The sequence below is a fragment of the Plantactinospora sp. B5E13 genome (assembly GCF_039871775.1).
Lineage (GTDB): Bacteria > Actinomycetota > Actinomycetes > Mycobacteriales > Micromonosporaceae > Plantactinospora.
The window spans coordinates 1-55,417 of record NZ_JBDPLT010000035.1 but is presented as its reverse complement, the minus strand read 5'-3'; the positions used below and the strand labels follow the sequence as shown (position 1 = coordinate 55,417).

General features: G+C 72.4%; 56 protein-coding genes and 3 pseudogenes. 35 read left to right on the top strand and 24 right to left on the bottom strand.

Annotated features, from left to right (window positions below):
* The first annotated feature begins 239 nt into the window (after positions 1-239).
* The 6 genes from dop to ABGB05_RS26005 all read left to right on the top strand — a co-directional run bounded on the left by dop (position 240) and on the right by ABGB05_RS26005 (position 4,851).
* Positions 240-1,757, top strand: coding sequence for a depupylase/deamidase Dop (gene dop, locus ABGB05_RS26030; protein WP_347656286.1), 1,518 nt, complete (start codon positions 240-242; stop codon positions 1,755-1,757).
* A gap of 116 nt (positions 1,758-1,873) precedes the next feature.
* Entirely contained in the window at positions 1,874-2,089 is a 216-nt protein-coding gene (locus ABGB05_RS26025) for a ubiquitin-like protein Pup (protein WP_347656284.1), read from the top strand.
* A gap of 341 nt (positions 2,090-2,430) precedes the next feature.
* Positions 2,431-3,231 carry a proteasome subunit beta gene (gene prcB, locus ABGB05_RS26020; RefSeq protein WP_347656282.1) on the top strand — a complete coding sequence of 267 codons (801 nt, stop codon included), beginning with the start codon at positions 2,431-2,433 and terminating at the stop codon, positions 3,229-3,231.
* A gap of 58 nt (positions 3,232-3,289) precedes the next feature.
* Positions 3,290-4,120, top strand: coding sequence for a proteasome subunit alpha (gene prcA / locus ABGB05_RS26015; RefSeq protein WP_347656280.1), 831 nt, complete (start codon positions 3,290-3,292; stop codon positions 4,118-4,120).
* 78 nt (positions 4,121-4,198) lie between these two features.
* Entirely contained in the window at positions 4,199-4,462 is a 264-nt protein-coding gene (locus ABGB05_RS26010; RefSeq protein ID WP_347656278.1) for a hypothetical protein, read from the top strand.
* Entirely contained in the window at positions 4,459-4,851 is a 393-nt protein-coding gene (locus tag ABGB05_RS26005; RefSeq protein WP_347656277.1) for a hypothetical protein, read from the top strand. Before ABGB05_RS26010 ends, ABGB05_RS26005 begins: the two co-directional genes overlap by 4 nt.
* A 39-nt stretch (positions 4,852-4,890) precedes the next feature.
* Here the strand turns inward: ABGB05_RS26005 and rfbD are convergent, their stop codons facing one another.
* Together rfbD and rfbB are read right to left on the bottom strand one after the other, a co-directional pair.
* Positions 4,891-5,844 carry a dTDP-4-dehydrorhamnose reductase gene (gene rfbD / locus ABGB05_RS26000; protein ID WP_347656275.1) on the bottom strand — a complete coding sequence of 318 codons (954 nt, stop codon included), beginning with the start codon at positions 5,842-5,844 and terminating at the stop codon, positions 4,891-4,893.
* Positions 5,841-6,854, bottom strand: a complete 1,014-nt coding sequence (gene rfbB, locus ABGB05_RS25995; RefSeq protein WP_347656273.1) for a dTDP-glucose 4,6-dehydratase — start codon at positions 6,852-6,854, stop codon at positions 5,841-5,843. The genes rfbD and rfbB overlap by 4 nt, the downstream gene beginning before the upstream one ends.
* 131 nt (positions 6,855-6,985) lie before the next feature.
* Between rfbB and rfbA the strand changes: the two genes are divergently transcribed.
* The 3 genes from rfbA to ABGB05_RS25980 all read left to right on the top strand — a co-directional run bounded on the left by rfbA (position 6,986) and on the right by ABGB05_RS25980 (position 9,577).
* Positions 6,986-7,858 carry a glucose-1-phosphate thymidylyltransferase RfbA gene (rfbA, locus tag ABGB05_RS25990; RefSeq protein ID WP_347656271.1) on the top strand — a complete coding sequence of 291 codons (873 nt, stop codon included), beginning with the start codon at positions 6,986-6,988 and terminating at the stop codon, positions 7,856-7,858.
* 74 nt (positions 7,859-7,932) lie between these two features.
* Complete coding sequence (gene pafA / locus ABGB05_RS25985; protein WP_347656270.1) at positions 7,933-9,291, top strand: Pup--protein ligase; 1,359 nt, start codon at positions 7,933-7,935, stop codon at positions 9,289-9,291.
* An 82-nt stretch (positions 9,292-9,373) separates the two neighbouring features.
* The gene (locus ABGB05_RS25980; RefSeq protein WP_347656268.1) at positions 9,374-9,577 is read left to right on the top strand and encodes a hypothetical protein; all 204 of its coding nucleotides are present in this window, start codon (positions 9,374-9,376) and stop codon (positions 9,575-9,577) included.
* A 73-nt stretch (positions 9,578-9,650) separates the two neighbouring features.
* Here ABGB05_RS25980 and ABGB05_RS25975 read toward each other — a convergent pair whose 3' ends face one another.
* Together ABGB05_RS25975 and ABGB05_RS25970 are read right to left on the bottom strand one after the other, a co-directional pair.
* On the bottom strand, positions 9,651-10,742 hold the full coding sequence (locus tag ABGB05_RS25975) for a DUF3866 family protein (protein WP_347656266.1): 1,092 nt from the start codon (positions 10,740-10,742) through the stop codon (positions 9,651-9,653).
* Positions 10,743-10,835: 93 nt separating this feature from the next.
* On the bottom strand, positions 10,836-11,768 hold the full coding sequence (locus ABGB05_RS25970; RefSeq protein ID WP_347656264.1) for a cation diffusion facilitator family transporter: 933 nt from the start codon (positions 11,766-11,768) through the stop codon (positions 10,836-10,838).
* Positions 11,769-11,873: 105 nt separating this feature from the next.
* Here ABGB05_RS25970 and ABGB05_RS25965 point away from each other — a divergent pair, with 105 nt between their 5' ends.
* From ABGB05_RS25965 to ABGB05_RS25940, 6 genes are all read left to right on the top strand, one after another.
* Positions 11,874-12,875: a WYL domain-containing protein gene (locus ABGB05_RS25965; protein ID WP_347656262.1), complete on the top strand. Its 1,002-nt coding sequence runs from the start codon at positions 11,874-11,876 to the stop codon at positions 12,873-12,875.
* Between the two features lie 52 nt (positions 12,876-12,927).
* Positions 12,928-14,007 carry a YafY family protein gene (locus ABGB05_RS25960; RefSeq protein WP_347656260.1) on the top strand — a complete coding sequence of 360 codons (1,080 nt, stop codon included), beginning with the start codon at positions 12,928-12,930 and terminating at the stop codon, positions 14,005-14,007.
* Positions 14,008-14,016: 9 nt separating this feature from the next.
* The gene (locus ABGB05_RS25955; RefSeq protein WP_347656259.1) at positions 14,017-14,271 is read left to right on the top strand and encodes a hypothetical protein; all 255 of its coding nucleotides are present in this window, start codon (positions 14,017-14,019) and stop codon (positions 14,269-14,271) included.
* Between the two features lie 160 nt (positions 14,272-14,431).
* Positions 14,432-14,734, top strand: coding sequence for a Sec-independent protein translocase subunit TatA (gene tatA, locus ABGB05_RS25950; protein ID WP_347656257.1), 303 nt, complete (start codon positions 14,432-14,434; stop codon positions 14,732-14,734).
* Positions 14,735-14,749: 15 nt separating this feature from the next.
* Positions 14,750-15,700 (top strand): twin-arginine translocase subunit TatC, encoded by a 951-nt coding sequence (tatC, locus tag ABGB05_RS25945; protein ID WP_347656256.1) that lies wholly within the window; start codon positions 14,750-14,752, stop codon positions 15,698-15,700.
* A gap of 95 nt (positions 15,701-15,795) precedes the next feature.
* Positions 15,796-16,740 carry a diacylglycerol kinase family protein gene (locus tag ABGB05_RS25940; protein ID WP_347656255.1) on the top strand — a complete coding sequence of 315 codons (945 nt, stop codon included), beginning with the start codon at positions 15,796-15,798 and terminating at the stop codon, positions 16,738-16,740.
* A gap of 20 nt (positions 16,741-16,760) precedes the next feature.
* On the opposite strand, the gene ABGB05_RS25935 is transcribed toward ABGB05_RS25940, so the two are convergent.
* Positions 16,761-17,444 carry an HAD-IA family hydrolase gene (locus ABGB05_RS25935; RefSeq protein ID WP_347656327.1) on the bottom strand — a complete coding sequence of 228 codons (684 nt, stop codon included), beginning with the start codon at positions 17,442-17,444 and terminating at the stop codon, positions 16,761-16,763.
* 179 nt (positions 17,445-17,623) lie between these two features.
* Here ABGB05_RS25935 and ABGB05_RS25930 point away from each other — a divergent pair, with 179 nt between their 5' ends.
* Positions 17,624-20,560, top strand: a complete 2,937-nt coding sequence (locus ABGB05_RS25930) for a DEAD/DEAH box helicase (RefSeq protein ID WP_347656254.1) — start codon at positions 17,624-17,626, stop codon at positions 20,558-20,560.
* A gap of 68 nt (positions 20,561-20,628) precedes the next feature.
* Here ABGB05_RS25930 and ABGB05_RS25925 read toward each other — a convergent pair whose 3' ends face one another.
* Entirely contained in the window at positions 20,629-21,576 is a 948-nt protein-coding gene (locus ABGB05_RS25925; protein WP_347656252.1) for an alpha/beta hydrolase, read from the bottom strand.
* A gap of 267 nt (positions 21,577-21,843) precedes the next feature.
* On the opposite strand from ABGB05_RS25925, the gene ABGB05_RS25920 reads away from it, so the two are divergent.
* A complete protein-coding gene (locus ABGB05_RS25920) occupies positions 21,844-22,680 on the top strand; it encodes an MHYT domain-containing protein (protein WP_347656251.1) in 837 nt (278 codons plus the stop codon).
* A gap of 126 nt (positions 22,681-22,806) precedes the next feature.
* On the opposite strand, the gene ABGB05_RS25915 is transcribed toward ABGB05_RS25920, so the two are convergent.
* On the bottom strand, positions 22,807-23,727 hold the full coding sequence (locus ABGB05_RS25915) for a 5'-3' exonuclease (protein ID WP_347656250.1): 921 nt from the start codon (positions 23,725-23,727) through the stop codon (positions 22,807-22,809).
* Positions 23,728-23,893: 166 nt separating this feature from the next.
* Here ABGB05_RS25915 and ABGB05_RS25910 point away from each other — a divergent pair, with 166 nt between their 5' ends.
* The 3 genes from ABGB05_RS25910 to ABGB05_RS25900 all read left to right on the top strand — a co-directional run bounded on the left by ABGB05_RS25910 (position 23,894) and on the right by ABGB05_RS25900 (position 26,764).
* On the top strand, positions 23,894-25,006 hold the full coding sequence (locus ABGB05_RS25910; RefSeq protein WP_347656249.1) for a Xaa-Pro peptidase family protein: 1,113 nt from the start codon (positions 23,894-23,896) through the stop codon (positions 25,004-25,006).
* A complete protein-coding gene (locus ABGB05_RS25905) occupies positions 25,003-26,166 on the top strand; it encodes an acyl-CoA dehydrogenase family protein (protein WP_347656248.1) in 1,164 nt (387 codons plus the stop codon). Before ABGB05_RS25910 ends, ABGB05_RS25905 begins: the two co-directional genes overlap by 4 nt.
* Before the next feature lie 91 nt (positions 26,167-26,257).
* Entirely contained in the window at positions 26,258-26,764 is a 507-nt protein-coding gene (locus ABGB05_RS25900) for an Lrp/AsnC family transcriptional regulator (protein ID WP_347656246.1), read from the top strand.
* Here the strand turns inward: ABGB05_RS25900 and ABGB05_RS25895 are convergent.
* A complete protein-coding gene (locus ABGB05_RS25895; RefSeq protein WP_347656245.1) occupies positions 26,694-27,305 on the bottom strand; it encodes a histidine phosphatase family protein in 612 nt (203 codons plus the stop codon). The genes ABGB05_RS25900 and ABGB05_RS25895 overlap by 71 nt on opposite strands.
* Before the next feature lie 237 nt (positions 27,306-27,542).
* Here ABGB05_RS25895 and ABGB05_RS25890 point away from each other — a divergent pair, with 237 nt between their 5' ends.
* Positions 27,543-27,737: a CsbD family protein gene (locus ABGB05_RS25890; protein ID WP_347656243.1), complete on the top strand. Its 195-nt coding sequence runs from the start codon at positions 27,543-27,545 to the stop codon at positions 27,735-27,737.
* Positions 27,738-27,744: 7 nt separating this feature from the next.
* Here ABGB05_RS25890 and ABGB05_RS25885 read toward each other — a convergent pair whose 3' ends face one another.
* Complete coding sequence (locus tag ABGB05_RS25885) at positions 27,745-29,181, bottom strand: lysine 2,3-aminomutase (protein ID WP_347656241.1); 1,437 nt, start codon at positions 29,179-29,181, stop codon at positions 27,745-27,747.
* 171 nt (positions 29,182-29,352) lie between these two features.
* On the opposite strand from ABGB05_RS25885, the gene ABGB05_RS25880 reads away from it, so the two are divergent.
* From ABGB05_RS25880 to ABGB05_RS25855, 6 genes are read left to right on the top strand one after another with little or no spacing between them, the layout of a single operon-like run.
* Positions 29,353-30,399, top strand: a complete 1,047-nt coding sequence (locus ABGB05_RS25880; RefSeq protein WP_347656239.1) for a zinc-binding alcohol dehydrogenase — start codon at positions 29,353-29,355, stop codon at positions 30,397-30,399.
* A gap of 4 nt (positions 30,400-30,403) precedes the next feature.
* Positions 30,404-32,044 (top strand): amidohydrolase family protein, encoded by a 1,641-nt coding sequence (locus ABGB05_RS25875; protein WP_347656237.1) that lies wholly within the window; start codon positions 30,404-30,406, stop codon positions 32,042-32,044.
* Between the two features lie 24 nt (positions 32,045-32,068).
* On the top strand, positions 32,069-33,712 hold the full coding sequence (locus tag ABGB05_RS25870) for a lysine 5,6-aminomutase subunit alpha (RefSeq protein WP_347656326.1): 1,644 nt from the start codon (positions 32,069-32,071) through the stop codon (positions 33,710-33,712).
* Positions 33,709-34,503, top strand: a complete 795-nt coding sequence (locus ABGB05_RS25865) for an OAM dimerization domain-containing protein (RefSeq protein WP_347656235.1) — start codon at positions 33,709-33,711, stop codon at positions 34,501-34,503. Before ABGB05_RS25870 ends, ABGB05_RS25865 begins: the two co-directional genes overlap by 4 nt.
* Positions 34,500-34,958, top strand: coding sequence for a hotdog fold domain-containing protein (locus ABGB05_RS25860; RefSeq protein WP_347656234.1), 459 nt, complete (start codon positions 34,500-34,502; stop codon positions 34,956-34,958). The genes ABGB05_RS25865 and ABGB05_RS25860 overlap by 4 nt, the downstream gene beginning before the upstream one ends.
* Positions 34,959-34,966: 8 nt before the next feature.
* The gene (locus tag ABGB05_RS25855; RefSeq protein WP_347656325.1) at positions 34,967-36,304 is read left to right on the top strand and encodes a glutamate mutase L; all 1,338 of its coding nucleotides are present in this window, start codon (positions 34,967-34,969) and stop codon (positions 36,302-36,304) included.
* 27 nt (positions 36,305-36,331) lie between these two features.
* On the opposite strand, the gene ABGB05_RS25850 is transcribed toward ABGB05_RS25855, so the two are convergent.
* Positions 36,332-37,126 carry an SDR family oxidoreductase gene (locus ABGB05_RS25850; protein ID WP_347656232.1) on the bottom strand — a complete coding sequence of 265 codons (795 nt, stop codon included), beginning with the start codon at positions 37,124-37,126 and terminating at the stop codon, positions 36,332-36,334.
* An 85-nt stretch (positions 37,127-37,211) separates the two neighbouring features.
* On the opposite strand from ABGB05_RS25850, the gene ABGB05_RS25845 reads away from it, so the two are divergent.
* The 4 genes from ABGB05_RS25845 (at position 37,212) to ABGB05_RS25830 (ending at position 41,891) form a co-directional block, all read left to right on the top strand.
* Positions 37,212-38,063 (top strand): helix-turn-helix transcriptional regulator, encoded by an 852-nt coding sequence (locus tag ABGB05_RS25845; RefSeq protein WP_347656231.1) that lies wholly within the window; start codon positions 37,212-37,214, stop codon positions 38,061-38,063.
* A gap of 883 nt (positions 38,064-38,946) precedes the next feature.
* Positions 38,947-40,524, top strand: coding sequence for an apolipoprotein N-acyltransferase (gene lnt, locus ABGB05_RS25840; RefSeq protein WP_347656323.1), 1,578 nt, complete (start codon positions 38,947-38,949; stop codon positions 40,522-40,524).
* Positions 40,521-41,303 carry a polyprenol monophosphomannose synthase gene (locus ABGB05_RS25835; protein WP_347656229.1) on the top strand — a complete coding sequence of 261 codons (783 nt, stop codon included), beginning with the start codon at positions 40,521-40,523 and terminating at the stop codon, positions 41,301-41,303. Before lnt ends, ABGB05_RS25835 begins: the two co-directional genes overlap by 4 nt.
* Before the next feature lie 63 nt (positions 41,304-41,366).
* Positions 41,367-41,891 (top strand): FxsA family protein, encoded by a 525-nt coding sequence (locus ABGB05_RS25830; protein ID WP_347656228.1) that lies wholly within the window; start codon positions 41,367-41,369, stop codon positions 41,889-41,891.
* 89 nt (positions 41,892-41,980) lie between these two features.
* On the opposite strand, the gene ABGB05_RS25825 is transcribed toward ABGB05_RS25830, so the two are convergent.
* The 3 genes from ABGB05_RS25825 to ABGB05_RS25815 form a co-directional block, all read right to left on the bottom strand.
* Positions 41,981-42,322 (bottom strand): RNA polymerase-binding protein RbpA, encoded by a 342-nt coding sequence (locus ABGB05_RS25825; protein WP_347656226.1) that lies wholly within the window; start codon positions 42,320-42,322, stop codon positions 41,981-41,983.
* 212 nt (positions 42,323-42,534) lie between these two features.
* Positions 42,535-43,689, bottom strand: coding sequence for a hypothetical protein (locus ABGB05_RS25820; RefSeq protein ID WP_347656225.1), 1,155 nt, complete (start codon positions 43,687-43,689; stop codon positions 42,535-42,537).
* Positions 43,690-43,774: 85 nt separating this feature from the next.
* Positions 43,775-44,875, bottom strand: a complete 1,101-nt coding sequence (locus ABGB05_RS25815) for an aldo/keto reductase (protein ID WP_347656223.1) — start codon at positions 44,873-44,875, stop codon at positions 43,775-43,777.
* A gap of 156 nt (positions 44,876-45,031) precedes the next feature.
* On the opposite strand from ABGB05_RS25815, the gene ABGB05_RS25810 reads away from it, so the two are divergent.
* Positions 45,032-45,340 carry a hypothetical protein gene (locus ABGB05_RS25810; protein ID WP_347656221.1) on the top strand — a complete coding sequence of 103 codons (309 nt, stop codon included), beginning with the start codon at positions 45,032-45,034 and terminating at the stop codon, positions 45,338-45,340.
* A gap of 450 nt (positions 45,341-45,790) precedes the next feature.
* On the opposite strand, the pseudogene ABGB05_RS25805 reads toward ABGB05_RS25810, so the two are convergent.
* Positions 45,791-45,886: pseudogene (locus ABGB05_RS25805) on the bottom strand (helix-turn-helix domain-containing protein); the annotation flags it as partial.
* Between the two features lie 158 nt (positions 45,887-46,044).
* Between ABGB05_RS25805 and ABGB05_RS25800 the strand changes: the two are divergent.
* Positions 46,045-46,806, top strand: a complete 762-nt coding sequence (locus ABGB05_RS25800; protein ID WP_347656220.1) for an SDR family NAD(P)-dependent oxidoreductase — start codon at positions 46,045-46,047, stop codon at positions 46,804-46,806.
* Between the two features lie 97 nt (positions 46,807-46,903).
* On the opposite strand, the gene ABGB05_RS25795 is transcribed toward ABGB05_RS25800, so the two are convergent.
* Positions 46,904-47,581 carry a hypothetical protein gene (locus ABGB05_RS25795; protein WP_347656218.1) on the bottom strand — a complete coding sequence of 226 codons (678 nt, stop codon included), beginning with the start codon at positions 47,579-47,581 and terminating at the stop codon, positions 46,904-46,906.
* Between the two features lie 113 nt (positions 47,582-47,694).
* Here ABGB05_RS25795 and ABGB05_RS25790 point away from each other — a divergent pair, with 113 nt between their 5' ends.
* The gene (locus ABGB05_RS25790) at positions 47,695-48,240 is read left to right on the top strand and encodes a winged helix-turn-helix domain-containing protein (protein ID WP_347656216.1); all 546 of its coding nucleotides are present in this window, start codon (positions 47,695-47,697) and stop codon (positions 48,238-48,240) included.
* A gap of 168 nt (positions 48,241-48,408) precedes the next feature.
* Here ABGB05_RS25790 and ABGB05_RS25785 read toward each other — a convergent pair whose 3' ends face one another.
* The 3 genes from ABGB05_RS25785 to ABGB05_RS25775 form a co-directional block, all read right to left on the bottom strand.
* The gene (locus tag ABGB05_RS25785; RefSeq protein WP_347656215.1) at positions 48,409-49,554 is read right to left on the bottom strand and encodes a DUF6596 domain-containing protein; all 1,146 of its coding nucleotides are present in this window, start codon (positions 49,552-49,554) and stop codon (positions 48,409-48,411) included.
* Positions 49,551-49,955, bottom strand: a complete 405-nt coding sequence (locus ABGB05_RS25780; protein ID WP_347656213.1) for a YciI family protein — start codon at positions 49,953-49,955, stop codon at positions 49,551-49,553. Before ABGB05_RS25780 ends, ABGB05_RS25785 begins: the two co-directional genes overlap by 4 nt.
* Positions 49,956-50,128: 173 nt before the next feature.
* A complete protein-coding gene (locus tag ABGB05_RS25775) occupies positions 50,129-51,091 on the bottom strand; it encodes a LysR family transcriptional regulator (protein WP_347656212.1) in 963 nt (320 codons plus the stop codon).
* 129 nt (positions 51,092-51,220) lie between these two features.
* Between ABGB05_RS25775 and ABGB05_RS25770 the strand changes: the two genes are divergently transcribed.
* Positions 51,221-52,519, top strand: coding sequence for an MFS transporter (locus ABGB05_RS25770; protein WP_347656211.1), 1,299 nt, complete (start codon positions 51,221-51,223; stop codon positions 52,517-52,519).
* A 146-nt stretch (positions 52,520-52,665) separates the two neighbouring features.
* Here the strand turns inward: ABGB05_RS25770 and ABGB05_RS25765 are convergent, their stop codons facing one another.
* From ABGB05_RS25765 to ABGB05_RS25740, 6 genes and pseudogenes are all read right to left on the bottom strand, one after another.
* Positions 52,666-53,151 carry a DUF1062 domain-containing protein gene (locus ABGB05_RS25765; RefSeq protein WP_347656209.1) on the bottom strand — a complete coding sequence of 162 codons (486 nt, stop codon included), beginning with the start codon at positions 53,149-53,151 and terminating at the stop codon, positions 52,666-52,668.
* 624 nt (positions 53,152-53,775) lie between these two features.
* Positions 53,776-54,324, bottom strand: coding sequence for a sigma factor-like helix-turn-helix DNA-binding protein (locus ABGB05_RS25760; protein ID WP_347656321.1), 549 nt, complete (start codon positions 54,322-54,324; stop codon positions 53,776-53,778).
* A gap of 193 nt (positions 54,325-54,517) precedes the next feature.
* Positions 54,518-54,619 (bottom strand): annotated as a pseudogene (locus ABGB05_RS25755) (sigma factor); the annotation flags it as partial.
* A gap of 62 nt (positions 54,620-54,681) precedes the next feature.
* Positions 54,682-54,975, bottom strand: coding sequence for a hypothetical protein (locus ABGB05_RS25750; protein WP_347656330.1), 294 nt, complete (start codon positions 54,973-54,975; stop codon positions 54,682-54,684).
* Positions 54,875-55,165, bottom strand: a complete 291-nt coding sequence (locus ABGB05_RS25745; RefSeq protein WP_347656208.1) for a hypothetical protein — start codon at positions 55,163-55,165, stop codon at positions 54,875-54,877. The genes ABGB05_RS25750 and ABGB05_RS25745 overlap by 101 nt, the downstream gene beginning before the upstream one ends.
* 155 nt (positions 55,166-55,320) lie before the next feature.
* A pseudogene (locus ABGB05_RS25740) lies at positions 55,321-55,417 on the bottom strand (IS982 family transposase); the annotation flags it as partial.

The following is a 55,417-nucleotide window of genomic DNA, read 5'->3' as shown; positions in this document are numbered from 1 at the left end:
GGCGCCGCGGCTGGGGCGCCCACGATGCTGTCCGGCTCCTTCTTCCCAGTGGTGACCCGGGCGGGGGCGTACCGTGGTCGTGTCGACACGCCGGGCGAGAATTCCGGCGGCGGGGCGGACTACGCTCGACGCCATGGGCGAGCGAAGCGAGGCGGCGGCATGAGCGAGCGTGGCGAGCGAATCATCGGGCTCAGTGTGGTGGAGCCTCATGGCGTCGGTGAGCGAAGCGAGGCGGCGGCATGAGCGTTCGGCGGATCATGGGCACCGAGGTCGAGTACGGCATCTCCGTACCCGGCCAGGCCGGCGCCAACCCGATGGTGACGTCGTCCCAGGTGGTCAACGCGTACGGCGCCCGGCCCGAGCTGGCCCGGGGCGGTCGGGCGCGGTGGGACTACGAGGAGGAGTCGCCGCTGCGCGACGCCCGTGGTTTCACCTACTCCGGTGCGGCGTACGACCCGGCCGAGGCGTTGGCCGACGAGGACCTGGGCCTGGCCAACGTCATCCTCACCAACGGCGCGCGGCTCTACGTCGACCACGCCCACCCGGAGTACTCGACTCCCGAGGTGACCAACCCGATGGACCTGGTCCGCTGGGACAAGGCGGGGGAGCGGGTGATGGCGGAGGCGTCCCGGCGGGCGGCGACCATCCCCGGTACCCATCCGATCCACCTCTACAAGAACAACACCGACAACAAGGGCGCCAGCTACGGCGCGCACGAGAACTACCTGATGCGCCGGCAGACGCCGTTCGCCGACATCGTGACCTACCTGACCCCGTTCTTCGTGACCCGGCAGATCGTCTGCGGGGCCGGGCGGGTCGGCATCGGTCAGGATGGCTCGCAGACCGGTTTCCAGATCTCCCAGCGGGCCGACTTCTTCGAGGTCGAGGTCGGTCTGGAGACGACGCTGAAGCGGCCGATCATCAACACCCGGGACGAGCCGCACGCGGACGCCGACAAGTACCGCCGACTGCACGTGATCATCGGTGACGCGAACCTGTCGGAGATCTCCACCTACCTGAAGGTCGGCACCACCGCCCTGGTCCTCACCATGATCGAGGAGAAGGCGCTCAGCCCGGACCTGTCCATCGCGGACCCGGTGGGCGAGCTGAAGGCGGTCAGCCACGACCCGTCGCTGACCCACCGGATCCGGCTGCGGGACGGGCGCCGGCTGACCGCCCTGGACCTGCAGTGGGCGTACCTCGAACGGGCCCGCTCCTTTGTGGAGCAGCGGTACGGCGACGACGTCGACCCGGACACCACGGACGTGCTCGACCGCTGGGAGAGCGTGCTGGACCGACTCGGCCGCGACGTGATGCTCTGCGCCGGCGAACTCGACTGGGTGGCCAAGCTGCGGCTGCTGGAGGGCTACCGGGAGCGGGAGAAGCTCGGCTGGGCGTCGCACAAGCTGCAGCTGGTCGACCTGCAGTACTCCGACGTACGGCCGGAGAAGGGCCTCTACCACCGGCTGGTGAGCCGGGGCGCGATGGCCACCCTGCTGCCCGAGGAGCTGACCCGGTCGGCGATGACGGAGCCGCCGGAGGACACCCGCGCCTACTTCCGGGGCCGGTGCCTCGCCCAGTACGCCTCGGAGGTGGTCGCGGCGAGCTGGGACTCGGTCATCTTCGACGTCGGCCGGGAGTCGCTGGTCCGGGTGCCGATGATGGAGCCCGAGCGGGGCACCCGCAAGCACGTGGGCGCGTTGTTCGACCGCTGCGCGAGCGCGAAGGACCTGCTGGAGACCATCACCGGCGGCTAGCCTGTGCACCGTCCGGCCGGAAGATCGAATTCTGGCCGTACGGTGGGCCGCGACGGCCGGGTTTCGTCGTCGATCCGAGGTAAGTTTCTCGCAGGCGATCGTGGAGGAGGCACCAGATGGCTACCCGTGACACCGGCGGTCAGTCGCAGTCGGGCAAGTCCCGTCGGGACGAGGAGGTCGACGAGGTTTCGGCCGAGGTGAACCCGGAGGTCGCCGAGCGGCACGCCGAGATCACCGAGGACGTCGACGACCTGTTGGACGAAATCGACTCGGTGCTGGAGGAGAACGCGGAGGAGTTCGTCCGGGGCTACGTCCAGAAGGGTGGACAGTAGCCCGGTGCGGTACCGGTCCGGGCGTGGTGCTTCCCGTCCGGTCGGCGGTGACGCCGTCGGCGGGTCCGGCGCGGGCCGGCGCCGCGCCGGATTCGCGACGTCCCGTCCGGCCCCGGGGACGTGGCCGACCGCCCGCCGTGCCGGACATCCAGCTGCTCCATGGTCCCCGCAACACGGGGACCGAGATCATCGCACCGGAGAGGCCCGGGCGATAGTCTGCTTCAACCGCAAGGCCTCGCCTCGGCCGGTTCCGCGTTCGACGTGGCGGAGCTGGGCGAGGCGATGACATACCTGAGAGGAAGCACGTGGCGGCTTTTGATCCCACCGGGCGTCTACCAGACGTGTTCCTCAACGTGGGCACGTCCTCGTTCACCCAGTTCCTCGGCATGGCGGCGCCCGACCTGCTGCCTGGTCGCCGGCCGCTGCCACCCGGGTCGGCCGCCGACATGGTCCCGCACGCCACCACCATCGTCGCGCTGACCACCGCCGAGGGTGTGGTGATGGCGGGTGACCGGCGGGGCACGATGGGCAACCTGATCTCCAGCCGGGACATCCGGAAGGTGCATCCGGCCGACGCGTACTCGCTGATCGGCTTCGCCGGCACCGCCGGCATCGCCCTGGAGATGGTGCGACTCTTCCAGGTGGAGTTGGAGCACTACGAGAAGATCGAGGGGGCGATGCTCTCCCTCGACGGTAAGGCGAACCGTCTCGCGGCGATGATCCGTGGCAACCTCGGTGCGGCGATGCAGGGGCTCGCGGTGATCCCGCTCTTCGCCGGCTACGACCTCGCCACCTCCGATCCCGCGAAGGCGGGTCGGATCTTCAGCTTCGACGTCGCCGGCGGGCCGTACGAGGAGACCGGCTACGACGGGATCGGTTCCGGGTCGCTGTTCGCGAAGGCGGCGCTGAAGAAGCGTTACCGGCCCGGTCTGAGCACCGAGGAGGCGATCCGGGTGGCCGTCGAGTCCCTCTACGACGCCGCCGACGACGACAGCGCCACCGGCGGTCCGGATCTCACCCGCCGGATCTACCCGGTGGTGATGACGGCCACCGCGGAGGGCACCAACCGGCTCTCCGACGCCGAGGCGGCGTCGGTCGCCGAAGCGGTGGTCGCCGCCCGGATGGAGAACCCGGGCGGCTGACGCCGCCGTTGTTGCCCCAAACCCGTCGTCAGCGTTACCGGTAAGGAGAACCGCCGCCGTGGCCATGCAGTTCTACGCCTCCCCCGAACAGATCATGCGCGACCGCTCCGAGCTGGCCCGTAAGGGCATCGCCCGGGGCCGGAGCGCGGTGACGCTGAGCTACGAGGGCGGGGTGCTCTTCGTGGCGGAGAACATCTCCACCGCCCTGCACAAGGTGAGCGAGATCTACGATCGGATCGCCTTCGCGGCGGTCGGTCGCTACAACGAGTTCGAGAACCTGCGCCGGGCGGGGGTGCGGATGGCCGACGCCACCGGCCTCAGCTTCGACCGCCGCGACGTCACCGGCCGGGCGCTGGCGAACGCGTACGCCCAGACGTTGGGGGCGATCTTCACCGAGCAGTCGAAGCCGTTCGAGGTGGAGATCTGCGTTGCGGAGGTCGGTGCCACGCCGGACGACGACGAACTGTACCGGATCACCTACGACGGCTCGGTGAACGACGAACCCGGCCGGATGGCGATGGGCGGGCAGGCGGAGGCGGTCACCGGCGCGCTACGTGAGGACCACCGGCCGGAGATGTCGCTCGACGACGCGGTCCGGTTGGCGGTCCGGGCGCTGGGCAGTGTCGGCGGCGAGGGCGGCGCGCCCCGGACCATCGCCGCGTCCCAGCTCGAGGTGGCGGTCCTGGACCGACGGCGGGTGGGACGTACCTTCCGCCGGATCACCGGGGCGGCGCTGGCCTCCCTGCTCAACGGGACGCCTGCCAAGGCCGACGGCGCCGGTGCCGGGGCGGAGGAGCCGAAGGCGCCGGCCCCCGGGCCGGCGAAGCCGACCGAGTCGGCGGCCTCCGCCGACCTGGAGAACAAGGCGTCCGCCGACCCGGACGAGTGAGTGTCACGGCGCCCGGGCCACGGCACCGGGCGCCGGTTCCCTGTCCGGGCCCGGGTGTGATCCGGTAGCCTCACCGGTATGACTCGGCGTGTGACGGTCAGCCTTCCCGACGACGTGGCCTCCCGGCTCGAGGCGGAACCGAACGCGTCCGCCTACGTCGCCCAGGCCGTCCGGGACCGGATGGCCCGGGAGCGGACCGCCCAGCTCCTCGCCGAGCACGGGTTCCCGATCACCGACGAAGGCCGGGAGCGGGCCCGACGGCGTCTCACCGAGGCCCGGGAACGGATGACACACGCCCGGTGGGACCGGCTCCGTGCGGTCGGCCGGAAGCCGGCGGCGTGACCGACAACGTCGACAACATTCGACTGGTTCTGGACACCTCGGCGATCCTCGCCTACGCGACCACCTCGATCGCCGTCGGGGAGACGATCGCCGAGGTGGTCGACGAGGGCGGCCGGTTCGCCGTCCCGGTCGCCTGCCTGGCCGAGGCGTCGCGGCTGGTACCGGAGGGACAGGCGGCGGGCGTGTTGCTGCTGGTCGAGCATCCGTGCGCGTACCTCACCCCGGTCGGGACCGAGGACTGGCGGGTGCTCGCCGAATGGACCCGGATCCTGGGCCGGCTGGACGCCGCCTCGGCGCTGATCGAGGCGATCGGCTGGACGGCGTACGTGCTGACCGGGGAGCCGAAGCTGTACGGCGACCCGGACGAGATGCCGATCATCCCGATCTGACCCCCCACCCGGCCGTTGCCCGCTGATCCGGGCGCCGTCCTAGCCCGCGACCAGCGGTGGCACCCCGGGCGGGACGCCGGCGGCACCCGACGCCGGAATCCGGGCGGCGGGGGCGGCGTCGCGCAGCGGGCCGCCCGGCCGCAGCGCCGCGGCCAGCTGGTCCCGCCAGTGCGGCAGTGGCGGCAGGCCAGCCCGGGCCCAGCCGGCGTGCCCCAGCACGCTGTACCCGGGCCGGCGGGCCGGCCGGGGGAACCGGTCACTGGTGGTGGGCCGGACCCGTTCCGGATCCAGACCGGCCCACCGGAAGACCTCCCGGGCCAGGCCGTACCAGGTGGTCTGGCCGGTGGCGGTGCCGTGGTACGCGCCGGCCGGCGCGTCGCCCCGGCCGGCCGCCTCGGCCAACTCGACCAGGCGTTCGGCGAGGGCGTACGACCAGGTCGGCTGCCCGTGCTGGTCGTCGACCACGTCGAGGTGCGGACGTTCGGCGGCCAGCCGGAGCATGGTGCGGACGAAGTTCGGGCCGTGGGCCCCGTACAGCCAGGCGGTGCGGACCACGTAACCGGTTCGGGGAAGCAGCCGGAAGACGGCACGTTCGCCGGCCAGCTTGCTGCGGCCGTACGCGTTGACCGGTGCGGTCGGCGCGTCCTCGGGATAGGGCCGGGTGGCGTCGCCGGCGAAGACGTAGTCGGTCGAGACGTGTATAAGCCGGGCCCCGGTTTCGGCGCAGGCCCGGGCCAGGTGCGCCACCCCGTCTCCGTTCACCGCGGTGGCGTCCGCCTCCCGGCTCTCCGCTCCGTCGACGTCGGTCCAGGCGGCCGCGTTCAGCACCACGTCGTGTCCGTCGACCGCGGACCGGACCGCCACCGGGTCGGTGACATCCAGGTCGGCCCGGGTGGCGGCGGTGACCTCCGCGCCGTCCCGTCCGGCGAGCACGGCGGCCACGTCCCGGCCGAGCAGACCACCGGCGCCGGTCACCAGCCACCGGGCGGTCATCCGACGGTCGGGGCGGGGCGGGTCGCCGCCGGGTCGAGTCGTGCCTTCAGCGGCTCCCACCAGGCACGGTTCTCCCGGTACCAGGCGATCGTGTCGACCAGTCCACGGTCGAGGTCGACCTGCGGGGCGTACCCGAGCTCTTCACGGATCTTGGTGATGTCGAGCGAGTAGCGCCGGTCGTGCCCCATCCGGTCGGCGACCGGGACGACCCGGTCCCAGCCGGCGCCGCAGGCGGCGAGCACCCGGCCGGTCAGCTCGCGGTTGGTCAGTTCGGTGCCGCCACCGATGTGGTAGACCTCGCCCGGCCGGCCCTTGTCCTGGACCAGCGCGATGCCGACACAGTGGTCGTGGACGTGCAGCCAGTCCCGGACGTTGCCACCGTCGCCGTAGAGCGGCACGGTGCCCCCGTCGAGCAGGTTGGTGACGAAGAGCGGGAGGACCTTCTCGGGGAACTGGTACGGCCCGTAGTTGTTGGAGCAGCGGGTCAGCACCACGTCCATGCCGTACGTCCGGTGGTAGGCGAGGGCGAGCAGGTCGGAGCCGGCCTTGGTCGCCGCGTACGGGGAGTTCGGCGCCAGCGGCTGGGTCTCGGCCCAGGACCCGGAGTCGATCGAGCCGTATACCTCGTCGGTGGAGACGTGCACGAAGCGCCCGGTGCCGTGCCGCAGTGCGGCGTCCAGCAGGGTCTGGGTGCCGAGCACGTTTGTGGAGACGAACGGGGCGGCGCTGACGATCGACCGGTCGACGTGGGACTCGGCGGCGAAGTGCACGACCACGTCGTGCCCGGCGACCACCTCGTCGACCACCACCGGGTCGCAGATGTCGCCGACGACCACCGACAGCCGGGGGTCGTGGCGAACCGGATCGAGGTTCGCCAGGTTGCCGGAGTAGGTCAGCTTGTCCAGCACGGTGACCACACCGGGGTCGAGCCGTGGACCGGTGCCGGTCAGCAGCATACGTACATATTCAGACCCGATGAATCCGGCGCCGCCGGTGACGAGGATCCTCATGGGACCGGAAGTCTACGCCGGATCCGGAAATGCCGGCGCATTTGGCCGGCGAGCCGTTTCGTCGGCAACCGGCCAGTCGGTGATCCGACGAAAAAGCCGCCGGTTCTACGGTGGGTCGGTAACCTGCGCCAATGCGCGGAATCTTGTTGGCGGGCGGCACCGGCTCGCGGCTCTGGCCGATCACACAGGCCGTTTCGAAGCAACTGATGCCGGTGTTCGACAAACCAATGATCTATTACCCGTTGTCCACCCTGGTAATGGCCGGAATACGGGAAATCCTCATTATCACCACCCGGGACGACCAGCCGCAGTTCCGACGCCTGCTCGGCGACGGCGGGCAGTGGGGCCTGCGCCTGGAGTACGTGGTGCAGCCGACGCCGGACGGTATCGCCCAGGCGTTCCTGCTCGGCGAGGACTTCCTGGCCGGTGAACCGGTGGCCCTGATCCTCGGCGACAACATCTTCTACGGTGGCGGACTGGGCCGCAGCCTCGCCCTGCGTGAGCCACCGGACGGCGGCCGGATCTTCGCCTATCCGGTCGCGGACTGCGCGGGTTACGGAATCGTCGAGTTCGACACCGACGGCACCGCGTTGTCGATCGAGGAGAAGCCGGAGAAGCCGAAGTCCCGGTACGCCGTACCGGGCCTGTACTTCTACGCCGGCGACGTGGTGGAGATCGCCCGAGGGCTCACCCCGAGTGAACGCGGCGAACTGGAGATCACCGCGGTGAACCAGACGTATCTGCGGCAGGGACGACTCCAGGTCACCGCCCTGGACCGGGGTACGGCGTGGCTGGACACCGGGACCTTCACCTCGTTGATGCAGGCCGGCGAGTTCGTCCGGGTGATCGAGGAACGGCAGGGCCTGAAGGTCGGCTGCATCGAGGAGGTCGTCTGGCGCAGCGGCCTGATCAGCGACGACCAGCTCCGGGACCTGGCCGAACCGCTCACCAGGAGCGGGTACGGCGAGTACCTCTTCAGCATCCTGGAGGACCCCGGCCGGTGACCGTTGCGGCCGACCCGGACAACGCCACCCGCCGACAGTGACCAATCGGCCCCTCGGGCGACTAATCTCCAACCATGGAACGGCGAATCTTCGGTCTCGAAACCGAGTACGGCGTCACCTGCACCTATCGCGGCCAGCGCCGCCTGTCACCGGACGAGGTCGCCCGGTACCTCTTCCGCCGGGTGGTGTCCTGGGGGCGGTCGAGCAACGTCTTCCTGCGCAACGGAGCCCGGCTCTACCTCGACGTCGGGTCCCATCCCGAGTACGCCACGCCCGAGTGTGACTCGGTCGCCGACCTGGTCGCCCACGACCGGGCCGGGGAACGGATCCTGGAGGGCCTGCTCGTCGACGCGGAGAAGCGGCTGCACGACGAGGGGATCGCGGGCGAGATCTACCTGTTCAAGAACAACACCGACTCCGCCGGCAACTCGTACGGCTGCCACGAGAACTATCTGGTCTCCCGACACGGCGAGTTCGGCCGGCTCGCCGACGTCCTGATTCCGTTCCTGGTGACCCGGCAGCTGATCTGCGGCGCGGGCAAGGTCCTGCAGACCCCCCGGGGCGCCGTCTACTGCCTGTCCCAGCGGGCCGAGCACATCTGGGAGGGCGTCTCCTCGGCGACCACCCGCAGCCGGCCGATCATCAACACCCGGGACGAGCCGCACGCCGACGCCGAGCGCTACCGGCGGCTGCACGTCATCGTCGGGGACTCGAACATGAACGAGGTGACCACCCTGCTCAAGGTCGGCAGCGCGGACATCGTGCTGCGGATGATCGAGGCCGGGGTGGTGATGCGGGACCTCTCGCTGGAGAACCCGATCCGGGCGATCCGGGAGGTCTCGCACGACATCACCGGGCGGCGCAAGGTCCGGCTCGCCTCCAACAAGGAGATCAGCGCGCTGGAGATCCAGCAGGAGTACCTGGCCAAGGCGACCGAGTTCGTCGAGCGCCGGGGCGGCGACCAGACCGCGAAGCGGGTGGTCGAGCTCTGGGGCCGGGTGCTGCGGGCGGTCGAGACCGGCAACCTCGACCCGGTGGCCCGGGAGATCGACTGGGTGACGAAGCTCCAGCTCATCGAGCGTTACCAGCGCAAGAACGACCTGCCGTTGTCGCATCCGCGGATCGCCCAGATGGATCTGGCGTACCACGACCTGCGTCGCGGCCGGGGCCTCTACGGGCTGCTGGAACGCCGTAAGCAGGTGGACCGGATCGCCACCGACCCGGAGATCTTCGAGGCGAAGGAGACGCCGCCGCAGACCACCCGGGCCCGGCTGCGGGGTGAGTTCATCCGGCACGCCCAGGAGAAGCGCCGGGACTTCACCGTCGACTGGGTCCACCTCAAGCTCAATGACCAGGCGCAGCGCACGGTGCTCTGCAAGGACCCGTTCCGGGCGTACGACGAACGCGTCGAGCGGCTGATCGCGAGCATGTGACGCACCGGCCCGCCGGCCCGGGCGCACCTGATCCGAGGTGCGGCCCACGGCCGGCGGGCCGGTTCGTTAGGCTGAGCCCGCCATGACAGATCAACATCCCGGTCACGAGGGCGAGGAACGTCGCCCGGAGCAGGTGCGGCTCAACCGTCTGGAGCGCCGCCGCGCGAAGATCCGTGAGGAGATCGAGCGGAACCGCCGCGGCGAGTACCGGGTACCGACCTGGGTGCTGACGGTGGTGCTCGTCGCGGTGGTCGCCGGCTGGCTCGCGCTGGTCTTCCTCAGCTGATCCCGACCACGCGTACTTCCTGACCGCGTCGACCGCCCGTCGGCCCGTCCGCCCGGGGTGCCGCAGCCGCCGCTCAGGGTTGGCGCAGCAGCGCGGCGGCGTGCCGGCCGGCGGCGGCCGCGGCGAGGAAGTACGCGTGGTCGGCGTCGAGTCCGCGCCCCATCGTGGAGAGCGGTACCGGTGCCGCCCGGAGGGCGGCGTCCAGCCCGGCCACGTCCACCCGGACCAGACGGTGCCGCCCGGCGAGCGGGGCGAGGGCCCGGTCCACCTCGTCAGCCAGCGCCGGCGCCAGCCCGGTGGGCACCACCAGGTCGGCGGCGGCCAGCGCGACCCGGCCGTACGCGGTCAGGCTGTGGTGGGAGACGCCCCGGTGCCGGTGCCGCGGGTCGGCGTCGGAGATCCGCAGTGATCCCACCGGCCGGCCACCCAGCGCGGCGACCGCGTTGACCGCCTCACCGACCGCCACCCCGGAATAGCCCCACCGGGTGCCGGTGCCCAGGTTGCCCGGCCCCTGCGCCACGATCACCAGCTCCGCGCCGAGCGCGTGCCGGGCGGCGAGCAGCCCGCTGTGCACGTTCGTGGCCTCCAGGTCGCCGCCGAACGCCTGTCCGACGGTGACCGTGCCGACCAGGTGATCGCGCAACCCGTCCAGCGTCCGGGAGAACCAGGCCGGCAGGGCGCCCCCGTCGGTCATCAGGTAGCCGATCCTGGCGTCCGGCGCGTCGGCCCGGACCCCGGCCACGATCGCGGGCAGCGCGGAGTGCAGGTCGGCGGTGACCACCGGCAGCCCGGCCAGATCGTCGGCGTCGGCGAGCTTCTCCCGGTACGGCGACGCCTCCTCGTCCGCGCCGAGCACGATCGGCTGCAACGGGGTGTAACGGGCCTTGACCAGGTGGCCGTCGTCGCGGGTGTGTGCCGAGGCGGGCGGGTCCGGCGGCAGCCGGTCCGGTAGCGCGACGACCAGGGCGTACCCGCCGGTGCCGAGCCCCATCACCAGTGCGTTCACGTTGAGCAGCACCCGGTCGCCGGGCTGCGGGGTGCCAACCAGCGACGGATAGGCGAGCGCCCGGACGTCGACCCCGTCGCTCTGCCTGACCTCGAGTTCCACCGCGCCGTGCCAGTGCCGTCGGAGCGCCGTGACCGTGCCGGACCGCCATCGCACCATGGCCGGCAGGGTAACCGGGGCGTCCGCCCGGCCCGGCCCCGGGTGCGACGTTCGCAGACGGTCGGGCGGACCGGTCCCGACCGGGCGGGTCGGCTACGGTGACCGGCCGTGGGTCGGGTCGAGGAAGACGTACGAGACGGCGGGGTAGCGGGCCACCAGCCGCTGTTCGGCCCGGTCCGCCTCGGCCTCGATCTCCGCCCCGGTCGCCTCGTCCCGGAAGTCGACCTTGGCCGCCACCAGGATCTCGTCCGGCCCGAGGTACATGGTGAACAGCGTGTGGACCCGTTCCACCGTCGGCAGCCCGGCCAGCTCCTGGTGGATCTCCCGGTGCACCCGTGGCGGCACGGCCTGGCCGACCAGCAGCGAGATGTTGCTCCGGGCCAGGACGGCGGCCACCACCAGGAGCAGCAGACCGATCGCGATCGACGCCAGCCCGTCCCAGAGTTCGTTGCCGGTGATCTCGGAGAGCCAGACCCCGAGCGCGGCCAGGGAGATGCCGATCAGCGCGGCGCTGTCCTCGAGGAACACCGCCTTCACCATGGTGTCCGGGGTGTGGCGCAGGTACCGGGCGGAGCTGATCCCGCGTTCCCGGGACCGTCGTCGGACCTGCCGGACGGCCCGGGTGAGCGAGACCGACTCGATGACGAACGAGGTCGCCAGGACGACGTACGAGACCACGTACTCACCGCTGTGCTCGCCGTGCCGAATCGTGTTGACCCCGTGGGTGATCGAGAACCCGGCGCCGACCACGAAGGTGAAGATCGCGGCGATGAACGCCCAGACGTAGCTCTCCTTGCCGTACCCGAACGGGTGCTGGACGTCGGCGGGGCGGGCGCCGCGGCGCAGCGCGGTGAAGAGCAGGACCTCGGTGGCGGTGTCGGCGATCGAGTGGGCGCCCTCGGAGAGCATCGCCGCCGAGCCGGAGATGAGACCCGCCAGCACCTTGGCCGCGGCGATCAGGAGGTTGGCCAGCCCGGCCACGACCACCGTGACCACACTCTCCGTGTTCGCCTGCCGTTCGGCCATACCGTCAGCCTAGGAGCCGGCGCGGGTCCGGGCAGGCGGAGCCTGCTCCCGGTACGCCCCGTGTGGGTGTCCGCGCCGGCAGCCGTGACTGCTAGCGTCTGTAGCGTGTCGCGGACCCGTACCGAGCGCCTGGTCAACCTGGTGATCTGCCTGCTGTCCACGCGGCGGTTCCTGACCGCCGCGCAGATCGCCGCGACCGTACCGGGCTACGAGCATGATCCTGACGACCCGCGCGACCACGAGGCCTTCCAGCGGAAGTTCGAGCGGGACAAGGCCGAGCTGCGGGAGCTGGGCGTCCCTCTGGAGACCGGCACCGCCAGCGCGTTCGACACCGAGCCGGGCTACCGGATCGCCCACCGCGAGTACGCGTTGCCGGAGATCCCGCTGGAGCCCGACGAGGCGGCCGCGGTGGGCATCGCCGCCCGACTCTGGCGGCACGCCGGGCTCGCCGCCGCCGCCTCCTCCGGTCTGGCCAAACTGCGGGCCGGGGGCATCGACGTCGACCCGCAGGCCACCCTCGACATGGAACCGGTGGTCACCGTCGACCCGGCGTTCGCGCCGCTCACCTCGGCGGCCCGGGACCGGCGTACGGTCACCTTCGACTATCGGGTGCCGGAGAGCGACGATCCGACGAGCCGACGGCTGCAGCCGTGGGGGGTGGTCTGCTGGCGCGGCCGCTGGTACGTGGTCGGTCACGACCTCGACCGGCAGGCGCCCCGGTGCTTCCGACTGTCCCGGATCGTCGGTGGCGCGGTCCGGCCGGTGGGCGCACCGGGCACCTTCGAGCCGCCCGGCGACGTCGACCTCATCAGCTACGTGGCGCGCTGGTCCGGTCCGGTCGAGCGGCCCGGGCGGGCCACCGTGCTGGTCCGCCCCGGTCGGGCCGCCGGGCTGCGCCGGTGGGCCCGGGAGGCGACCAGCGGACCCGACGGCGACCTGCTGGTCCTGGCGTACGCCGATGCCGAGTCGCTCGCCGGCCGGCTCGTCGGCTACGGTCCCGATGTCCGGGTGCTCGACCCACCGGAGGTCCGGGAGGCCGTGATCCAGCGGCTGAAGGAGATCGCCACCCGGCACGACGAGGTGGTCGTCGCCCGTACCCCGGTGTGACGCCGGTGGTGCGGGCCGCGTGCCCGGCCGACTGACCGAAGGAGGAGACACCGTGACCCGTCCGGCGCAACGGTCCGGTGCGTCCCGGGCCTCGGCCGACCGGCTGGCCCGGCTGTTGAACCTGGTGCCGTACCTGCTCGCCCGGCCCGGTATCGCGGTGGCCGAGGCGGCGGCCGACCTCGGGGTGACCGAGCGGCAGCTCCGCGAGGACCTGGAACTGCTCTGGGTCTGCGGGCTACCCGGATACGGCCCGGGTGACCTGATCGACATGGCCTTCGACGGCGACACGGTCACCATCACCTACGACGCCGGCATCGACCGTCCGCTGCGGCTGACCCCGGACGAGGCACTGGCCCTGGTGGTCGCGTTGCGGATGCTCGCCGAGACCCCCGGGATCGCCAACCGGGACGCGATCGAGCGGGCCCTCGCCAAGATCGAGAGTGCGGCCGGCGACCACGCCGACGCCCCGGTCGCGGTCCGGCTGCCGGGTGACAGCGACCGGGTGGAGGCGTTGCGGGGTGCGGTGGGTCGGCGGCGGGCGCTGCGGATCACCTACTACACGGCGGCCCGGGACGAGACGACCGAGCGGACCGTGGACCCGATCCGGGTGTCGGTGGTCGGCGGCCACGCCTACCTCGAGGCGTGGTGCCGCCGGGCGGAGTCGGTGCGGATGTTCCGCGCCGACCGGATCGACGCCCTCGTCGAACTGGACGAGCCGGCCGCGCCGCCGGCGCAGGCCCAGCTGCACGACCTCAGTGCCGGCATCTTCCGTCCCTCGGCGGACCTGCCGCTGGTCACCCTGCGGGTCGGTCGGCCCGCGCGGTGGATCACCGAGTACTACCCGTGCGAGCGGGTCGAGCCGGACCCGGGTGCCGGCGCCGGCTCGGGCCGGGAGTGGCTGGTCTCGCTCCGGGTCACCGACCTGGACTGGGCCCGACGGTTCGTGCTCGGCCTCGGCCCGGAGGTCACCGTGGTCTCCCCGCCCGAACTCGCCGAACAGGTACGCGACCAGGCGGCGGCGGCACTGAATGCCTACGCCGATCCCGCCGATCCCGCCGACCCCGCCTACGCCGATCCCGCGCCGGCCGACCCCGGGTACGCCGGACCGGCGGGCGGTACCGCGAGCCGCTAGGCTGACCGGGTGGTGAAGTGGATCGTGCTGGCGGCGGTGCTGTTCGGCCTGCTGGTGCTCGCGCTGGCCGCCCGCCGGGTGCTGATCCGGCTGCCCGGGCTGCGTCGGGCCGCCCTGGCCCTGCAGCGTCGGCAGGAGCAGGCCGAGCACCTGCAGCAGGTGGCGCTGACCCTGCAGCGGCGGGCGGAGGAGCTGCAGCAGCAGGTGGAGATCGTGCAGCGGCGGGTCGAGGTGATCCAGTCCCGGCGCGGCAAGCGGGCGTGAACGCCGAGGTCGGCCGGTTGACGGACGACTGCCGTTGGTCAAGACTTCACCGGCCGGGCCGGAAACATACCAACCTGGCGGGTGGCGACGGCCCCCGACACACGTACGATGGGCCAGGACAACACCCCTCTGCTGGACAAAAACCGAACTGGAGTTCCCCATGGTCGGAGCCCTGAAGCCGTGGCACATCTTCGTCCTCGTGGCAGTGCTCGTACTGCTCTTCGGCGCGAAGCGGCTCCCGGACGCGGCCCGTTCGCTCGGCCGCTCGCTGCGCATCATCAAGGCCGAGACCAAGAGCCTCGCCGACGACGACAAGGACCTGGCGGAGAAGGCCGACGCCCAGGCGGCCCGGCACCCGCTCCCCGGTGACTCGACGGTGCAGCCGACCAGCGTCCACCAGCCCGGGTACCAGCCCCCGGCGGCGCCGGTGAACGACCCGGTGCAGCGCGTCCGCGACAACTGACCCGGGTCCGCACCCGTGGCATTCGCGCTGCGCCGTCGGCGCGGCCCCAGCAACTTCGAGCGGGCCGCCGACGGCTCGATGACCCTGGTCGAACACCTCCGGGAGTTGCGTAACCGGCTGTTCCGGGCGTCCCTGGCGATCCTGGTCGGCTTCGGCGCCGGGATCTTCCTGGCCCGACCGGTCCGTCGGCTGCTGCAGGAGCCGTACTGCGAACTGCCCGGCTCGACGGTGAACGGCAAGTGCCAGTTCACCCAGCTCGGGCCGGCCGACCTCTTCCTGCTCGACCTGAAGATCGGGCTCTGGGTCGGGCTGATCCTGGCCGCGCCGATCTGGCTCTACCAGCTCTGGGCGTTCATCGCCCCGGGCCTGCACCGGCACGAGCGGCGGTACGCGTACGTCTTCACCGCCCTGGCCGCGCCGCTGTTCGCGGCCGGCGCCGTGCTGGCGTACTTCGTGGTCGCGAAGGGTCTCGAGTTCCTGGTCGGCCTCTCCGGTGAGGACGTCACCAACACCCTGGAGATCACCCGGTACATCTCGTTCGTCACCAACATGATCCTGATGTTCGGGGTGGCGTTCGAGTTCCCGCTGGTCGTGCTGATGCTCAACTTCGTCGGCATCGCCAGCGGCCGGCGGTTGCTGAGCTGGTGGCGGGTCGCGGTCTTCGTCTTCTTCCTCTTCTCGGCGATCGTCACCCCCACCCCGGATCCGTTCGGCATGACCGCACTGGCGCTCTGCCTCTCCGCGCTCTACTTCGGGGCGGTCGGGGTGGCGTTCCTCAACGACCGACGCCGGGGCCGGGGCCGGGAGATCTACACCGGGCTCGACGACGACGAGGTGTCGCCGCTCGACCTCACCCCGGAGCCGGTCACCGCCGGCGGACGGGTCGAGACGATCGACCCGATCGGTGCGCCGGAACCGGTCGCCGCGCCGAAACCGATCGACCGGGGTTACGACGACGCGACCTGAGCCGCGCCCCGCTGATCGACCACAGAGCCGCCCCGGACGGATCCGTCCGGGGCGGCTCTGTCGGATCCGGCGGGTCGGACGGTACGGTGCTCGCCGTGACCGCGAACGATCAGCTGTCCGGGGCCGGGCCGGCCGCCGCACCGCGCGACGGGTACCTGGCGGTGCTGGCCAACCCGGCGGCCGGTCGGGGGCGCTACCGGGGACTGCTGCCGATCGTGCTCGACCGGCTCGGCGCGGCCGGGTGGCCGGTCGTCCTGCTCGAGGCGGAAACCGCCGACCAGGCCCGGGCCGCCTGTGCGACCGCGGTCGCCGACGGTGCCGCCGCGTTGGTGACCGTCGGCGGTGACGGCACCGTCAACCTGGCGCTCCAGGCGGTCGCCGACACCGGTGTCGCCTTCGGCCCGGTACCGGCCGGGACCGGTAACGACTTCGCGGTCTGCACCGGCTTTCCCGCCGACCCGCTCGCCGCGGTCGAGGTGATCGCCGCCGCGCTGACCGCCGGTCGGACCCGCCCGGCCGACCTGGCCCGGATGACCGCCGGCGACGGCACCTCCCGGTGGTTCGGCGCGGTGCTGGCCGCCGGGTTCGACGCGCTGGTCAACGAGCGGGCGAACCGGATGTCCTGGCCGCGTGGCCGCCGCCGGTACGACCTGGCGATCCTGGTGGAACTGGCCCGGCTCCGCCCTCGGCGCTACACGCTACGGCTGGACGGCGTGCCGCTGGAGTTCGACGGGGTGCTGGTCGCGGTCGGCAACTGCCCGAGCTACGGCGGCGGGATGCGGATCTGCCCGGACGCCGACCCGACCGACGGGCAGCTGGACGTGGTCTACGCCGGTCCGGTCGGCCGGGCCACACTGGCCAGGATCAAGCCCCGGGTCTACCGGGGCAGCCACGTCACCCACCCGATGGTGCACAGCCACCGGGCCCGGACGGTGGAGATCTCCGCCGACGGGATCGTCGGGTACGCCGACGGCGAGCGGGCGCTGCCGCTGCCGGTGACGGTGACCGCCGTGCCCGACGCGGTACGCCTGCTGATCTGACCCGGCCCCGGCGCCTGGAGTCAGGTGTCGTCGGTGAGTGCCAGATCGAGTACCGAGGCCAGCCCGTTGGACCGGCCCGCCTCGGCGGCCGGCAGTACCAGCGCGGCACAGCCGGCGTTCACCGCCCCGGCGTCCGCCGGGGTGTCGCCGACCATCAGGGCCCGTTCCGGGTCGACGCCGAGCAGACCGCAGGCACGCCAGAAGATCGCCGGGTCCGGTTTGCAGCGACCCACCTCGTACGAGAGCACGAACGCGTCGACCAGGTCGGTGAGCTCCCAGGCGGCGAAGAGTGGCCGGGGGTCGAAGCCGATGTTGCTGACCACGGCGACCGGGATCCGGGCCGCCCGCAGCACCCGGAGCGTCTCCCGGGTGTCCGGGTACGGCAGCCAGCCGTCCGGGGTGAGCAGGCGTTCGTAGAGGGCCTCGGGAAGCCCGTCCACGCCGGTGTCGACGGTGGCGGCGAGTCCGACGTACGCGGCCCGGTGGGCGGGCGGGTAGAGGTCCCGTTCCGCCCACACCTCGGCCAGGTGCGGCGGTACCCGGGCCGGCAACGGGCCGCCCGGTCGGCCGGCGGCGACGAGCCGGTCCGCCAGGCCGGTGGCGCGGGCGCGGTCCAGCGTCGCGCCGCACTCCGCCGCGGCGGCCTGGACCCATCCGACCGGGTCCTCCACCTGGGCGAGAGTGCCGTGGAAGTCGAAGAGCACCGCGTCGACCGGCCGGCGGGCGGCTGTCGGGGCCGCGGAACCTCCGGTTCCGTGCGACGTACGTGGCTTGGGCGGTTCGGCATGGTCCGGCACGTGCTGCACCCTACCGACCTGCTCCCGACGGCCCGCTCCACGGCCTGCCGGGGTGCGCCCACCCGCCAAGCATTAATCTTGGCGGTATGTCGAGCCCCGCCGAGCGGTACGCCGCGGCGCGCCGCCGGGCCGCGCAGGCCACCAGGTTTCCCGCGCTTGACGAGTTCGCCCAGCAACTGGGGTTTGATCTCGACGACTTTCAGCGTGAGGCGTGCCAGGCGCTGGAACGGGGCAGCGGTGTCCTGGTCTGTGCCCCGACCGGCGCCGGTAAGACGGTTGTCGGCGAGTTCGCCGTACACCTGGCTCTGCGGGGTGGTCCGGGGGCCGCGCCCGGCCGCCCGGCGGCGGGCACCGCCGGCGCCGGTGCGCCCGCCGGGCCGAGCGCGGCCGCCTCGGCCGGGGTCGCCGCCGCCGGTACGGTCGACGGGGCCGGGAGCGACGAAGGCGGAGCCGACGCGGCCGTGGCGGGGGCGGTCGAGGGAAACCTGGTCCGCAAGTGCTTCTACACCACGCCGATCAAGGCGCTGTCCAACCAGAAGTACCACGATCTGGTGGACCGGTACGGCTCGGAGCTGGTCGGCCTGCTCACCGGGGACAACGCGATCAACGGTGACGCGCCGGTGGTGGTGATGACCACCGAGGTGCTGCGGAACATGCTCTACGCCGGATCGTCCAGTCTCGACGGCCTCGCCTACGTGGTGATGGACGAGGTGCACTACCTCGCCGACCGGTTCCGGGGCGGGGTCTGGGAAGAGGTGATCATCCACCTGCCGGAGTCGGTGACCCTGGTGTCGCTGTCGGCCACGGTCTCCAACGCCGAGGAGTTCGCCGACTGGCTGGTCACCGTGCGGGGCGAGACCGAGGTGGTGGTCAGCGAGCACCGGCCGGTGCCGCTCTGGCAGCACATGCTGGTCAACCGGCGGATGTTCGACCTGTTCCACGACGCGGACGCGGCCCGCAAGCACGACGTGCATCCGGAACTGCTGCGCTACACCCGGGAGCTGTTGCGCCGGCTGGAGCTGGGGGACCGGGCGTCCGGCGGCCCTGGCTGGGGTGGCCGGGGCGGCCGGGGGCCGCGCTGGCGGGGGCCGCTGCGGGCCGACATCGTCGAGCGCCTCGACCGGGAGGGGCTGCTGCCGGCGATCCTGTTCATCTTCAGCCGGGCCGGCTGCGACACCGCCGTCCAGCAGTGCCTCGCCGCCGGACTGCGGTTGACCACCCCTGAGGAGCGGGCCGAGATCCGCCGGGTGGTGGAGAGCCGGATCACCAGCGTGCCCGGCGAGGACCTGGCGGTGCTCGGCTACTGGGAGTGGCTCGACGGACTGGAGCGGGGTCTCGCCGCCCACCACGCGGGCATGCTGCCGGCGTTCAAGGAGGTCGTCGAGGAGCTTTTCGTCCGGGGTCTGGTGAAGGCGGTCTTCGCCACCGAGACGCTGGCGCTCGGCATCAACATGCCGGCCCGCTGCGTGGTGCTGGAACGGCTGGTGAAGTTCAACGGCGAGGCGCACGTCGACCTGACGCCGGGGGAGTACACCCAGCTGACCGGTCGGGCCGGCCGTCGCGGCATCGACGTCGAGGGGCACGCGGTGGTGGTCTGGTCACCGGAGGTGGATCCCCGGCACGTGGCCGGGCTCGCCTCGACGCGTACCTATCCGTTGCGGTCCAGCTTCCGGCCGTCGTACAACATGGCGGTCAACCTGGTCGGCTCGGTCGGCGCCGCGCCGGCGCGCGAGTTGCTGGAGTCGTCGTTCGCGCAGTTCCAGGCGGACCGGTCGGTGGTCGGCCTGGCCCGGCAGGTGCAGCGCAACGTCGAGACCATCGAGGCGTACGGGGCCGAGGTCCGCTGTCACCACGGTGACTTCGACGAGTACTTCGGGCTCCGGCTGGCGATCGCCGACCGGGAGCGGACCCTGGCCCGGCAGGGGCAGACCCAGCGCCGTGCGGCGGCGGTGGAGTCGCTGGAGCGGCTCCGGGTCGGTGACGTGATCCGGGTGCCGTCGGGGCGTCGGGCCGGTCTGGCGGTGGTGCTCGATCCGGGGGTCGGTGGTTTCGGCGAGCCCCGCCCGCTGGTCCTCACCCAGGACCGCTGGGCGGGCCGGGTCACCTCCGGTGACTTCACCACCCCGGCCGAGGTGCTGGCCCGGATCCGGGTGCCGAAGCACTTCAACCACCGGTCGCCGGCGGCTCGCCGGGACCTGGCGGCGGCGGTCAGCGGTACCGGGCTGGACCGGCACGCGGGTCGGCGCGGCGGGCGTTCCCGGGGCGGCGCGGGTGACGACGAGCGCCTCAGCCAGCTCCGCGCCGAGTTGCGCCGGCATCCCTGTCACGCCTGCCCGGAACGGGAGGAACACGCCCGCTGGGCGGAGCGGCGCCGTCGACTGGAGCAGGACACCACCGAGCTGCGGCAGAAGGTGGCGGGCCGGACCGGTTCGCTGACCCGTACCTTCGACCGGGTCTGCGGCATCCTCACCGCGCGGGGCTACCTGTCGCCGGACGGCGAGGTGACCGAGGCGGGTCGGATGCTGGGCCGGATCTGGACCGAGGCCGACCTGCTGGTCGCGGAGTGCCTGCGGCGTGGCGTCTGGGCCGGGCTCTCCCCGGCCGAGCTCGCCGCCGCGGTGTCGGTGGTGGTGTACGAGGCCCGGCGGGACTCCGACGAGCGCGCCTCGGTGCCCCGGGGACCGGTCCAGTCGGCGGTGGACGCGACGTTGCAGATCTGGGCCGAGTTGGAGGCCGACGAGGCGGCCCGGGGGCTGGAGGTCACCCGAGAGCCGGATCTCGGTTTCGCCTGGCCGGTCTACCGCTGGGCCCGGGGCGAGGTGTTGGCGAAGGTGCTGGCCAGCGGGCACAACCTGGACGGCGACATGCCGGCCGGTGACTTCGTCCGGTGGGCCCGCCAGGTGGTGGACCTGCTCGGCCAGGTCGCGGACTCGGCCGGTGCCTCCGTGGAGCTGCGGGGGACCGCCCGCCAGGCGATGGCGGCGATCAACCGGGGCGTGCTGGCCTACCACGGCGCGCTCTGACCAACGGGGCCGGTGCCCCGGTCGCGCCGCCCGTGTCGGTCGGACCGCTGGTTCGTCGTTGTCGCCGGCTACCGGTGGTCGCCGCCGACCAGTTCGGCGATGTCGGCGAAGATCCGCTGCCCGGCACGGGCGGCGGCCGGTGAGACGGCGTCGAGGGTGAGGAAGCCGTGCAGCAGACCCGGCTCGCGGCGGTGCCGGACCGGTACCCCGGCGGCGGCGAGTCGCGCGGCGTACGCCTCGCCCTCGTCCCGCAGCGGGTCGTGCTCGGCGGTGACGACCAGGGCCGGCGGCAGGCCGCCGAGGTCCGGGGCGTGCAGCGGGCTCACCGCCGGGTCGGCGCGCCGGCCCGGTTCGGGCACCCACAGCTCGGCGCCCCAGGCGATGTCATCCACCGAGATGCCCCAGCCGACAGCCTTCTCGGTGACGCTCGGCAGCGACAGTGTCAGGTCGGTGTTGGGGTAGACGAGGATCTGGGCGGTCGGCAGCGGGCCGCCGTCGGCGCGTAGCCGCAGGCAGGCGAGCGCGGCCAGGTTGCCGCCGGCGCTGTCGCCCGCGACGGAGATCCGACCGTCCGCCACCGCGAGGTCGTCGGCGTGCGCGAAGGCCCAGCGGAGCACTTCCACCACGTCGTCGACGGCCGCCGGCCACGGATGTTCGGGCGCCCGTCGGAAGTCGACGGCCAGCACGGCGACGTCCGCCTCGACGCAGAGCCGGCGGCAGGCGCGGTCGTGTGAGTCCAGGTCACCGATGGTCCACATGCCGCCGTGCGCGAACACCACCAGCGGGCGGGGGCGGCGCCCCGGGCGGTAGAGCCGGACCGGCACGCCGACCGGCGTGTTCAGCTGCTCGACAACGGCGGGTTCGGGTCCGGTCGGCCCGGCCTGGACCCGCCGGCGCTGGGCGCGCCGTACCGCGAGGGGGCCCAGCTCCCGGGCGGACGGGCCGGTCGCGGCCCGGCTGGCCGCGACGAAGGCGGCCAGTTCGGCGTCGGCGAGTTGCGCCACGAGGTCTGCCACCCGGACAGCATGCCAGTGGCGCCGACCGGCTCCGACAGGTGGACGTGGGGCGGTGCGCCGACTGGTCCCGGCGGCGGCCGTTCGGGCGGCCCGGGGTCCGCCCTTCGGCCCGTACGACATCCCCCTCATCGTGATCATTTTGTGTCGCCCGGCTGCGTATCGGGGGCGAGGTGCGGCCGAAGGTTCCGTTGTGGCTGGTCAGCACGAAAGTGATCATCAGTCGGAAAGCGAACGACGCGGCAGCGGCGGCACAAGGGGATCAGCGACATGGGCACGATCGACCACTTCCACTACGGGTGGACAACGCCCGCGCTGAGCTACGGACTGTCCGTCCTCGGCTCCTTCCTGGGGCTGCTCTGCGCGGTACGGGCCCGGGACAGCCAGTCCCGGGGGCGTCGGCTCTGGTGGCTGAACCTCGCCGCCTGGGCGATCGGTGGTACGGCGATCTGGACCATGCACTTCATGGCCATGCTCGGTTTCGACGTCTCGGGCACCCAGATCCGGTACGACGTACCGGTCACCGTGGCGAGCGCGTTGATCGCCGTCGCCACGGTTGGTGTCGGGTTGGTGATCGTCGGCTTCGGCCGGGTCGGCTGGCTCCGGGTGGTGCTCGGCGGCCTGTTCGCCGGGGCCGGGGTGGCCGCGATGCACTATGTCGGGATGGGCGCGATCCGGTTGCGGGGCCGGATCGACTACGACCCCTCCCTGGTGGCCGCCTCGGTGCTGATCGCGGTGGTCGCCGCCACGGTCGCGCTCCGACTGGCGGTGACCGTGCGCCGGACCGGCGCCGTGACCGGTGCGGCGCTGCTGATGGGCGTCGCGGTCAGCGGAATGCACTACACCGGGATGGCGGCGATGTCGGTGCGTCTGGAGCCGACCGGTCCCGACCCGGCCGGCGTCAGTGCGTCGATGCTGCTGCTGCCGATCATGTTGCTGGTGATCTTCGTGGCGTTTGTGCTGTTCTACGCGTTGCTCTCCACCCCCGCCGACGACGAGCCCACGGTCGGGGGCCGGTCGGCCGACGGTGCGCCGGTGGGACCGGTCGGCGCGTGGGCCGACGGCCCCGCGCACGGGGCCGGCGGCCGGGTGCCTCCCCGGTCCTGAACCGTCCGGGCACGCCGCCACCACCGCTGGCGCGTCGGCCCGGAAACCACCGGCCGACCGCGCCCGGGGTGTCGGCAGCGGGGGAGGCGGGCCGGCCCGTCAGTTCACGTTCCTGGCGTCGTCGCCTCAGTCGGCGTTTTCGGCGAGGGCGTCGACGAGACGCCGGCACGGACCGGCCAGGTTCCACTTCTCGGCGAGTGCGAGCACCTGCTCGGCGTCGGCCGGGGCGGCCGGAAGGGTGGTGTCCAGTGGGGGCAGCGGCACGTCCAGGGCCACCCGGACCACGGTCGGTGCCACCGCCAGGTAGTCGCGGGCGGCGGACAGCTTGGTCCGCAGCCCGGGTGCGAAGCCGGAGGCCGGGTCGTCCAGCGCGGCGAGGATGCCGGTCAGGTTGCCGTACCGGTCGATCAGCCGGGCGGCGGTCTTCTCGCCGACGCCGGGCACGCCGGGCAGGCCGTCGCTGGGGTCGCCGCGCAGCGCCGCGAAGTCGGCGTAACCGGCGGCCGGTACGCCGTACCGGGTGCGTACCGCCGCGTCGTCGCAGTCGTCCAGCTTCGCCACGCCCTTGCCGCAGTAGAGCAGCCGGACCGACCGGTTGTCGTCGACGAGCTGGAACAGGTCACGGTCGCCGGAGGCCACCTCGACCGGCGCCGGTTCGCGGGTGGCGAGGGTGCCGAGTACGTCGTCGGCCTCGTAGCCGTCGGCGCCGATCGCCGGGATGCCGAACGCGGCGAGCAGGTCGAGCAGGAGCGGGACCTGCGGGGAGAGGGTGTCCGGGACCACCTCGCCACCGTCGGGCGCCAACCGGTGCGCCTTGTACGAGGGGAGCAGGGCCACCCGCCAGGCGGGTCGCCAGTCGTAGTCCAGGGCGCAGACCAGCCGGTCCGGCCGGCGGGTGCGGACCAGTGTGGTGACCATGTCGAGGAAGCCGCGGACCGCGTTGACCGGCGTGCCGTCGGGTGCCCTGGCGGCGGACTCCGGGATGCCGAAGTACGCCCGGAAGTAGAGGCTGGGGGCGTCGATGAGGAGCAGCGGGCGGTGGCTCACCCGGACAGCCTGGCACAGCCTGTCCCGGGACGGCGATCCCGGTGTCGGCGCGGCGGGTCGGTCGGGAACGGGGCCGGGGTCGGTCGGGAACGGGGGCCGGGAAAGTGATGATCAGGCTGACCGGACCGGCGATGTGTCACGCTTGAACGACCGTTAAGCTAGTGACGTGGGTTACGACGACCTCTATCCGCCGCAGCGGTTGGCCGCCGCGCAGCAGGCCGCCGCCGAGGCCGGCCTGGACGCCCTCCTCCTCTCGCCCGGTTCCGACCTGCGCTATCTGACCGGCTACGACGCCCACGCGCAGGAACGGCTCACGCTGCTGGTCCTGCCCACGTACGGCGAGCCCACCCTGATCGTGCCGACCCTGGAACGGCCGGCCGCCGAGGCCTCCCCGGCACCCCGTACCGGCCTGCGGATCGTCGACCACCCGGACGGCGGCGACCCGTATCCGCTGGTGGCGCGGGCGCTCGACGGCCCGGTGCGGACGGTCGGTCTGGGCAACCGGATGTGGGCCGAGCAGGTCCTCGCGCTGCGCGCCACGCTGCCCGACGCCACCCAGCGGCTGGCCGGTGACGTGCTCCGGTCGCTGCGGCTGCGCAAGTCGGCGGCGGAGGTCGCCGCGCTGCGGGCGGCCGGCGCGGCGATCGACGCGGTGCACGGCCGGATGGCGGAGTGGCTGCGCCCCGGCCGGACGGAGCAGCAGGTCGCCTCCGACATCGCGGCGGCGATCCGGGAGGCCGGGCACGCCACCGCCGACTTCACCATCGTCGCCGCCGGTCCGAACGGGGCCAGCCCGCACCACGGCAGCTCCGACCGACCGATCGGGATCGGCGAACCGGTGGTGGTCGACATCGGCGGCACGATGCCGTCCGGCTACCGGTCGGACGCCACCCGTTGCTACGTGATCGGCCCGCCACCGCCGGACTTCGCCGACTACTACCAGGTGCTGCACGCCGCCCAGCGGGCCGCGGTCGGCGCGGTACGCCCCGGCGTCAGCGCCGAGGCGGTGGACTCGGTCGCCCGCGAGGTGATCGCCGACGCCGGCTACGGCGCCGCGTTCCTGCACCGGACCGGGCACGGTATCGGCCTGGACGGCCACGAGGACCCGTACCTGGTCGCCGGCAACAGCCTGCCACTCGAGCCGGGGATGGTCTTCTCCGTCGAGCCGGGCATCTATCTCGGCGGCCGGCACGGCGCCCGGATCGAGGACATCGTCGTCTGCACCCCGGACGGGGTGGAGCGGCTCAACACCGTCTCGAGAGAGCTGGTCCAGCTGTGAACACACCCGACGGGGGTGGCCGGGGCGTCGAGCGGATCCTGCCCACCGAGGAGGCCCACGAACTGCTCGGCCTGGTCACCGAGATCGCCGACGGTGAACTCGCGCCGAGGGTCGCCGACTTCGAGTCCCGGGGCGTCTTCCCCCGGGACCTGGTCCGCACCCTCGGCCGGGCCGGGCTGCTCGGCCTGCCCTATCCGGAGGAGTACGGCGGCGCCGCCCAGCCGTACGAGGTGTACCTGCAGGTGCTGGAGATCCTGGCGAGCCGCTGGTTGGCCGTCGCCGAGGCGGTCAGCGTGCACACCCTCTCCTGCTACCCGGTGGCCGCGTACGGCGGCGACCAGGTACGCAAGCTGCTGCCGGACATGATCGGCGGCGAGCTGCTCGGCGCGTACTGCCTCTCCGAGCCGCAGGGTGGTTCGGACGCGGCGGCGCTGACCACCCGGGCGACCCGGGACGGCGGCCGGTACGTCGTCTCCGGCACCAAGGCCTGGATCACCCACGCCGGTGTCGCCGACTTCTACAACATCTTCTGCCGGACCGGCGGGCCCGGTCCCCGGGGTATCTCCTGCCTGCTCGCCGACGCCGGCACCCCCGGCATCGTGCCGCAGCAGCCGGAACGCACGATGGGGCTGCGCTCCTCGCCGGTGGCGCAGATCGCCTTCGACGACGCCCGGGTGCCGGCCGACCGGCTGGTCGGCGCGGAGGGGAGCGGTTTCCGCATCGCCCTGTCCGCGTTGGACAGCGGTCGGCTCGGCATCGCCGCCTGCGCGGTCGGGCTGGCCCAGGCGGCGCTCGACTACGCCGTCGACTACGCCCGGCAACGGGAGCAGTTCGGGCGACCGATCATCGAGTTCCAGGGGCTCGGCTTCCTCCTCGCCGACCTGGCCACCCAGGTCGCGGCGGCCCGGGCGCTGACCCTGGCGGCGGCCCGGCTGCGCGACGCCGGGCGGCCGTACTCGACGGAGGCGGCGAAGGCGAAACTCTTCGCCACCGACACCGCGATGCGGGTCAGCACGGAGGCGGTGCAGGTGCTCGGTGGTGCCGGCTACGTGGCCGACCACCCGGTGGAACGCTACTTCCGGGAGGCGAAGGTGCTGCAGATCGTCGAGGGGACCAACCAGATCCAGCGGCTGGTCATCGCCCGCTCCCTGACCCGCTGACCGGCCGGCGGCGCCGGGATCGTCCGCCGGCGGGATCAGCGACCGCGCCGGTCTGCGGGTGGTACGGCGCGCGTCCGGTAGGTTGCACGTCGTGGAGGAGATCGATCGGGCCATCGTCACGGCGTTGACCGCCGACGGTCGACTGTCGTACACCGATCTTGCGGAGCGGGTGGGGCTGTCGGTCTCCGCGGTGCACCAGCGGGTCCGTCGGCTGGAGCAGCGCGGGGTGATCAGGGGGTACGCGGCCCGGGTCTCCTACGAGGCGCTCGACCTGCCGCTGAGCGCGTTCGTCGCGATCCGGCCGTTCGACCCGTCGCAGCCGGACGACGCGCCGGAGCGGCTGGCCCACCTGCCCGAGATCGACTCGTGCTACTCGGTGGCGGGGGAGGACTTCTACCTGCTGCTGGTCCGGGTGGCGAGCCCGGTCGACCTGGAGCGGCTGCTGCAGGAGATCCGGACCGCCGCCAACGTGACCACCCGGACCACCGTGGTGCTCTCCACGCCGTACGAGAGCCGCCCGCCGCGGATCAGTGCGGCCCGGGAGTCGTCCCGGCCCCGGCCGCTGGTGGGTGAGCCGCCGAGTTCCAGCGCAGGATGACCGGCCGTCCGTGCTCGTGACCGAGTGCGGAGACGGTGGCGGTGTCCAGCCGCAGCCGGGCGCCGTCGGCAGCCGAGAGTCCGATCCACCGGGCCCCCGCCACCCGCAGACTGTGCCCGTGGCCGACCAGGGCGACGTCGCCGGTCTCCAGCAGGGCTGCTGCCCGGGCGAGCACCCGGTCCAACCGTTCGGCGACCTGGTCCGGTGACTCGCCGTTCGGGCAGCCGTCGGTCCAGAGCAGCCAGTCGGGCCGTTCCTGCCGGATCTGGTCGGCGGTCCGTCCCTCGTAGTCGCCGTAGTTCCACTCCGCCAGGTCGTCGACGACCCCTGTCACGGTGAGGCCGGCCAGCTCGGCGGTGCGCAGCGCCCGCCGTCGGGGGCTGGCGAACACGGCGGCGAACCGCCGACCGCCGACCAGACCGGCGACCTCTCGGGCCTGCCGTTCGCCCTTCGGGGTCAGCTCCAGGTCCGTGTACGAGGTGTGCTGGTGGTTGGCGCTCCAGGTGGTCTCGCCGTGCCGGACGAGGACGATCTCTGCCATTCCCCCAGTCAACCACTCCAGGTCCGTCAAGCACAGACTAGCGTCCTAGGATGGCTTACAGGGTGTGTCGCACCATCGCCAAACAGTGAAAAGTCACGGCGAGAAGCCAGGGCCGCTGGGTGAAATTCCCTTATTGCACCTCGTGCCGTTATTAGCCGGGTTTCAGGCTTTGGCTGGAGGGCAACCTACTGTCAGCTGGCCCCGCACCGGGCCGCCGAGGTGAGGAGTGGAAACGCCATGAGTGCCATGGACAAGATGAAGAACAAGGCCGAGCAGTTGAAGGGCGCAGCCAAGGAGCGGATGGGCGACCGCACCGACAACGAGTCGATGCGGTCCGAGGGCGCCATGCAGCAGTCGCAGGCCAAGGCGAAGCAGGCCGGGCAGCACGTGAAGGAAGCGGGACGCAACGCCAAGGAGACGTTCGACCGGTAAGGCGTCCCTAGCGGACAGGCTGAGCGCCGTGCCGGGCCCACCAGGCCCGGCCGGCCTCGGGCAGGGTGTCGATCGGGTCGTAGTACGCGTACCGCCGCTGCAGCGCGGTCTCGTCGCCGGACTCGATCGACGTACGGTAGTTCTTCGTCCAGTACGAGATACCGCGTTCGCGGTCGTACTCGGTGAGCATGTGGACCCAGCGTTTGCCGACGAAGGGCACGTCGCAGACGATCCGTGGGGTGGCGTAGCCGGGCAGGTAGCCCATCATGTCGTGCTGGAGCCGCTGGGCGTGCCAGACCGGGACCCGCCAGTGCTCCGCGTTCGGGATCATGTCGCAGAGGTAGAAGTAGTACGGCAGGATTCCGGCCTCGCCCTGCAGTGCGAAGCAGAGGTCGAGCAGGTCGGGGGCGGTCGCGTTCACCCCGCGTAGCAGGACCCCCTGGTTGCGTACGTCGCGGACGCCGACCTCGAGTGCGGTCTGGGCGGCCCGGGCGACCAGCGGGGTCAGCGACTGCACGTGGTTGACGTGGGTGTGGATGGCGAGGTTGACGCCACGTCGGGCGGCAGTGCGGGCGACCCGTTCAAGTCCCTCCACCACGTCGGCCTGGAGCCAGTGCTGGGGCAGGCCGGCGAGCGCCTTGGTGGCGAGTCGGATGTCCCGGACGGTGTCGATGGCCAGGAGCCGCATCAGGTACGACTCCAGGTTTCGCCAGGGGACGTTGGCGACGTCGCCGCCGGAGACGACGACGTCGCGTACCTCGGGGTGGTTGGTGAGGTAGCTGATGTGGGCGTCGTACCGGTCGACGGGTTTGAGGCTGAGTTTGAGCTTGTCGACGGTGGGGGTGGAGTTGCCGACGAGGTCCATCCGGGTGCAGTGGCCGCAGTACTGGGGGCAGGTGGCGAGCAGTTCGGCGAGGACCTTGGTGGGGTAGCGGTGGGTGAGGCCTTCGGCGACCCACATGTCGTGTTCGTGGAGTGAGTCGCGGGTGGCGTAGGGGTGGGAGGGCCAGTCGGCGCGGCGGTCGGTGGCGAGCGGCAGCATGTAGCGGCGGATGGGGTCGGCGCGGAAGGTGTCGGCGGTGACCGGTCCGTCCGGGACCATCGTGTTGATCATCTGGGGTGGGACCAGCATCGACATGGTGGCGTGGTGGGTCTGGTCGGCGGTGAGGTCCGCGTAGCAGTCGTCGTCGATGGTGTCGCCGAGGACGGTGTGCAGTTGGCGGACGTTCTTGACGCAGTTGGCGCGTTGCCACTGGGCGGATTCCCACTGGTCGCGGGTGACGTTTCGCCAGCCGGGGAAGCGGGTCCAGTCGGGTTCGACGAGGGGCCGGCGGCGGTATTCGTACGGCTGGCCGGGTGTGTCGGTGGTGGTCGGCGGGGGTGTGGTGGGGCTGGCCGCCTCGTGGGGGGTGAGGAGTGTGGTGGTGGGTTCGGCCTGGGTCATGGTGGCCCTCCTCGGCTGTCGTGCGGCGGTGCCTCGCTGCGAACGCTACTGGAGAATTTCCCGTGGAGGAAATATTCTGCCGTAAGTTTTCCGTCAGGATGGGCTCTTGGCTGCCGGAGTGCCGGTCTGGAGCCTGACGGACTGTCGGCGGGGGAGGGAGGTGGTCCGGCCATGGGCGCGGAGTTGTCCTCTTCTCCGGTCGGCCTGCACCGGGTGGTCGAGCCGGCCGGGGTGCTGCCGCAGGCGGCGTACCGGTTGGATCCGTCCCCGGCGATCCGGTCCGACGAGGTGCGGATCGACGTCGAGTGGCTGAACCTCGACGCGGCGAGTTTCCGGCAGTTGTCGGAGAAGCACGCGGGGGACGGGGCGGCGGTCCGGGCGGAGGTGCTCGGCATCATCGGCGACCGGGGCAAGATGCACAATCCGGTCACCGGTTCGGGCGGCATGCTCGTCGGTGTGGTGGCCGAGGTCGGGCCGGACTCGCCGCTGCCGGTGAAGCCGGGCGACCGGGTGGCGACGCTGGTGTCGCTGACCCTGACCCCGCTGGTCGTCACCGACGGCCTGGCCCGCTGGGACGGGCGCGCCGAGCAGGTGCCGTGTGCCGGGCACGCGATCCTGTTCGCCCGGTCGATCGTGGCGGTGCTGCCGGACGACCTTGATCCGCGGCTCAGTCTGGCGGTGTTGGACGTGTGTGGCGCACCGGCGTTGACCGCCCGGACGGTACGCCGCTACGACGCCCCGACGGTGGCGGTGCTGGGCGGGGCGGGCAAGAGCGGGTCGTTGGCGTTGGCGGCGGCGCGGCGGTCGGGGGCCCGGCGGACGGTCGGGGTGGTGCCGGTGGCGGCGGAGCGGGACCGGTTGCTGGCCGCCGGGGTGGCGTCGGACGTGGTGTTGGCCGATGCGCGGGATCCCGTGGGGTTGGCGGCGGCGGTGTCCGGGGTGCTGGGTGGGCCGGCGGACGTCACGGTGGTCTGTGTGGACGTGCCGGGGTGTGAGCACGGGGCGGTGTTGGCGACCGCGCCGGGCGGGACGGTGGTTTTCTTCTCGATGGCGACGAGTTTCGCGGCGGCCGCGTTGGGCGCGGAGGGTCTGGCGGCCGACGTGACGATGCTGATCGGCAACGGGTACGTGCCCGGGCACGCGGAGTACGCGTTGGGGCTGGTGCGGCAGGTCCCGGGAGTGCGTGTCCTGTTCGAGGACCGGTTGGCGGCAGACTGAGACCATGACGAACCCCTCGATGACGATCGGCTCCTCGGCGACCGTGCCGGCTTTCTCGACCCTGTACCGGGGTGGGCGGTTGTACTGTCCCGCTGATCCGCTGGCGACGGCGTTGCTGGTCCGGGACGGGCGGATCGTCTGGCTCGGTGCCGACGGTGACGCCCCGGCGGCGGACCGGGTGGTGGAGCTGGATGGTGCGTTGGTGACGCCGGCGTTCGTGGACGCGCACGTGCACGCCACCGACACCGGGTTGGCGTTGTCCGGGCTGGATCTGTCCGCGACCGGTTCGGCGCGTGAGGTGTTGGACGCGGTGGCGGGGTTCGCGGCGGGGTTGCCGGCGGACGCGGTGGTGTTGGGGCACGGCTGGGACGAGTCGGGTTGGGCGGACCGGCGGGTGCCGGAGGCGGCGGAGTTGGATCGGGCGGCGGGTGGCCGGCGGGTGTACCTGTCGCAGGCGTCGATCCATTCGGCGTTGTGTTCGTCGGCGTTGTTGGCGGCGGCGCCGGAGGTGGTGCGGGCGGCGGGGTACGACGCGTCGGGGTGGTTGCGGCGGGACGCCCACCATGTGGTGCGGGAGGTGGCGCTGGGGTCGGTGACGGCGGCGCAGCGGCGGGCGGCGCAGGGGGTGGCGTTGCGGCGGGCGGCGTCGTTGGGGATCGCGGCGGTGCACGAGTGTGGTGGGCCGGAGATCTCCAGCGAGGAGGATTTCACGGCGGTGTTGTCCCGCTCGGGTGACGGTGGTCCGGAGGTGTACGGCTACTGGGGCGAGCTGCTGGGGGCGGCGCGGGCGAAGGAGCTGGGTGCGGTCGGCGCGGGTGGTGACCTGTTCGCGGACGGGGCGTTGGGGGCGCGTACCGCGCATGTGTCGGTGCCGTACGTCGACGGGGAGCCGGGTGCGTGTGGGCACGGGTATCTGTCGGCGGAGCAGGTGCGGGACCATCTGGTCGACTGTGCGGCGTACGGGGTGCAGGGCGGGTTCCACGCGATCGGGGACGCGGCGATCGGGACGGTGCTGGCCGGGTTCGGGTTGGCGGCGGAGCGGCTCGGGGTGGAGCGGTTGCGGGCGGCCCGGCACCGGGTGGAGCACGCCGAGATCATGAACAAGCGGTTGATCGCCGGGTTTGTCGAGTTCGGGATCGTGGCGAGCATGCAGCCGGCGTTCGACCGGCTGTGGGGTGGGGAGCGGCGGATGTACGCGTCGCGCCTGGGTGTGGAGCGGGCGTTGGCGTCGAATCCGATGGGGGCGATGCACGCGACCGGGGTGACGTTGGCGTTCGGGTCGGATTCGCCGGTGACGCCGTTGGATCCGTGGGGGTCGGTGCGGGCGGCGGTGGCGCATTTCAGTCCGGTGCAGCGGTTGACGGTGCGGGCGGCGTTCGCGGCGCACACCCGGGGTGGTTGGCGGGCGTTGCCGGCCGGGTTCGAGGGTGGGGCGGCGGGCCGTGGGCCGGCCGAGGGCGTGTTGGCGCCGGGGGCAGCGGCGACGTTCGCGGTGTGGTCGACGCCGGCCGGGGTGGACGGCGGGTTGCCGGTGCTGGTGGCGGCGGATCCGGAGGTGCGGGGGCCGGAGGATCCGACGCCGTTGCCGGTGTGTCGGCGGACGGTGCTGCGCGGTTCGGTGATTTTTGGCGACGGTGTCGGGTGAGTCTGGGGGTGGTTGTCGGTGTCGGTGGTTGACGGGCCGCGGGCCGGCGGGAAGCTGGCTCTGGATCCGGTGCTGGTGCGGCGGGTCCGGGAGTTGGCGTGGCGGGCCGGTGCGCCGGTGGTGGATCTGGCGCGTGGGCACACCACGGTGTCGGTGGAGCGGGCGGTGTTGCGGCTGGCCGGGGTGGTCGGTGCGGATCCGGACGGGATTCCGTGGGTGAACCGGCTGGTGGACGCGGTGGTCGCCGAGGTGGGGTTGGCGCACGGGGTGGCGTTGCCGGTGTTCGACGCGGTGGCGCGGGAGTTGGGTGCGCCGGCGGCGGGTCGGGATGTCGGTGCGGCGGTGACGTTGCTGGCGCAGAAGGCGGCGGCGGGGTCGGTGCGGTTCGGGGTGCCGGAGGGTCGGGCGCGGCGGGCGGCGACTGCGGCGGCGCGGCGGGCGGTCGGTGCCGGGTTGCGGCGGGTGGATCGGCGGCGGGCGGAGCGGGAGCGGCTGGTGCGCCGGTTCTCCGGGCCGCCGTCGACCGGTGGTGGCCGCCGGCCGTGGATCTATCTGATCGTGGCGACCGGGGACATCTACGAGGACATTCCGCAGGCGCAGGCGGCGGCTCGGGCGGGTGCGGACGTGATCGCGGTGATTCGGTCGACGGGGCAGTCGTTGTTGGACTACGTGCCGGAGGGGGCGACCCGGGAGGGGTTCGCGGGGACGTACGCGACGCAGGAGAACTTCCGGTTGATGCGGGCGGCGTTGGACGACTCGTCGCGGGAGTTGGGCCGGTACGTGCGGTTGACGAACTACGCGTCGGGTCTGTGTATGCCGGAGATGGCGGTGCTGGCCGGCCTGGAGCGGCTGGACATGATGTTGAACGATTCGATGTACGGGATCCTGTTCCGGGACATCAATCCGGTGCGGACCTTTGTGGACCAGCGGTTCTCGCGGCAGGTGCACGCCCGGGCGGGGATCATCATCAACACCGGTGAGGACAACTATCTGACGACGGCGGACGCGGTGGCGGACGCGCACACGGTGACGGTGTCCCAGTTGTTGAACGAGTACTTCGCGCACGAGGCGGGGTTGGCGGACTGGCAGTTGGGGTTGGGGCACGCGTTCGAGATCGATCCGGATCTGCCGGAGTCGTTCCGGTTGGAGTTGGCGCACGCGTTGTTGGCGCGGGAGTTGTTTCCGGACGCGCCGTTGAAGTGGATGCCGCCGACGCGGCACATGACCGGGGACGTGTTCCGGGGCAATCTGCTGGACGGGTTCTTCAATCTGGCGGGGACGTTGACCGGGCAGGGGATTCTGCTGGTGGGGATGATGACCGAGGCGGTGGTGACGCCGTGGTTGTCGGATCGGGACATCGCGCTGCAGAACGTGCGGTACGTGCTCGGGGCGGCCGGTGGGCTGCACGAGGATTTTGTGCCGGTGCCGGGTGGGTTCATCCAGCGGCGAGCGCACCAGGTGTTGGGTGAGGCGGCGGAGTTGTTGACGCGGATCGTGGACGAGGGGTTGTTGACGGCGATCGGGGCCGGCACGTTCGGGATCACGAAGCGGCCGGCGGACCGGGGTCGGGGGCTGGACGGGGTGGTGGCGCACGCGGACGGCTACTACAACCCGGCGACGGAGTTGTTGGAGGCGGGCGCGTCGGGTGTGGGGGGTGGGGCGTCGTGACGGGCGGTCCGGTGGTGCGGCCGTACGGGGACAGCACCGGGGACGGGATGGTGCAGGTGTCGTTCACCCTGCCGGTGCCGCATGACAAGCGGGCGGAGGGGGCGGCGCTGCAGTTGGCGGCGAAGATGGGGGTGGAGCCGGCGTTGCTGGTGCATGCCCGGCAGATGGGGGACGGGTTCACGTTTTTTGTGGTGTACGGGCGGGTGAACCATCTGGTGGACCTGTCGGCGGTGCGGGTGGTGGAGCGGGACTTTCCGTTGCTGTCGGCGAAGGAGGTCAACGCGGTGGTGCGGCGGCGGCTGCGGCGGAAGCTGTCGGTGGTGGGGGCGTGTATCGGCACGGACGCGCACACGGTGGGGATCGACGCGATCCTGAACGTGAAGGGGATCGCCGGGGAGAAGGGGTTGGAGTACTACCGGGAGTTGGCGGTGACGAACCTGGGGGCGCAGGTGAGTGTGCCGGACCTGGTGTCGGCGGCCCGGGTGGCCCGGGCGGACGCGGTGCTGGTGTCGCAGGTGGTGACGCAGCGGGACGCGCATCTGCACAACGTGCGGGAGATGTCGGCGGCGTTCCGGGAGGCGTTGCCGGCGGATCGGCGTCCGTTGCTGGTGGTGGGTGGTCCGCGGTTCGACGAGTCGATGGCGGCCGAGCTGGGGGTGGATCGGATCTTCGGTCGGGGGACGACTCCGGGTGAGGTGGCGAGTTATCTGGTGCACCGGCTGGTGCCGGCGGCACCAGCGGGTGGGCGTGGGTCGACGCGGCCGGTTTCGGGGACGGGGGTGGCGCGGTGACGGGTGCAGTGGTTCAGGGCGGTGCGGGTGACGACCCGCGGCTCGGGTTGACGGTGACGCACCGGCGGTATGTGCCGTACGGGCACGCCCACTACGCGGGGAACCTGGTCGACGGGGCGTACGCGTTGGGGTTGTTCGGGGACGTGGCGACCGAGGTGTGTATCCGGACGGACGGCGACGAGGGGTTGTTCGCCGGTTATGCGCAGGTGCGGTTCCTGGCGCCGGTGCGGGCCGGGGACGTGGTGGAGGTGGTGGCGACGGTGACCCGGGTGGGGCGCCGGAGTCGGACGTTGGATCTGGTCTGCCGGGTGGTGTGTCGGGGGCGGCCGGATCGGGGGCCGTCGGCGGCGGAGGTGGTCGATCCGCCGTTGGTGGCGGTGACCGCGGTTGGCACGGTGGTGGTGCCGGGTGACGGTGCCGCCGCGTCGGTGGACCCGGATCCGGACTCGCGGTAGCGGTGGTGATGCCGTACGTGGTCTGCGCCGATGTCGGTTCGACGTGGACGAAGGTGGCGGTGGTCGACCTCGACGGCGGTGGGGTGTTGGCGGCGGCGGCGCGGCCGACGACGGTCGGTACCGACGTGCTGCACGGCCTGGACGCGGCGGTCGGTGCCGCCACCGCCGGCCTGCCGGACGGGTCGGCGGCACCGTGGTACGTCTGTTCGTCGGCCGGGGGTGGGTTGCGGCTCGCGGTGCTCGGCTACGAGCGGCTGGTCACGGCGCGGGCCGGTCACCAGGTCGGGTTGTCGGCGGGGGCCCGGGTGGTGCACGTGGCGGCGGGACGGTTGGACCGGGCGGGGCTGGTGGCGGTGCGGGCGGCCCGGCCGGATGTGCTGCTGCTGGTCGGCGGGACCGACGGCGGGGACGCGGAGGTGCTGCTGCACAACGCCGGCTGGTTGGCGCGGGCGCGGTGGCGTACGCCGGTGGTGGTCGCCGGGAACGTGGCGGCGGCGCCGGCGGCGGCGGAGCTGCTCGCGGGTCGCGGGGTGCCGGTGACGGTGACCGGGAACGTGTTGCCGGCGATCGGGGTGCTGGCGCCCGGGCCGGCCCGGGCGGCGATCCGGGACGTGTTCCTGCGGCATGTGATCGGTGGTAAGCGGCTGTCGCGGGGGTCCCGGTTCGCCCGGCTGGTGCGGGCGGCGACCCCGGACGCGGTGTTGACCGGGGTCGCCGCCCTCGCCGACCTGGTCGGTGGGGATCTGGCGGTGGTGGACGTGGGTGGGGCGACCACGGACGTGTACTCGGTGCTGGTGCCGGACGAGCGCGGGGGTGGGCCGGGTGCGGCGGCGGCCGGCACCCTGTGGCGGGTCCGGACGGTCGAGGGTGATCTGGGGATGCGGTGGAGCGCGCCGGGGGTGGTCGCGGCGGCGGCGGCGGAGCGGCTGCTGGCGCCGGGCGAGGAGGGGCCGTTGGCGGAGGCGGCGCAGGTGTTGGCGGCGGACCCGGGGCGGCTGGCGGCGGATCCGGCAGGGCGGGCGGCGGAGGAGCGGATCGCGACGTTGGCGGCGGTGGTGGCGGTACGCCGGCACGCCCGGGGTGGGGGGCCGGTGGGGGTGCCGGGTCGGGATCTGCGGGATGTGCGGCTGCTGGTCGGCTCCGGTGGGGTGCTGCGTCACGGTGGTCCGGGGGTCGCCGGTGGGGTGTTGGGCGCGGTGTTGACCGATCACGGGGGCGGGTGGGCGGTGCCCCGGGAGGCGGCCGTGGTGGTGGACGGGGACTACGTGTTGGCGGCGGCCGGGTTGTTGGCGCGGGAGCATCCGCAGGCGGTGGCGGGGCTGCTGCGTCGGCATCTGGGGGGCTGACCCAGATACGCCAGAAACTGGTCCTGGTCAGGCGCCGGCGCCGCCGTCGACCGGGAGGATCGCGCCGGTCACGTACGAGGCGCGGTCGCTGAGCAGCCAGGCGGCCGCCTCGGCGATCTGCCGGGGCTCGCCCATCTGACCGAGTGGGATCGACTTGGTCATCTGCTCGACGATGCCGGGGGTCGCCGCCTCCCAGGTGGCGATCATGTCGGTGGAGGTGCCGCCGGGGGTGATGCCGTTGACCCGGATACGGTCACCGGCCCAGTTCACCGCGGCGGTCTCGGTGAGGCTGTTGAGCGCGCGTTTCATGGCGCCGTAGGCGGGCAGGGCCGGGTTCGCGCGGCGGCTGCCGATGCTGGAGGTGTTGACGATCGCCCCGCCCCCGTTCTTGCGCATGAGAGCGGCCTGGGCGTTCATGGCGGTCCAGTGCGCGCGGAAGTTGATGGCGAACTGCTCGTCGATGTCCTCGTCGCTGGTGGTGTGGACCGGGCCGAACCGCTGCTGGGGGACCGCGCCGTTGTTGAAGGCGCCATCCAGCCGTCCGTGCAGCTTTTCGACCTGGTCGACGGCGGCGCGGATGCTCGCGCTGTCGGCGAGGTCCAGGGTGACGGCGTCGGCGGTACCGCCGTCGGCGCGGATCTCCTTCACGATGGTCTCCAGGGCGTCGGTGCTGCGGGCGGCGAGCACGACGGCGGCGCCCTCGGAGGCGAAGAGCCGGGCCGCGGCCGCTCCAATGCCGCGGCTGGCGCCGGTGATGAAGATGATCTTGCCGGCGAGCAGGCCGACGAGTGCGATCTCAGTGGTGTTCGTGTTGTTCGTCATGGCAACAGCGTCCGGCCGACCGCCGGCCGGATACAGGCACAACCAGTACTACGATCCGCCGCCGGACGGCGCGCACACTGGCCGTATGGACAAACGGGAGCTCGGGGCATTCCTCCGCAGCCGCCGCGCGCGGCTCCGCCCCCAGGACGTGGACCTCCCCTCCGGCCCGCGACGCCGCACACCAGGTCTGCGCCGTGAGGAAGTGGCCGTCCTCGCGCATATCTCCACCGAGTACTACACCCGCCTCGAACAGGGACGGGCGCCACGCCCCTCAGGCGACGTCCTGGCCGCGATCTCCGGCGCCCTGCGGCTCACCGACGCCGAGTCCGACCACCTCCACGTCCTCGCCGGCACCGCGCCGAACCGCACCGGACTGCACCGGCGCGACGTCCGCCCCAGCATCCTCGCGCTCCTCGAACGAATGCCTCAGACAGCTGGCTTCGTGATGTCCGCCGCGTGCGAGGTCCTCGCCTGGAACGAGCTCGCGGCCGCCCTCACGGAGGACTTCGCCCCGCTCACCCCCAATGAGCGCAACCTCGCCCGTCGGGCCTTCCCCGCACCGCAGTACGCCGATAAGACGCTCTACGGGATCTCCGACGCCGCCGACTTCCGGCTGGGTATCGTGATGCAGCTCCACACCACCCTCGCCCGCTACCCCACCGATCCCGCAGTGACCGGCCTCGTCGACGAACTCCGAGACACCAGCCCCGACTTCGCCCAGCTCTGGGAACGCCACGACGTACAGCCCGCACCGACGCTCACTAAGACCTTCCGCCACCCGGCCGTCGGCGAGGTCACCGTCGACTGCGACACCCTCACCCTCACCGACCGCGACCAGTACCTCGTGCTCTACAGCGCACCGCCTGGATCCCCCGGCGCCGAGACGCTGGCTCTTCTGAACGTTCTCGGCGCCCGGGCGAGCGCGCATCTGCACTAGCGCCGCAGCCGACCCCGACGGACACCGCCACCCGACAGGGTGACGTAGTGATTTCCTCGGCCGTGGTCTCCTCGGCCGGCACCGCCACCGACGGTGTTCGCCTCGCACGCGGCCGACGTCTTCCGGGGGCGGCCATGGCGGAGTCCATCGGCATCAGGCGGCTCGTCCGAGGCCGGCGAGGGTCAGGTCTGTCTGGGTCGGGCCCCATCCGCGCGCTGTCGGTCACCGAACGTGAGCCGGGGGCGGGTTTCGGGTGACGGTGGTGGTTGCCGGGGTGTGGTGGGTGCCACCGTCGGCGGGCGGTCGAACGCGACACGCCGCTGCGAATCGGACGACTGGCCCGGGGGCAGTTGACAGTGCCCGGGGGTGACCACGTACCGTCTTTGAGTCCTACAACGGGAAGCGGCTGCTGTTCGCTTCGTCCCTTCGTCCGCTGGCCGAGTGACAGGTACTGATTCGTCGCGACGGCCAGGTCCAGCGGGCGGGGGTCGGCGGGGCGGCGCGAACCGGCCGCGGTTACCGGTGTCTGGGCAGGGTGGTGCGGACGGCCAGTAGACAACGGCCTGACGGGAACAGCCAGTTCGCGTCCGGTCGGTCCGAAGGTCGTGGTGCGGCTCCCTGACCACACCGGCCGGGAAGGGCCTGGGAGCATCGGGGCGCGGCTGTCGGCCGCGCCCCGATTTTGCTTGCCGGCCCGGTAGCCTTCCGCGGGTGGATCCGCACCTGTCGCCGGTTGTCGGCGGCGGGCCGATCAGACGGTGAGGCGTACGTGACTGTGGTGGACACGGCCGGGGCGACGGTCGCCGGTGACGGTGAGGGGCCGCCGCCGGGTGGGCCGGTCGGGCCGGGTGGGCGGGGTCGGCCGGAGCGGGCCGGACGTCCGTTGCCGTTGCCGGTGGCGTTGGTGGCGGCGGCGCTGGCCGGGTTGGCGCTGCTGCTGGCGTTCCCGCCGTACGGGCTGTGGTGGACGGCGCCGGTCGGGGTGGCGCTGCTGGCCGTGGCCGTCCACCGTCGGCGGGTCCGGGCCGGGTTCGGGTTGGGGGCGGTCGCCGGGCTGGTCCTGTTCGTGCCGATGCTGAGTTGGACGAACCTGTACACCGGTAACCTGCCGTGGCTGCTGTTGTCCGGGTTGCAGGCGGCGTATCTGGGGCTGCTCGGGGCGGGGATCGCGGTCACGAGTGTGCTGGTTGACCGGTTCCGGTGGGTGTGGCCGCTGGTCACCGGGGTGCTGTGGGTGGCGCAGGAGGCGTTGCGGGACCGTACCCCGTTCGGGGGTTTCCCGTGGGGGCGGCTCGCGTTCAGTCAGGGGGATTCGCCGCTGCTGCGGCTGGCCGCGGTCGGCGGGGCTCCGCTTGTCACGTTCGGGGTCGCGGTGGCGGGTGGGCTGCTGGTCGCGGCGGTGTGGCGGCCGTGGCGGGGGCGGGGCGGCGCGGGCCGGCTGCGGGCGGCCGGGCTGGTCGCCGGGGCGCTGGTGGTCGTGGTGGCGGGTCTGCTGCTGCCGGTCGGGGTCGGGGCCGGGGCCGACACGGCGACGGTCGCGATCATCCAGGGCAACGTGCCGCGGATGGGGTTGGACTTCAACGCGCAGCGGCGGGCGGTGCTGGACAACCACGTGAACGCCACGGTGGCGTTGGCCGGGCGGGTGGCGGCGGGTCAGGAGCGGCGGCCGGACCTGGTGGTGTGGCCGGAGAACTCCAGCGACATCGACCCGACCCGGGCGCCGGACGCGGCGGCCCGGATCTCGGCGGCCGCCGACGCGGTCGGGGCGCCGATCCTGGTCGGTGCGGTGCTGCTAGGCCCGGGCGAGGGGCAGGTGCGTAACGCGGGGCTGGTGTGGCTGCCGGGTACCGGCCTGGACACGTCGCAGATGTACATCAAGCGGCATCCGGTGCCGTTCGCCGAGTACATCCCGCTGCGGTCGGTCGCCCGGATGGTGAGCAAGGAGGTCGACCGGGTCCGTAACGATTTCGTGGCCGGGGAGCAGCCCGGGGTGCTGCGGGTCGGCGGGGTGCCGTTGGGGGATGTGATCTGTTTCGAGGTCGCCTACGACGGCCTGGTCCGGGACACGGTGACCGGTGGGGCGCGGGTGCTGGTGGTGCAGACGAACAACGCGACGTTCAACGCCGCCGAGGCGGAGCAGCAGCTGGCGATGGTCCGGCTGCGGGCGGTGGAACACGGCCGGGAGGCGTTGATGGCGTCGACGGTCGGGGTGTCCGGGTTCGTCGGGGCGGATGGGCGGGTATCCGGGGCGACCGGGTTCAACACGAGTGCGGTGGTGACCCGGCAGATGCGCCTCGGGGATGCCCGGACGGTCGCGACCCGGGTCGGTGTTTGGCCCGAGGTGGTGCTGGTGGCGGTGGCGGTGGCGTTCCTCGCCGCGGCGGTGGTGGTCCGTCGTCGTCCGGTTCCCGTGGCGGGTGCGGCGACGGCCGGCGACCCGGCGGATGCGGAGGAGCGGTGAATGAGACGGACGGTGTGCCCGGGGTGGGCCGGGTCCTGGTGGTGGTGCCGACGTACAACGAGGCCGACAACGTCACGGTGATCGTCGACCGGATCCGGCGGGCGGTGCCGGCGGTGGAGGTCCTGGTCGTCGACGACGACAGTCCGGACGGCACCGGTGCGATCGCCGACGGGTTGGCGCGGGCGGACGGACGGGTCCATGTCCTGCACCGGGCCGGCAAGGGGGGCCTGGGGGCGGCGTACGTGGCCGGGTTCGGCTGGGCGGCGGACCGTGGCTACGACGCGGTCGTCGAGATGGACGCGGACGGTTCGCACGCCCCGGAGGAGTTGCCCCGGCTGCTGGAGGCGGCCCGGGACGCCGACGTGGTGATCGGTTCGAGGTGGACGGCCGGTGGGCGGGTGGTGAACTGGCCGCGGCGGCGGCAGCTGCTGTCCCGGGGCGGGAACCTGTACACCCGGGTGGCGTTGGGGATGCCGTTGTCGGACGCGACCGGCGGGTTTCGGGTGTACCGGGTGCCGGCGTTGGCCCGGCTGGATCTCGACTCGGTCGCCTCGCAGGGGTACTCGTTCCAGGTGGAACTCTCCTGGCGGGCGCATCGGGCGGGGCTGCGGACGGTCGAGGTGCCGATCACGTTCGCCGAGCGGGAGCGGGGGGCGAGCAAGATGAGCCCGGTGATCATTGGTGAGGCGTTGTGGCGGGTGACGCTCTGGTCGGTGTTCGACCGGCGGCCGGTGTCGGGTCGGACGGGTGGACGCGACCAGCGGGCGCGCTGGCCGTGACGGGGTGGCGTGTCATGCTGGACCGACGGGACACGTGTGGTTCCGACATCCGGATGGGGTGACATGCGCCGAGGGCTGAGGGTCGTGCCGCTGGCACTGCTGCTGACCGTGGTCGTGGAGATCGCGGTGTTTCTGCTGGTCGGCCAGGGGATCGGTTTCGGGTGGACGGTCCTGCTGCTGGTGGCTGCCTCGGCGGCGGGGCTGGTGCTGCTGCGCCGGGAGGGGATGCGGGCCTGGCGGGGTTTCCGGTCCGCGGTGCAGGGCGGTCAGCCGCCCGGGGAGCAGGTCACCGACGGTCTGGTCGGTCTGCTGGCCGGGATTCTGCTGGCGGTGCCGGGTCTGGTCACCGGGGTGGCGGGGCTGCTGCTGGTGCTGCCGCCGGTGCGGCGGCTGGCCCGTCGGGGGGTGCAGCGGGCGGCGGAGCGTCGGGTGTCGGCGGCGGTCGCCGGGGATCTGTTCGGGCCGCGGCGGGTGCGGGTGCGGCGCGACGGTGCCGGGGCGGCGCCGACGGAGCCGCCGCCGGGCCGTCCTCCGCCGTCGGCGGGGCCGGCGATCGAGGGCGAGATCGTGGAGCCGCGCGGCCACTGAGTTCCGGGCCCGGCGCGGCGGCCCGGAACGTGGCACCGCCCCCAGCGGCGGGCTGCCGGTGGGGGCGGTGCGGGGGTGTGTCGCGCGGGTCAGGCCCGGCCGCGGCGGGTCCGGACCTCTTCGAGTCGCTCGTTGAGGATGCTCTCCAGTTCGGCGATCGACCGGCGCTCGAGCAGCATGTCCCAGTGGGTACGCGGCGGCTTGGCCTTCTTCTGCTCGGGCTCGCTGCCGTCGACGAGCCGGGCGACGCTGCCGTCGAACTTGCATTCCCAGGTCATCGGGACCTCGGCGTCGACGGCGAACGGCACCTCGAACTGGTGGCCCTTGGCGCAGAGGTACTCTCGGGTCTGTCGCGGGGCAAGCTCGGTGTTGCGGTCGGACTCGTAGCTCACTGCTCCCAGACGGCTCCCGCGCAGCATGCGCTCGCCCATGATCGGCTTTCCCCTCGGTCGTGATGCTGGTTCTTATCGTTGTAACGACATGTGCCGGGTGGGCGATTCCCACCCGGTGTCAGAAACCTACGTGTCGTCGAACGTTCGAAGCGTAGCCGGATCAACGGCGCAGTGACCGCGGTCACCCTGGCCGGGGGCGAAATGTGCCCGTCGCGTCCGGTTCGTCACGTGACGGGCCCCGGCCGGGCAGGTCAGCCGGCCGGCGTGGGTCCCGGGGTCGCCGGCGCCGCACCGGCGGCGGCCCGGGTGCTGAGGCTGGCCAGCGCCGCCGCCAGGTCGCTGACCTGGGTGGTGAGCTGGGTGGCGCTGCCCCGGGCCGCGTCCCGTTCGGCCTCGGCGGCGGCGAGTCGTACGGTCAGGTCCGCCAGCCGGGCCTCGGCGGCGGCCACGGCGTCCCGGACGTCGCGGAGGTCGGCGACGGCACGGTCCCGGTCCGTCTGGGCGGCCCGGATCTCCGACCGGGCCTGGGCGGCCGCCGTCTGCGCCTGCCGCGCCTCGGTCCGGGCCCGGCCGGCGTCCCGGGTGGCGGTCTCGGCGGCGGTACGGGCCTCGGCGGCCTCGGCCCGGTACCGGTCGGCGGCGGCGACCGCGTCGGTGGCCGCGCCGCGGGCGGTGTCGGCGTCGCGGCGGGCCTCGGCGGCGACCTGTTCGGCGTGTTCGGCGGCGGCCCGCGCGGTGTCCCGCTCCCGGGTCAGGTCGGCCAGCCGCCGCCGGTCGGCGTCGGCGGCGGTGCGCAGCGCCGCCAGTTCCCGGCGGGCCGCGTCCCGGTCCCGCTCTGCCTGGGTACGCAGGGCGAGCGCCGCGCTCTCCGCCTGCTGGGCGGTGTCGCGGGCGGCGAGCGCGGCAGCGGCCTCGGCGCGGGCCTGGTCGGCGAGTTCGGCGGCCCGGTGTGACTCCTCCCGCGCGGCGGCCCGGTCGGAGACCGCGGCGGCCGCCGCCTGCTGTGCCTGGTGCAGGGTCTGCGCCGCGGTCTCGGCCTCGCGGCGCGCCTCGTCCCGTTCGGTGTGTGCGGCGGCGATCTGGGTGGCGGCCTCGGCCCGGACCTCGGCGAGTTGGCGTTCCACCCCGGCCGGGGACAGTTCGGCGTGCAGCGCCTCGCCGAGGGTGGTGGTCATCTGGTCGAGTCGGTCGACGAGTTCCCAGGCCCGGGCGACCTGGCCGGCGAGGCCGGGGGCGCCGCGTTGCCGCATCCGCTGGTTACGGGAGGCCCGCTGGCAGGCGCCGTCGTTGTCCCGGCAGTAGCGGAACGGTCGGCCGGCGGCGGCCCGCTGCGGCACCGGTCGTCCACAGTGGGCGCACGGTCGGGTTTCGGTGGTCTGGTCCGGGGCGGGGGTCTGCGGGTCCATCGCCGGGGAAGTCTAGTGGCCGGCCCTCGTACCGACGGCCGGGACGCGGACCGGGCGGCGCCACCCGGTCCGCCCGCGTCCGGGCTCAGTCGGCCGGCCGGGTCGCCGCGTGGAACACCGGTGGGGCGTAGCCGGCCGGCTTGTCGCCGATGCCGAGTCCGGGGCTGACGATCCAGGACTGGTACTGCGGGGTGAACATCGAGTACGGCGCCGGCAGTTGCGGGGCGCTGACCTCGTCGAGGCGTCGGCGGGCGTCGGCCGGGAGGTCGAAGTCGAGCGCGGCCAGGTTGGCGTCCAGTTGGTCGGCGCTGCTGGCGCCGATGACCACGGACGCGACACCGGGCTGGTGGACCGCCCAGTTGATCGCCACCTGGGCCATGCTCCGGCCCAGATCGGCGGCGACGCTCTCCAACGTCTCGATGACCTGCCAGTCGTGGGCGGTGACGGCCGGGCCGGGGTTGTCGGGGTTGCCGAGGCGTCCGGTGCCGGTGAGCCCGTCGCCGGTGCGTCGGTACTTGCCGCTGAGCAGACCGCCGCCGAGCGGGCTCCAGCCGGTCAGGCCCATGCCGAGGGCCTGCGCCATCGGCGCGAACTCCGGCTCGATGGCCCGGTTGACCAGGGAGTACGGCAGTTGCACGGTGACCATCGGGGTCATCGCGTGCGCTTCGGCGAGGCTCTGGGCGCGGGCCGCGTACCAGGCGGGCACGTCGGACAGACCGGCGTGGCGGATCTTGCCGGCGCGGACCAGGTCGTCGAAGGTACGCACGACCTCCTCCACCGGGGTGATCCGGTCCCAGGTGTGCAGCAGGTACAGGTCGAGGTGGTCGGTGTTGAGGCGGCGCAGCGAGGCCTCCACCGCGCGGATCATGTGTTTGCGGCCGTTGCCGCCGGCGTTCGGGTCGGTCGGGTCGACGGTGTTGGTGAACTTGCTGGTCAGGACCACCCGGTCGCGTACCCCGGCGGCCGTGAGCAACCGGCCGAGGATGGTCTCGCTCTCCCCGGCGGTGTAGAAGTCGGCCGTGTCGACGAAGTTGCCGCCGGCGTCGAGGTAGCGACGCAGGATCGGTTCGACCTCCCCCTCGGTCCGGCCGTAGGCGGCGTGAAAGCCGCTGGTGCCGAAGTTCATCGTGCCCAGCGCCAGTCGGCTGACCCGTAGCCCGGAGCGGCCGAGCAGGTAGTAGTCCATTTTCCTGGTCTCCCAGATCGTGTGTGGGGTGGATGTGGCGGGCCCGGTCGGACCGCCGGTGACAGCCTGCCCCGCGAAAATTGGACCGACAAGTCCAAAATACGGGTCTGGCTTCCGCCCACAGGCCACCCCGTCTCGATGCCGTACGATCGCCGGGTGACGACACCGAGCCGCGCCGATCCGTCCGGGGAAGTGCTGCTCGTCGCCGTCGTCGAGATGGCACCCGGCCACACCGAGGTCGGCCGGCGGTACGAGGACGCCGTGCTGGCCCTGCTCGGCCGGCACGGCGGATCGGTCGAACGGCGGATGCGCGGCACGGATTCGGCGACCGAGGTGCACGTGATCCGGTTCGGCTCACGGGCCGGCTACGAGTCCTTCCTGGCCGACCCGGAGCGCCTCGCCCACCGCGAACGGATCGGTGCCGCCGCCCCCACCACCCGGGTCATCGAGGTACACGACCTGTAGAGCGGTCCGCCCGGGGCGGCTGGTGGCCGCCCCCGGTCGACGGCGGCCGGGACGCGGAGCCGGTGTCGGCGCGCCACAGTCGGGGTCGGGGACAATCGATCGTCGACTGTGGTCGGCGGTACCACGATCACTCCGGGCCGGGTCTGTCGTGCGTTGTGTTGGCGGACCCGGTGTGGGAGAGCGCGGCGAGGAGCCGCAACTTCTCGTCACTGTCACTGTCCCTGTCCGGGTAGTAGACGACGAGGATGACGTCGTCGATGGAAGTTTGTCCCGGTGGAGGCGTAGTTCACCGACGACGGGATGATAGACGGTGGTCGTGCCTCCATCGAGACTGCGGACGTCGTGGCGGGCCCACAGGGCGCGGAACCGCTGACTGGCCAGAGCGAGTTCCCCGACGAGCTCGACGAACCGAGGATCGTCGGTGTCGTCGCCGATGGTGGTGCGGAGGGTGGCTTCGAGGACCTGCGGCGAGGGGTTCTTGTCACGGCCCCGTTCCAGGCGCAGGTAGTAGTCGGGACTGATCCCGGCGAGGAGGGCGACCTCGTCAACGGGGGCCCTGCCAGGACCAGGGAAAACGGGGGCTCTGCCAGGCCCGGCGACTACCGTCGAGACTTGGTGGCACCGGCCTGGAAAACGGACGGAAAGACCGTTGTTTGCGTCGCGGTCCGAGCGTCGTCGGCGCAGTGGATCGAAGGGAAAGTCTCATGGATCTCTCCAACCGCACCGTTCTCATCGTCGGCGGGACCTCGGGTGTCGGACGAGAACTGGCCCGGCGGTTCGCCGCGGCGGGCAGCACCGTGGCCGTGGGCGGCCGCAGCCCGCAGGCACTCTCGGAACTCGCCGGGGAAGGATTCGGCACGTTCCGCATCGACGTCACCGACAGCGCCTCGGTCGCGTCTGGCCGGGACGCCGTGCTCGCCCGCTACCCCGGGCTGGACACGGTGGTGACCATGTCGGGCGTCATGCTCCTCGAGGACCTGCGTGACCCCACGCACTTCGAGGCGGCACAGGCGACGATCGACACCAACCTGGTCGGCACCATCCGCGTCATCGACGCCTTCACCCCGCACCTGGTTCGCCGGGGCGCCGGCACCTTCATCACCGTCACCTCCGGCATCGCCTTCCTGCCGTTCCCGCCCATGCCCAGCTACGCCGCCTCGAAGGCCGCGGTGCACGCCTACTCCGAGGCACTGCGCGCGCAACTCGACGGCACCGGTGTCGATGTCGTCGAGCTCGTCCCGCCGGCCGTCGCCACCGCGGGCCAGGAGGAGGTGAACCCGCACGCGCTGCCGCTCGACGACTTCGCCACCGAGGCCATGCGACTACTCTCGGCAAATCCCACCCCGCGTGAAATCCTCGTCCAGCGCGTCCTCACCCACCGCTGGGCCGAACGCGACGGCACCTACGACGACCTTGTCGCGCAGCGCTCCCAGGCGTTGGCCATGCTCCCCGGCCGCAAAAGCTGACACCTCCGTCCTCGTTCCCCGGTGTGGCCGGGCGACGGCGGCCGGGCGACGGCGGCCGGGCGACGGCGGCCGGGCGTTCGCCGCCAGCGGGGACCGCTCAGCCGCACCGTCCGTCGGCACGGTTCGCGTCAACGAAAGCGAGGGCGTGCGCCCGGCCGGGACAGCGGCGTGGTCCGGCGCCGAACGCCAGATCGCCGGCCAGAATCACCCGTACCACCTCACCGGCCTCGATGGTGAGGTGGCCGATCGTGGTCCGGACCACCGCCTGCCGTCTGGTCGCCGGAACCGGCGGCTGATCGCGCAGCACGTCCGCCACCGGTCGGTGCCGGGCCCGTTCGACGAGCACCGCGGTCGCGTCGCACGCCTGCACGAGCACCCCGATCCGGGCCGCGGTCCACTCGTCGTAGCCGCCGCCGAGGACCGCGACCAGGCGGTCGACGGCAGCATCGGCGCGCGCGTCGTCGCCGGTGTCCGGCTGGTACGCCTGCGCGACATCCTGTACCAGGCCGACAACCGGCGCGTCGACGCCCATGGCGCGGGCCAGGGTCGCCACCGGATGCCCGGTTCCGTCACCGCGCAGGGAGTCCGGTGGGATCGCGTCCAGGATCGCGACCGACAGCGCACGTCGACGCGCGTACGCCGATCCGGTGCTGAACCGGCCGACCGTGGCGCGAAGCCAGGCGACCCCCGCAGATCCGGGTCGAACCGGCGGGACCACAAAACCAGGATCGTGCAGAACGGCAAAAGCGTCATCGCGGTCGACTATCTGCTGCATGCGGCGAAGCTAGAGCCGCGATCGTTCGGTATCGACCGAACCGACGCGGCCGATAATGGAGACGTGACCCGTACCTCCGATCTGGCGTCCGCCTCCGGTCACTCGCGGCGCTGTTGGCCGACGAGACACGGGCGGCGCTGTGCCTCGCGCTGCTCGACGGCCGCGCCTGGACCGCCAGCGAACTCGCCGCCCGGGCGGAGGTCGCGCCGTCCACCGCGACCGCACACCTGCACCGCCTCGTCGACGGGGGTCTCCTTGTCGAACGCCGCCAGGGCCGCCACCGGTACGTGCAGCTCGCCGGCTCGTCGGTCGCGCAGCTGATCGAAGATCTGGCTGCCCGGACCGACCCCCGCCCGACCCTGGCGCGGGGACTGCGGGCGGTCACCGCCAGCGCGGCCCTGCGGCGCGGCCGCACCTGCTACGACCATCTCGCCGGACGGCTCGGCGTCGCGGTCACCGACGCGATGACCGGGGCGGGGCTGCTCAACCAGACCGGCGGTTTCGCGATCACCTCGGCCGGGGTGGCCGGGGCGAAGCTGGCCGGGGCCTTCTTCGGCAACGGCAGGCTCACGCGGATCGGATCCGGCCGGGCGGTCCGGCTCACGCCCGCCGGCGGGGCCGCACTGCACGACCTGCTGAGACTTGCCGACCTCGGCTGACCCGCCCAGGTCGGGGTTCCACCCAGGGCGTTCGGTGGCGGTCGGCCGCTGCGACAATCCGCCCACCGCGTGTCGGACGGCCGACGCGGATGCGGACCGCACCGCGCACACACGTCGACGAGATCGTCCGTCAGACCGAAGCGAGACACCCGTCGGGCGTCCCTGGCCTCACGGCCGCAGCAGTTGCCGCACCCGCGCGGCCTCCCGGGTCAGGTGGTCGCGCTCCAGGACGCTGGTGGCGGCGCGGGCGGCCTCGGCATACCCGTCGGCGGCCCGTTCGAGGTCGCCGGCGCGTTCCTGCAGGTACGCGGTCACCGCGGCGTACCGGGGCAGTTCCGGGCTCACCTCGGCCAGCGCCGCCAGGCCGACCTGTGGTCCGTCGGCCTCGCCGACGGCCACCGCCCGGTTGAGCCGTACCACCGGGCTGCCGGTGAGACGCAGCAGTTCGTCGTACCACTCGACGATCTGCACCCAGTCGGTTTCGGCGGCGTCGCGGGCGTCCGCGTGCAGGGCGGCGATCGCCGCCTGCGCCTGGTATTCGCCCAGGCGGTCGCGGGCCAGCGCGGCCTGCAGAATCTCGACACCCTCGGCGATCAGCCGGGTGTCCCACCGACCGCGGTCCTGGTCGGCCAGCGGCACCAGACGGCCGCCCGGGCCGGTGCGTGACGCCCGCCGGGCATGGTGCAGCAGCATCAGCGCCAGCAGCCCCGCGACCTCGGGTTCGTCGGTCAGCGCGACGAGTTGGCGGGTCAGGCGGATCGCCTCGGCCGCCAGGTCGACATCCCCGCCGTACCCCTCGTTGAAGACCAGGTACAACACGCGCAGCACCGTACCGGGATCACCCGGCTGGTCAAGCGACAGCCCCGCGATCCGCCGCTTGGCCCGGCTGATCCGCTGCGCCATCGTCGCCTCGGGCACCAGGTAGGCCTCGGCGATCTGACGGGTGGTCAGCCCACCGACCGCACGCAGCGTCAACGCGACGGCCGCCGCGTGTGGCAGTGCCGGGTGTGCGCACAGGAAGAACAGGCGCAGCGTGTCGTCCGTGGCCGGCGCCGGACCGGCAGGCGGCTCGACCGCCACCGCGAGCTCCCGCCCGCGCCGCGACGCCGAAGCGCGGGCCGCGTCGAGGAACTTCCGCCACGACACCGCGACCAGCCACGCCTTCGGATCGCGTGGTGGATCGTCCCGCCAGGTCTCCAGCGCCCGGATCAGGGCTTCCTGTACGGCATCCTCGGCCGACGCGAAGTCTGCTCCGCGTCGGACGAGGACACCGATCACCGCGGGTACGAGCTCCCGCAGCAGCGGCTCGTTCACTCGGTGATCGTGGCCGACTCGGTGAGGAACGGCCGCACCTCGAGCCACTCGTGGATCGGCTCGCCGCCCGCGCCGGGGGCGGCGGACAGCTCCCCGGCCAGCTCGACCGCGCGGTCCCAGGACTCCACGTCGATGACCATCCAACCGGCGATGAGGTCCTTGGTCTCGGCGAACGGCCCGTCGGTCACCGGCGGGCGCCCCTCGCCGTCGTACCGCACGAACCTGCCCTCGGGTGCCAGTGCCTGGCCGTCGACGTATTCACCCGTCTCCTCCAGGCGGGCCGCGAAGTCGCGCATGTACTGCATGTGGGCGTCGACCTCTTCCGGCGTCCACCGGTCCATCGGCACGTCGTTGACCGGTGCCGGGGCGCCGCGGTAGTGCTTCAGCAGCAGGTACTTCATCGTGGTTCTCCTTGGTGTCGGTCCGTCTCGTGCCCCGGGGACGGAGCGGCGTCCCCGTTCTCGACAGCCTCGCCCGTGACGGCCATCACATCGTCGCGGATCGTGCTGGTTGTCATGACTCGTGAGGATCCGACACACGAACAGAATGATGGCGGCCGGAGATGCCAACCTCGTCAACGTCCTGCTTGTGGCTCTGAAACCGGTCGCCGTCCCGATGCCGGTATCCAGACCTCGGCGGTGGATCCCTCCGCTCGCCTGGACTCGAGGTACTCGCGCAGTGGGCTCAGCGCGGGATGCGGATTGTCGTCGCGCCAGATCAGTGACATCGGGTATACCGGTGCCGGGTCGCGCACCGGTATACGCCGCAGGTCCCAGCTGTCCGGCCACAGATATCGCGTACGTTCGCCGACCAACGTCGCCAGTTCCGCGGAGTCGGCGATCTCGGCCAGCAGCGCCTCGTTGCCGAAGACCGGCCCGATCCGGTCGATGGTGAGGCCAAACGCGGCGGCGAGCTCGTCGTAGTAGGCGGCCCATTCGGTACCAGCGGCCATGCCGGGCATCCAGATGCGGTGTCCGGCGAGTTGTGCGGGCGTGACGGCGCGGGCGCCGGCGAGCGCGTGACGTGGCCCGACGAGGATCTCGTGGCGCTCGTCGATCAACCGGGCGGTTCTGATCGCGCCCGGCAGCAGGTGCGCGGGGACGGTGACGGCGTGGAAGGTGGCGTCGACCGTGCCCGCCTCGACGGCGGCGGTCGCGGCGTGGACGTCGGCGTCGAGGGTGATGACGTCCAGCTCGATCCGCGGATGCGCACGGTGGAAGTCCTGCAGCAGCACCGCCGGCGCGGTGCGTCGGCTGTGGACGTCGACGCGCAACGCGCGCCGGCCGGGGCGCACGGAGGCGTCGGCGCGCGCCTCCACCCGAAGCAGCTCTCGGGCGTGGGGCAGGAAGGCCTGACCGTCGACGGTGAGTTGGGCGCCGCGAGCCGTGCGGGTGAACAGCCGCACCTCGAGACCTTTCTCCAGCGCGGCGATGCGCTTGGACACCGCCTGCTGCGTGATCGACAGTACGGCGGCGGCCTCCTGGAACTGGCCGGCATCCGCGGCGGCCACGAAGGTACGGACGGCGTCGAGATCCACGGAGCAGATCCTACGGCCACAACAATTGGTTGTGGCTCGTCGCCGATTCGGTTGTTTGATCTGTCATTCCATGCCTTGCTTTGATCACCGCGGTCAACAACGAGTTGTTCACAACGGGAGGTGCGGGGCTTGGCGGCGAGACGATCCCTGGGTCGGCGGTTCGGGTGGTTGTGGGCCTCGTACGCGGTCAGCGCCTACGGCTCCGGACTGGGCTTCGGTGCCCTGCCGCTGATCGCCGTGCTGGTGGTGGACGCCAGCCCCGCCCAGGTGTCCGCACTGTCCGCGATGGGGCCGGCCGTGGGCGCGCTGGTCGCGTTGCCGCTCGGGCCGTGGGTGGAGTTCCACCGCGAGCGGCCGGTGATGATCGCGATGGACCTGGCCCGGTTCGCGGTCATGATGACGATCCCCATCGCGTACGCCCTCGGCCGGCTCACCTTCGTGCAGCTGCTGGTCGTCTCGGCCGTGGTCGCCAGCGCCAAGATCACCTTTAGTGCGGCCAGCGGCGCCTACCTCAAGGCCCTCGTCCGGCCAGCTGACCTGCTCGTGGCCAACGCACGGTTCGAGTCGACGACCTGGAGTTCCATCGCGGTCGGGCCGCCGCTGGGCGGGGCCGCGGTCGGCCTGTTCGGGCCGGTGACCACCGTCGTGGCCGACGCGCTCAGTTACCTGCTCTCCGCGCTGGGCATCGCGGCGATTCGCGGCCGCGAGGAACACCCGCGGCGCACCGCCAGGCACCGGGTCCGGGCCGCCGAGCTGCGCGACGGCTGGCGGAACATCCTGTCCCGTCCCGGCCTGCGGGCGCTCTATCTCAACCAGCTGCTCGTCGGCGGACTGATCATGGCCACCGAGCCGCTGTTGGCGGTGCTTCTGCTCGGCGAGCTGGGCTTCCCGCCCTGGCAGTACGGCCTCGCCTTCGCCGCCCCCTGCGTCGGCGGACTCGTCGGCTCACGCCTGGCCCCTCGTGTCGTGGCCCGCCACGGCCAACACCGCATCCTCCGTACCGTCGGCACACTGCGCGCCGTCTGGCTGATCGGCCTCGCCTTCGTCCAACCCGGCGTCGCCGGCCTCGCGACGGTGATCGCTGTCGAGCTCGCGATCATCATCAGCATGAGCCTGTACAACCCGGTGCTCGCGACCTACCGGTTGGAACACACCCCCGACGACCGCGTCGCCCGCACCCTGTCGGCCTGGTCGATCAGCAGCAGTGCCGCCATCGCCGTCCTCAGCGCGCTCGGCGGGCTGCTCGCCAACGCCACCAGCCCGCGTACGGCCATCACGGTCGCGGGACTGCTGATCCTCACCAGCCCGCTGCTACTACCCCGCCGTCCGGGTCCCGGAGTCGTACCAGACGGTGAGCTGGCGACAGTCCGGACCCAAGCGCAGGCAGCGGCTTCAGCGAAGCCGGGTACGGAAGCCGTCAACAGCTGACAGACGAAAGCCACGCGACAACCGCAGCCTTGCTCGTGCCCCCACCGCCGCAGGCACCGGGTCGCCCGATGTCTCCGCCTTCACCAACACCTGCAAACGCCGCTCTGTGGTGGGTAGCCGGGCGGACCGCTCGGCTACCCACCGCGTCAGTCGCCGGCGAGCACGGTGAAGGTGAATCCGGTGCTCGTCCGTCGATGCAACGGAATGTCGCACTTGGTGCGGCGCAGTACCTCGTTCCGGCTGAGGCCGAGCCCCTGCGCGATGAGCCGTTCCGGGCGCACCGGTACCGGATCCTCGAAGGCGACCCGCACCTGGACCGGCCACGCCTGGTCGGGCCACGCCGACGGGCTGTCCAGTCGCCAGGCCCCCGTCCAGTCCAGGGTGAAACGGTTGCGCCGGGCGAGCAGCGGATCCAACAGCCTGGCCGCCACCAGGTTCGGGTCGTTGACGTTGTAGCCGTGCAGTTCGGCCGGATCGAAGGAGGTGACCGGCGTCCGCTCGTGCACGGTGAGTTTGCTCGTCCGGTCGCAGGACACGCAGCGGACCAGCAGCCACACGTCCAGCAGTTTGCCGTTGGCGTTGACCCGGAACCTGCCCTGGCCGGTGGTGGCCGACTCCGACCGGCAGTCCACGCAACGCAAGGACAGCAGGGGCAACCTGGTCCGACGAACGACCCAGGGCAGCACGGTATGAGGTTGTGAAGACATGATTTTTCTGGACCTGATCTCTCGAGACCTGACACGAGGTCGATTCGCGCGACCTCGAACGCGGTATGACCGGGCGCGTGGGGGCAGCCCGGCAGAGCCGACGGAGCGCCGGCTACCGGTGAGTGAAAGTCAGGTCTAGAGAGCAGGCGGGGTCACGCGGGTTATGTCCTCTGTCCTCAGCATGGTGGGCCGCAGGCAACCTACGGGAAGCGGGACGAAGGCTCAAACGTTTTCCTCAGACCGCCCGGACCTCGGCGACGGCGAGGTGCCCGTCGACGTGTACGCTCCACGTCTTTGGCGGCCCGCAAGCGGCTCGAGGCGGGCGACGTCGTCACCCCACCGCCCGAGTGCCTCCCACCCCACCGGCCGCATCCTCTGGGTCCGAACGCCGCCGTTTCGGCAGGTCCGCGTATCAACGGTCGCACGTACTGGCGAAGTCCCGACACAAGAAACCGGGGGACGTCCCTCGTTACTTCCACGTCGTCTCCCGGGGCTGTCGCCGAGCTCACCAGCCTCCTCGCGCCCGGCGACAGCATGCGGTGACGACGCTCACCGCCCTCCGAGGTGGTAAGCGGTACCGTTGGCGACGGCCTGGAGCTTGTCCGGGTTGGCCACGTTGTGGGCGGCGGTGATACGACCGTCGGCGTCGAAGTCGAAGGTGACGGTGGCGATCACGCCTGCCGGTCCGCTGAACACGATGCCCGGCCCACCGTTGAGCTCGACGAGTTCGGCTTTCATATCGGCGGGCTCGACGCCCTGGTAGGTGACGGTGCCGATGGCCGCGAACCAGGCGGCCACCGTGGCCGCGCCCACCACCGGGTGCAGGGCCTGGCGGACCTTGCCGCCGCCGTCGGTCCACAGGGTGACGTCCGGGGCGAGCAGTTCCAGCAGGGCGTTGACATCACCGCCGGTCGCAGCGGCGAAGAACCGCTCGGTGGCCACGCGCTGCCGCGACCGGTCGGCGGCGAAGCGCGGCCGCCGAGCCCGCACGTGCTCGCGGCCGCGGTGCGCGGCCTGCCGCACCGCGGCTTCGGAACGCTCCACAGCTTCGGCGATCTCGGCGTGGCTGAAGTCGAAGACCTCCTTCAGGACAAACACCGCGCGCTCCAGGGGGCTGAGCGTCTCCAGCGGCCATCGACACCGACTCGGCGTCCGTGACGACCTCGGAGGCATCCCCTCCGGTGAGGATGGGTTCCGGCAGCCACGGCCCCACATAGGTCTCCCGCCTGTGCCGGGTGGAGCGCAACCGTTCCAGAGCCAGGTTCGAGACGATGCGCGTCAGGTACGCCTTGGGGGCGGCCACCTGCGAGCGGTCGGAGGCGGACCACTTGATCCAGGCGTCCTGGACCGCGTCCTCGGCGTCGGCAGCGCTGCCGAGGAGACGGTAGGCCACGGAGAACAGCAGCCGCCGGTGCTCGTGGAAGACCTGCTGCTCGGGGTGGGGGGACAGGTCGGTCACTTGGCCCCCGGGAGCCGGGTGAAGCGGCTCCCGCGGGGCCAGAACGCGCCCGAGGCGGGCATCTTCTTCATGCGGCCGTAGGTCGGCCAGGGCGAGGCGGTCACCGTCTCCTTGTACCGGACGGCGATGCGGCCGGTCAGGCAGACCCGGCGCGGGCTGTCATCGGGCCGGGTGAACTGCACCACGGCGTCACCGCGTCCCAGGCTCACCGGCGTGTGGTAGTAGCCGAAGCGGAACGGCTTGGGCTGCCTGCCCCTGAGTACCCGGTCGATCGACAGCGCGGCGTGCACCCCGGTCGGCATACCGCCCTGGCAGGTGCCGCATGACGCCGTAGCCCTGGCGGATCGCGGCCGCGTCGCCGATCGCGTACACCTCGCGGTGGGACACCGACCGCAGCGCGGCGTCGGTGACGATGCGTCCGTACCCGTCGACGGTCAGCCCGGCAGCGGCCGCCAGCGGCGATGTCCGCGTGCCGCTCATCCACAGAACCGCGTCGGCCGCAATGCTCTCCCCACCCGCCAAACCGGCTTCACCGACGAGTTCTCCTCGTCGCCGCGTACGAGCGCATCGACCGCGCCGTCCTCCAGCGGCGCCTGCTGCTCGCGCTAGATGATTGAGTCCTAAATCTTTGCTGGTCAATGGTCGTACGCGATGAGTGATCGTGGGTTGGGTGCGCCGATGTTGGTGTTGTGCCAGATCACAGCGGCCAGAGCGAGGAGGCGCTGACCGACG

What these genes read in the sequence shown, in the direction of transcription:
- dop (WP_347656286.1), top strand. Translation starts at nt 240, where the DNA reads ATGAGCGTTCGGCGGATCATGGGCACCGAGGTCGAGTACGGCATCTCC.
- ABGB05_RS26025 (WP_347656284.1), top strand. Translation starts at nt 1,874, where the DNA reads ATGGCTACCCGTGACACCGGCGGTCAGTCGCAGTCGGGCAAGTCCCGT.
- ABGB05_RS26010 (WP_347656278.1), top strand. Translation starts at nt 4,199, where the DNA reads ATGACTCGGCGTGTGACGGTCAGCCTTCCCGACGACGTGGCCTCCCGG.
- rfbD (WP_347656275.1), bottom strand. Translation starts at nt 5,844, where the DNA reads ATGACCGCCCGGTGGCTGGTGACCGGCGCCGGTGGTCTGCTCGGCCGG.
- rfbB (WP_347656273.1), bottom strand. Translation starts at nt 6,854, where the DNA reads ATGAGGATCCTCGTCACCGGCGGCGCCGGATTCATCGGGTCTGAATAT.
- rfbA (WP_347656271.1), top strand. Translation starts at nt 6,986, where the DNA reads ATGCGCGGAATCTTGTTGGCGGGCGGCACCGGCTCGCGGCTCTGGCCG.
- pafA (WP_347656270.1), top strand. Translation starts at nt 7,933, where the DNA reads ATGGAACGGCGAATCTTCGGTCTCGAAACCGAGTACGGCGTCACCTGC.
- ABGB05_RS25980 (WP_347656268.1), top strand. Translation starts at nt 9,374, where the DNA reads ATGACAGATCAACATCCCGGTCACGAGGGCGAGGAACGTCGCCCGGAG.
- ABGB05_RS25975 (WP_347656266.1), bottom strand. Translation starts at nt 10,742, where the DNA reads ATGGTGCGATGGCGGTCCGGCACGGTCACGGCGCTCCGACGGCACTGG.
- ABGB05_RS25970 (WP_347656264.1), bottom strand. Translation starts at nt 11,768, where the DNA reads ATGGCCGAACGGCAGGCGAACACGGAGAGTGTGGTCACGGTGGTCGTG.
- tatA (WP_347656257.1), top strand. Translation starts at nt 14,432, where the DNA reads ATGGTCGGAGCCCTGAAGCCGTGGCACATCTTCGTCCTCGTGGCAGTG.
- ABGB05_RS25930 (WP_347656254.1), top strand. Translation starts at nt 17,624, where the DNA reads ATGTCGAGCCCCGCCGAGCGGTACGCCGCGGCGCGCCGCCGGGCCGCG.
- ABGB05_RS25920 (WP_347656251.1), top strand. Translation starts at nt 21,844, where the DNA reads ATGGGCACGATCGACCACTTCCACTACGGGTGGACAACGCCCGCGCTG.
- ABGB05_RS25895 (WP_347656245.1), bottom strand. Translation starts at nt 27,305, where the DNA reads ATGGCAGAGATCGTCCTCGTCCGGCACGGCGAGACCACCTGGAGCGCC.
- ABGB05_RS25890 (WP_347656243.1), top strand. Translation starts at nt 27,543, where the DNA reads ATGAGTGCCATGGACAAGATGAAGAACAAGGCCGAGCAGTTGAAGGGC.
- ABGB05_RS25885 (WP_347656241.1), bottom strand. Translation starts at nt 29,181, where the DNA reads ATGACCCAGGCCGAACCCACCACCACACTCCTCACCCCCCACGAGGCG.
- ABGB05_RS25880 (WP_347656239.1), top strand. Translation starts at nt 29,353, where the DNA reads ATGGGCGCGGAGTTGTCCTCTTCTCCGGTCGGCCTGCACCGGGTGGTC.
- ABGB05_RS25875 (WP_347656237.1), top strand. Translation starts at nt 30,404, where the DNA reads ATGACGAACCCCTCGATGACGATCGGCTCCTCGGCGACCGTGCCGGCT.
- ABGB05_RS25855 (WP_347656325.1), top strand. Translation starts at nt 34,967, where the DNA reads ATGCCGTACGTGGTCTGCGCCGATGTCGGTTCGACGTGGACGAAGGTG.
- ABGB05_RS25850 (WP_347656232.1), bottom strand. Translation starts at nt 37,126, where the DNA reads ATGACGAACAACACGAACACCACTGAGATCGCACTCGTCGGCCTGCTC.
- ABGB05_RS25845 (WP_347656231.1), top strand. Translation starts at nt 37,212, where the DNA reads ATGGACAAACGGGAGCTCGGGGCATTCCTCCGCAGCCGCCGCGCGCGG.
- ABGB05_RS25830 (WP_347656228.1), top strand. Translation starts at nt 41,367, where the DNA reads ATGCGCCGAGGGCTGAGGGTCGTGCCGCTGGCACTGCTGCTGACCGTG.
- ABGB05_RS25825 (WP_347656226.1), bottom strand. Translation starts at nt 42,322, where the DNA reads ATGGGCGAGCGCATGCTGCGCGGGAGCCGTCTGGGAGCAGTGAGCTAC.
- ABGB05_RS25820 (WP_347656225.1), bottom strand. Translation starts at nt 43,689, where the DNA reads ATGGACCCGCAGACCCCCGCCCCGGACCAGACCACCGAAACCCGACCG.
- ABGB05_RS25815 (WP_347656223.1), bottom strand. Translation starts at nt 44,875, where the DNA reads ATGGACTACTACCTGCTCGGCCGCTCCGGGCTACGGGTCAGCCGACTG.
- ABGB05_RS25800 (WP_347656220.1), top strand. Translation starts at nt 46,045, where the DNA reads ATGGATCTCTCCAACCGCACCGTTCTCATCGTCGGCGGGACCTCGGGT.
- ABGB05_RS25795 (WP_347656218.1), bottom strand. Translation starts at nt 47,581, where the DNA reads ATGCAGCAGATAGTCGACCGCGATGACGCTTTTGCCGTTCTGCACGAT.
- ABGB05_RS25780 (WP_347656213.1), bottom strand. Translation starts at nt 49,955, where the DNA reads ATGAAGTACCTGCTGCTGAAGCACTACCGCGGCGCCCCGGCACCGGTC.
- ABGB05_RS25745 (WP_347656208.1), bottom strand. Translation starts at nt 55,165, where the DNA reads ATGAGCGGCACGCGGACATCGCCGCTGGCGGCCGCTGCCGGGCTGACC.